We start from the raw sequence: 57,223 nt of genomic DNA, 5'->3' as shown, positions 1-57,223 counted from the left end.
GGTGTCCAGGTGGTGCAGGCCGTGCTCGCGCATGTTGCGGTCGGCGGCCAGGGTCCAGGCGACGGCCTCGGGCAGCACGAACTTCGGGACGAAGGTCGCCATCGCGACGCCCCCGTTGGCCGGGAGGGCCGCGAGCACGTCGTCGGGGATGTTGCGCGGGTGGTCGCAGACCGCGCGGGCCGAGGAGTGCGAGAAGATCACCGGCGCGGTGCTGGTGGCGAGCGCGTCGCGCATGACGCCGTCGGCGACGTGCGAGAGGTCGACCAGCATGCCGATGCGGTTCATCTCGCGGACGACCTCGTGGCCGAATGCGGAGAGACCGCCGAGGCGCGGCAGGTCCGTCGCGCTGTCGGCCCAGTCGATGTTGTCGTTGTGGGTGAGCGTCATGTAGCGGACGCCCAGGTCGTACAGCGCGCGCAGGGTGCCCAGGGAGTTGTTGATGGAGTGGCCGCCCTCGGCCCCCATCAGTGAGGCGATGCGGCCCTCGGCGCGGGCCTTCTCCAGGTCGTCGGCGGTGAGCGCGCGCCGCAGGTGCGTGGGGTAGCGGGCGATCAGCTCGGCGACGATGTCGATCTGCTCCAGCGTGGCGCTGACCGCCGCGTCGCCGGTCAGGTCGGTGCGCACGTACACGGACCAGAACTGGCCGCCGACCCCTCCCGCCCGCAGCCGGGCCAGGTCGGTGTGGAGCAGGCCGCGCTGGTCGGCGGCGATGTCCCGGGCGTCCAGGTCGTAGCCGACCTGCTCGCGCAGGGCCCAGGGGAGGTCGTTGTGGCCGTCGACGACGGGGTGGGCGGCGAGGATTTCGCGGGCCCGCTGCACGTGGTCCATGCGCCTGCCCTACTTTCCGAAGCCGAAGGAGTCGGAGCCCTGGACCTTGGCCCGCAGGCGCTTGCCCTTCTCCGTGGCCTGGTCGTTCAACTCCTGGAGGAACTCCCCCATCCGCTCCTGGAGCGCGGGGTCCTGCGTGGCGAGGATGCGGGCGGCGAGCAGGCCCGCGTTGCGCGCGCCGCCGACCGAGACGGTGGCGACGGGGATCCCGGCGGGCATCTGGACGATGGAGAGCAGGCTGTCCATGCCGTCCAGGTACTTCAGCGGCACCGGGACGCCGATGACGGGCAGCGGGGTGACGGAGGCCAGCATGCCCGGCAGGTGGGCGGCCCCGCCCGCGCCCGCGATGATCGCCTTCAGGCCACGGCCCGCGGCCAGCTCTCCGTACGCGATCATCTCGCGCGGCATGCGGTGGGCGGAGACGACGTCGACCTCGTACGGGATCTCGAACTCGTCGAGCGCCTTGGCCGCCGCCTCCATGACGGGCCAGTCGGAGTCCGAGCCCATCACGATGCCGATCACGGGTGCGGCCGGTGCGGAGGGTGAAGTCATTCGGTGATCGTTCCTCGCAGGTAGTCGGCCGCGTGCCGGGCGCGCTCCCGCACGTCCGCCAGGTCGTCGCCGTAGGTGTTGACGTGGCCGATCTTGCGGCCGGGCTTCACGTCCTTGCCGTACATGTGGATCTTGAGCTGCGGATCGCGGGCCATGCAGTGCAGATACGCCTGGTACATGTCCGGGTAGTCGCCGCCCAGGACGTTGCACATGACCGTCCAGGGGGCGCGCGGGCGCGGGTCACCGAGGGGCAGGTCGAGGACGGCCCGTACGTGGTTGGCGAACTGGGAGGTGATCGCGCCGTCCTGGGTCCAGTGGCCCGAGTTGTGCGGGCGCATCGCCAGCTCGTTGACCAGGATGGCGGGCTTCCCGTCGGGTCCCCGGGTCTCGAACAGCTCCACGGCCAGGTGGCCGACGACGTCCAGCTCGGCGGCGATGCGCAGTGCCAGCTGCTGGGCCTCGCCCGCCAGCTGCTCGTCCAGCTCCGGGGCCGGGGCGATCACCGTGTCGCAGACGCCGTCGACCTGGAGGGACTCGACGACCGGGTAGGCGACGGCCTGACCGTGCGGCGAGCGGACGATGTTGGCCGCCAGCTCCCGCACGAAGTCGACCTTCTCCTCCGCGAGGACCGGGACCCCGGCGCGGAACGGATCGGCCGCGTCCGCCTCGGAGCGGACGAACCACACGCCCTTGCCGTCGTACCCGCCGCGCACGGTCTTGAGGATGACGGGGAAGCCCCCGACCTCCTCGGCGAACGCGGCGGCGTCGGCCGGGTCGCTCACGATGCGGTGGCGGGGGCAGGGGGCGCCGATCTCCGTGAGTTTGGCCCTCATCACCCCCTTGTCCTGGGCATGGACCAGGGCGTCGGGCCCGGGGCGCACGGGGATGCCGTCCGCCTCCAGGGCCCGCAGATGCTCGGTCGGCACGTGCTCGTGATCAAAGGTGATCACGTCACAGCCCTGCGCGAAGGCGCGCAGCGTGTCCAGGTCGCGATAGTCGCCGATGACGACCTCGCTCACCACCTGGGCGGCCGAGTCCTGGGGAGTGTCACTGAGGAGCTTGAATTTCAGGCCGAGGGGGATGCCCGCCTCGTGGGTCATACGGGCGAGCTGACCGCCGCCGACCATGCCGACTACCGGGAACGTCACGCCTCCAGGGTATCCGCCACGCCGGTGCTCCCCGGACGGCCGTACGGATGCAGTGCTGCTCGCCGCCCCGCGGACTCAGGGGCGTCACACGGGAGGGCTGGTTAGCATGGCTGGGTTGACGTGTGTGCGTCGACGCCATCCAGACGCCTTCCAACGGACGGGGCCAGCGATCACCATGAGCGAACGGGGCGCACTGCGGACCCGGCTTGAGCTGCTGGCCCGGGAGGTCGCCAAGTTCGGCGCGGTCGGCGCTTTCGGCCTGCTGGTCAATATCGCGGTCTTCAACCTGCTGCGGCACACGACGGACCTCCAGGTGGTCCGGGCGAGCGTGCTGGCGACCTTCGTCGCGATCCTCTTCAACTACGTGGGCTTCCGCTACTGGACCTACCGGGAGCGCGACAAGACCGGCCGGACCCGTGAGCTGACGCTGTTCCTGCTGTTCAGCGCGGCGGGCGCGGTGATCGAGACGGGCGTGCTGTACCTGGCGACATACGGCTTCGGCTGGAACACGCCGCTCCAGAGCAATATCTTCAAGATCGTCGGCATCGGCATCGCCACCCTGTTCCGCTTCTGGTCCTACCGGACCTGGGTCTTCAAGACGCTGCCCGCCCCGGAGACCAAGGGGACCGTGGTGAACGCGGAACGGTTTCTGGAGCAGCGTCGGCCGGCGGAAGAGCGAGTAGCGCCCGACCCCGTACGGAACTGACGCGACGCGCTCGCCCGGCACGGCCCCCGTACGGAACTGATGCGGCGCCTTCGTCGTTGTCAGCGCACCGGGCGCTGTTCAGCGCACCGGGCGCTCGGGTTCCTTGCGGTCCAGCGGGACCCGGCTGAGGAAGAGCGCGAAGACCGCCGGGTGCTGCTGGAGCAGTTCGAGCCGCCCGCCGTCCGCCTCCGCGAGGTCACGGGCGACGGCGAGGCCGATGCCGGTGGAGTTGCGGCCGCTGATGGTCCGCTCGAAGATCCGCGCCCCCAGCTCCGCGGGGACGCCGGGGCCCTCGTCGGTGACCTCGATGACGACCTGGTTGCCGGTGACGCGGGTGCGCAGGGCGACGGTGCCGCCGCCGTGCATGAGGGAGTTCTCGATCAGCGCCGCGAGGACCTGGGCGACCGCGCCCGGGGTGCCGACGGCGCGCAGTCCGTGCTTGCCGGAGCAGACGAGGGCCCGGCCGGTGGAGCGGTAGGCGGGGCGCCACTCCTCGATCTGCTGCTTGATGACCTCGTCCAGGTCGAAGACGACGGCGGATCCGGTCCGCGGGTCGCGGGAGTTGGTCAGCAGCCGCTCGACGACGTCGGTGAGGCGCTCGACCTGCGTCAGGGCGATGTTCGCCTCCTCCTTGACCGTCTCGGGGTCGTCGGTGACGGAGATCTCCTCGATCCGCATGGAGAGCGCGGTCAGCGGTGTCCGCAGCTGGTGCGAGGCGTCGGCGGCGAGGCGCCGCTCGGCGGTCAGCATCCGGGCGATCCGCTCGGCGGAGGCGTCCAGTACGTCGGCGACCCGGTCCAGCTCCGGCACCCCGTACCGCTTGTGGCGCGGGCGGGGGTCGCCGGAGCCGAGGCGCTCGGCGGTCTCGGCGAGGTCGGTGAGCGGGGAGGCGAGCCGGTTGGCCTGGCGTACGGCGAGGAGCACTGCGGAGACGATCGCGAGCAGCGCCACCGCGCCGATGATCAGCAGCGTGCGCCCGACCTCGCGGGTGACGGAGGAGCGGGACTCCTCGACGGTGACCTTCTCGCCCTGCTCGCCGGTCTCGGTGGCGCGCAGGACGCTGCCGTCGGGGCGCTCGCCGACGGTGATGGGGGCCCGGCCCGGGATCTCGATCAGGGCGAACCGACTGGGATCGATCTGCTCGGACAGCACTCCGGAGTTGATCACTTCATCGCCCAGCAGACGGCTGTCGACCACGCTCATCAGCCGCAGAGCCTCGGACTCGACGCTCTCCTGGGCGCTGGCGCTGATGGTGCGCGTCTCCACGATCACCAGCGATACGCCGAATACGGCGATGACGACGAGCACCACGGCGAGCGTGGAGTTGATCAGTCGGCGGCGCATGTCCGCCGGACCCGTTGCCGTACGTCGTCAAAGTGCATGGGTGCTTCGTACGTCAGCTCTTCTCGAACCGGAAGCCGACGCCCCGGACGGTGGCGATGTAGCGCGGATTGGCGGCGTCGTCGCCGAGCTTCTTGCGCAGCCAGGAGATGTGCATGTCGAGGGTCTTGGTGGAGGACCACCAGGTGGTGTCCCAGACCTCGCGCATGAGCTGGTCGCGGGTCACGACCCGGCCCGCGTCCCGGACCAGGACCCGCAGCAGGTCGAACTCCTTGGCGGTGAGCTGGAGCTCCTCCTCGCCCATCCAGGCCCGGTGCGACTCGACGTCGATCCTGACGCCGTGGGTGGCGGGCTGCGGGACGGGCTCGGAGGCCCCGCGACGCAGCAGGGCGCGGACCCGGGCGAGCAGCTCGGCGAGGCGGAACGGCTTGGTGACGTAGTCGTCGGCGCCGGCGTCCAGGCCGACGACCGTGTCGACCTCGTCGGCGCGGGCCGTCAGCACGAGGATCGGGATGGTGTGCCCGTCGGCACGGAGTCGGCGGGCGACTTCGAGACCGTCCATCCCGGGCAGCCCCAGGTCGAGGACGACCAGGTCGATGCCGCCCTGGAGTCCGGCGTCGAGCGCGGACGGACCGTCCTGGCGGACCTCGACCTCGTAACCCTCCCGACGCAGGGCGCGGGCCAGTGGCTCCGAGATGGATGCGTCGTCCTCGGCGAGCAGTACACGGGTCATGGAGTGATGGTAGTCCGGACGGGGAGCCGGGAGTGAGGCCTGCGACGTCACCTGCGGGTCAGCTCCACAAAGAGGACAAGGACCTTGGAATATGCGAGCCTGGTTCCACTAAGACCTGTGATCCATATCTCAAGTCCTTTTATATCCTGCCGTGTCGTGGCGTATGGTGTCCCGACGCCTGTTGCACTACTCAAGGACCTTTGGGCAGCCATGAGCGCCAAGGGTCTCTTTTGTGTGCGGGACCGGTCACACCGGTCCGCCCTGAGTGAATGACCTGTGAGCCGGGCCCGGAGCGCGAAGACGCGCCCCGGGTGTGGATCCCGATGCGGTTCTTCCCCGCCCCGTCGCCGAGCGCCCCGTCAGGAGCGCGGCCGCGTGGGGCGAATCCCCCTCAGGCGTCGGGGATGGGGGTGACCGCACCGGTGCCGGCTGCCCCCCACCGGGCGCGTACCGCTCACGAGGCGACGCGTCCCGACCAGCAAGGATCGACCATGGCGTCCAGCCTGACGAAGGACTCGGCCAGTTCCGGCGAGAAGACCTTCTTCGGCCACCCCCGCGGCCTGGCCACTCTCTTCATGACGGAGATGTGGGAGCGCTTCAGCTATTACGGCATGAGGGCACTGCTCCCGCTCTACCTGATCGCGCCCGGCGGGCTCGACATGAACCCCGGCACGGCGACCGCGATCTACTCGGTCTACCTGTCGCTGGTGTACCTGCTCGCCCTGCCCGGCGGCTGGTTCGGCGACCGGGTCTGGGGCCCGCGCAAGACCGTCGCCGTCGCCGGCGGGGTCATCATGGCGGGGCACCTCGTCCTGGCCCTGCCCTGGGAGGGCACGTTCTTCGGCGGCCTCGGCCTCGTGGCCATCGGATCGGGTCTGCTCAAGTCCAACATCTCGACGATGGTCGGCCACCTCTACGACGGCCCGGAGGACCCGCGCCGCGACGGTGGCTTCACGATCTTCTACATGGGCATCAACATGGGCGCCTTCGCGGCTCCCCTGGTGATCGGTACCGTCGGCGAGAACGTCAACTGGCACCTCGGCTTCGCCCTCGCCGCGCTCGGCATGGGCCTGGGTGTGCTCCAGTTCCTCATGGGCACCCGCCACCTGAACGAGCGCAGCCTCGTCGTCCCGAAGCCGCTCTCCCAGGACGAGCGCGCCTCGACGCTGCGCAAGTCGATGATCTGGCTGGGCGTCGCGGCCGTCTTCTACATCGGTACGGTCGTCACCGGCGTCTACACGCTGAACTGGCTGCTGGTCCCGATCACCGTCGCGGGTCTCGTCATTCCGGTGATGGTCCTGACGCGCATCAAGCGCGACAAGGAGCTCAGCGCCGCCGAGCAGTCGAAGATGTCCGGCTACATCTGGTTCTTCGTGGCCGCCGCGATCTTCTGGATGATCTACGACCAGGGCGGCTCGACGCTCGCGATCTTCGCCGAGTCCTCGGCGGACAACAGCGTCTTCGGCTGGGACTTCCCGGTCTCCTGGTACCAGTCGGTCAACCCGGTCCTGATCATGGCGCTCGCGCCGGTCTTCGCCGCCTTCTGGCTCGCCCTGAACCGACGCGGCAAGGAGCCGAGCACGATCGTGAAGTTCAGCTCCGGTCTCGTTCTGATCGGCGCCTCGTTCTTCGTCTTCCTGATGCCGCTGACCATCGCGGGTGACGGCCACAAGGCCGCCGCGATGTGGATGGTCGCGATCTACTTCATCCAGACCGTCGCCGAGCTGACGCTCTCCCCGGTCGGCCTCTCCGTCACGACGAAGATGGCTCCGGCGAAGTACGCCAGCCAGATGATGGGTGTCTGGTTCCTCGCCGTCACCGCCGGTGACTGCACCACGGGCCTGCTCTCGCTGGCCGGTGTGGGGCTCAACGGCACCGGGGTCGTGGCCCTGGAGGCGACGCTCGCCGTCGTGGCCGGTATCGCGATCTTCATGTACCGCGGCAAGGTCAAGCAGCTGATGGGCGACGTCCGCTGACCGGTGGCGTCCGCCGGTGGGCAAGTCCGCTGACAGGCGGCATCCGCCGATGGGCAAGTCCGCTGACAGGCGGCATCCGCTGACAGGCACCGTCCGCTGATGGACGCCCTGTAGGACGTACGGCAAGGGCCGCCGCACCGGAACTCTCCGGTGCGGCGGCCCTTGCGCGTCATGCCGTGCCGCGCAGCCTCCGCCACGGGGTGAACGTGAACACCGCACCGCCCAGCAGGATCGCCGTACCGGCGACCAGGCCGAGCGCGCGCAGGGCACCGTCGTCCTCGGCGCCGGTGGCTGCCAGGCCTCCGCCGGAGTCCGTGCCGCCGGCCGACGCCGCGGCTCCGCCCGAGCCCGCAGTGCCGCCGCTGTCGCCCCCGCTGCCGCCGGACGCGCCGCCCGGCTGGGCGGAGGTGTCCAGCTCCAGGGAGACGGCCACGTCGTCGGGCGGGGTGCACGTGGTCGTCGTACCGGCGGCCATCACCGTCAGGACGCCGGGGCTGAGCGTGGACTTCCCGCTCGCGCCGGGCTTGTACGTGCCGGTGAGGTCGGGGATCTCGATCGGGGCGCCGGTCTTGATGACCTCCTTGTTCAGCGGCCCCTCGACCTTGACCGTGCCCGAGTCCGCACCGCCGAGCTCGACGTCCATCGACGGCTTGACCTGGTTGGCCGGGATGTCGATCGGGCTGTCCATCACGGACTCGCTGAACTCCACGGTGAGGTCGTAGTCCCCGCCGTTCTTCTTGGCGCTGATCCGGACCGGTGAGGTGGCGTCCTTGTCGCCGATCGGGGTCTTGCACGCGTAGGCGACGGACACCTCCCTGCCGGGGAAGTCGGTCTCGCCGCCGCCCCCGCCCGTGCTCCCGCCGCTGCCGGTGCCGCCGCTGTCCGTACCACCGTCCGTACCGCCGTTCGTACCGCCGTTCGTACCGCCGTTCGTACCGCCGGAGTCACCGCCTCCGGATGTGGTGCCGCCGGAATCCGTGCCCCCGGACGTCGTGCCTCCGGTGTCGGCCCCGCCCGTCGTCGTACCGCCGCTGTCCGTGCCGCCGGAGGTCGTGCCGCCCGCGGTGGAGCCGCCGCCGTCCGTGACCTTGATCGTGGCGCCCGGCTGGACCTCCTCCTTCGGGGTGCACTTGGTGTTCGTGGAGATCGGCTTGGACACGTTGATGTTGTACGCGCCCGGGGTCAGCGTGATCTCCCCGGCGGTCTCCAGCTTGAGCGTGCCCTTCATGTCGGACAGCAGCATGGGGCTGTTCTTGGGAATGGGCGGGTTCTGCCGCGGGCCCTCCAGCTTCAGTTCACCGCTCGCCGCCCCGCCGAGGGTGACGGTGCCGGTCGGCTTTACGGTGTCGGCGCCCAGGTCCAGTACGTCCGGGTTCTTGGACGCGGCCTCGACCGTCTTCCAGACCACCTCGATCTCGTCGCCGACCTCTGCCTCGGCCGGCGCGGTCAGCTCCACCTTCGTGGTGCCCTGTACGGCGGGCAGTCCCGAGATCGGCGGCGGAATGCATTCCGTCGCGTAGCTGACCTCGGCGGCCTGGGCCGGACTCGCGGCCATCAGGATGCCCGCGCCGCCGAGCATCAGCGCGACTCCGGCCGCGCTCATCCTCCGTTGCGTACTCACGCTTGTCCCTTCGTCGTGGGTCGGGGTCGGTTCTCTGACGGTGCGGAGTCCGGGGTGAACCACGGCAGCGCGGCCGTGGTCGAGTTCGTGCTCGTGGTCGAGTTCGTGCTCGTGGTCGAGTTCGTGCTCGTGGGTGGCTTCGGTTCGGTGGCTCCCCCGCGCGCTCGCGATCGCGTCGTACGGTGCGCGTGGCGTGCCGCGGCTGTTCCGGCCGGGCGCGGGCGGACCTTGTCCACGACGGCCATGCCGATACGGAAGAGGGCGGCCGGGACGATCAGGCAGAGCAGGACCCAGAACAGCGTGACGCCCCAGGGCCGGCCGACCCCCCACGGCTGTTCGGCCAGCACCTTGTCCCCGTACCGCAGGGAGACCTGGTAGTCGCCGTGCGCGCCCGCGGACAGCTCGACCGGCAGCTTGATCTGCGCCTTGCCGCCGGGCGCGACCGTGCCGCGCCACTGGCGTTCCTCCCACTGCGGGGCGTAGACGCCGTGCGCGGTGCCGATCTCGAAGACGGGGTCCTTCACGGGGCCGGTGCCAAGATTGCCGACGGTGAAGACCAACCGCCGGGCGGGCGGCGCACCGAACCAGGTGAGCAGCGAGCTGTCGCCCTCCAGCCGGGTGCTGGCCAGCACCGCGAGTCTCCCGTCCGCGGCCTCCCTCGGCAGCTCTTCCGTCGGGTGGCCCGCCACCGTGAACACGGCGTCGACCAGCGCCTGTTCACCCGTCACCGTGGCGACGTGCACCACGCAGGGGCACGGCTTCGGCGGCTCGGCCACCGGCAGCTTCTTACTGAACGCGCCCTTCTTGTCGGTGGTGACGGCCCGTCCATCGGCGTTGGCACAGGAGTTGGTGCCGCCGATCACACCCCGCTCCGGCGTGGACTGACCGCAGATCAGCAGCATCAGCAACGCGTCGGAGCGCCAGCCGCTGCCCCTGACGGTGATCTCGCCTCCCTTGCCCGCCTCCTTCTTGGAGAGGCTGACGGTGGGGTCGCCGTCGGCCGCCCGCGCGCCGGGGGCGGCCGTCAGGACGAGCAGGAGGGGCAGGAGGGCGAGAAGAGCGGCCAGGAAGAGGGAGAGGCGAGCCGGGGGCGCGGTGCGTCGGAGGGCTACGGGTCCGGACTGCTGCGTCACGATTGCGCTCCCGCCTTCGCCAGGGACCTTGTCTCGGCCGGCTGTTCCGCTTCCGCTTCTTCTACTTCTTCCGCTTCTGCTGCTTCTGCTGCTTCTGCTGCTTCTGTCGTGGGCTGTCGCCCGTCTCCTTCCGTGGTCCCCGGCGGTGCTCGGCGGGTTCGCCTGCGCCGGTACGCGCCGGTCCCGAGCAGTGCCAGGAGCCCGAGGGCCGCCAGCCCGGCCCCGACGGCCGGAAGCACCGGGACGTACGTCGCCGAAGCCTCGCCCTCGTCGCGGGCACCGCCGTCCGCGGTGACCCTCAGCCGTACGGTGACCGCGTCCAGGGCGGGGGCGTCCGGCCATGGTTCGGTCAGCTCCGCCCGGCGGCCGGGGGCGAGCTCCAGCGGCAGGGGCCGTTCCGGGCGGTCCAGAATCGCGCCGAACACTCCCTCGGCGCGCACCGCCAGCCGGGGCCTCAGCACCGCGTTGCCCCGGTTGACGAGGGCGTAACGGATGGTCCGGCCCGACACCTCGACGTCCTCCACGGTGAGCGCCGCCAGCGTGGGGCCGCCGATCCGCACCCGTACCGGAACTCGCTTCTCCGCGCCCCCGCCGACCGCCACCGCCTCCCCTGACACGTCACCGGGCCCCGCGCCGGACGGCACCGCGAGGGCGAACGGCACATCGGCGCGGGTCCGGGCCGGAACGGTGACGGTGTCCGCGGCGAACCGGAGCCAGGACCCGGCCCGGCCGTCGCCCCGCAGCCGTACGGTCAGCGGGGTGCGGGCGGAGTTGGTCACCGACAGCCGGTCCTGGAGCACCATGGCGGGGGTGCCCTCCAGGTAGACGTACGGCCGGGCGTCCCGGCCGTCGCTCCCGCCGCCCGCAGGGCGGACCGTCCAGCCCGTCCGGGCCCCGGGGCCGTCGTCGGCCGCCACCGGGGGCGCGGCGAGCGCACACAGCAGCGCGGCGAGCGCCGCCGGGAGGCCGAGCAGCGCCCGGCGAACGTACGCGTACGGGACCGGCTTCGGCGCCGAGCGGACGCGTGGGGTCGGCAGCGGCATGAACAAAGCTCCCTTGCTTCGTGGCCGAGGCTCACGGAGTCAGCGCTTCGTAGCCAAGGCTCGCGGGTTCAGCGCTTCGTGGCCGAGGCCCGCGGGTTCAGCCCGTGGAGCGCTGTCCTCGCCGGGTCAGCCAGAGCACTCCGGCCGCCCCGGTCAGCAGCACGGTGCCGCCGAGCGTGCCGAGCGCCGCCGCCGAGTCGAGGGGGCCGGTGCGGGGCAGTTCGCCGCCGCCCGAGGACCCGCCGGTCGCGCCGCCGCCCGTGGAACCCCCGGTGGAGCCGCCGGTGGAACCGCCCGATGAGCCGCCCGCGCCCTGGACGTCGAGTTCGAGGGAGGGGCCGGGACTGTTCTTGGGCGTACAGGTGGTGGTCGTACCGAGGGCCTTGATGGTGAGCACCCCGGCGGTGAAGGTGACCTTGCCGCTCTTCTTCGGGGTGTACGTCCCCGACAAGTCACTGATCTTGATAGGGGTGTCGGGCGGGATCGCCTCGGCGTTCGCCGGTCCGGAGACCTGGACCCTGCCCGTCTCCGCACCGCCCAGTTCGATCACGGCGCTCGGGTTCATGGCTCCCTTGCCCAGTTCGACCGGGCTGGAGGAGACGCCCTTCTGGAAGGACATGGTGAGCTTGTAGCCGTTGCCGCTCCTGACGCCCTTGATATCGATGGGCGAGACCGCCCCCTTGGGCCCGATGGGCGTCACACACTGGTAGTTGACGTCCACGACCTCGGCGTGTGCGGCGGGCGCGCCCAGCACCACCATCGAGCCTGCCAGCGCAGTCGCCAGCGCGAGAGTTGTCCGTCTCCGGTTCGACACCTCGTGTTCCCCTCATGCCGGACGTCGCCGCGCACCACGACCCTTACGGGTGAACGTTGCTGACGACACATCAGATTGGGCGCTCAAGGTACGCCCGGGGCCTGATGGAGGGAAGACAAAGAGCGCGCCGATCCGGCGCGCTCCTCTCGGTGCGGGTGGCGCGGTTCGTCGGTACGGATACGGCTCCGCCCGCCGGCACGGAATTGTGCGGTTCGTCGGTACGAGCGTGGCTCCGCTCGCCGACGCGGGGTCCTGCGGTTCGTCGGTACGAGCGTGGCTCCGCTCGCCGACGCGGGGTCCTGCGGTTCGTCGGTACGGGTGCGGCTCGCGGGGCTACGCGGGAGCGGCGAGCTCCGCCCACACGGTCTTGCCCGGCTTCTCCGGCGTACGCACGACGCCCCAGTCCAGGCAGAGGCGCTGCACGATGAACATGCCGTGCCCTCCGGGACGCCCGGCGCGGTGAGGCGTTCGGGGAGCGGGCTGCCCTGCCCCCCGGTCGACGACCTCCACCCGCAGCACCTTGGGCGTGCGGCCGATCCGAAGCTCCTCGGGGCCCTCGGCGTGCAGGCAGGCATTGGTCACGAGCTCGGAGACGACCAGCAGGACATCCTCGGCGGCGGCCCGGCGGTCCGCGCTGGACGCCGGGAGCCAGCCCCAGTCGCACAGGGCCTGCCGGGCGAAGTCACGGGCCATGGGGACGATGCCGCTGGCCTGCCCGAGGGAGAGCGTGCGCCACTGCCGGTCCGCCGGGACGAGCGAGGCTGCGCCCGCTTCGTCCGGCTCGCGGCCGAGGTCGCCCGGCGGATGCTGCCGGGTGGTGCTCATCAGCGCTTCACCTCACCGATTCGCCATGTCGCCATGTCGCCATTGAACAGATAATGGTCAGTTACCGAGTGTGCCGGGCCCTCACTGGGCGCCGCCGGGGTGTCTCCTGCCCTGCCGCTTCGCAACAACACCCACTTCGGGCACACGATCGCGTGACACGGGCGACATCGGAGGCATCAGGGCCGCCGGGGCGTCGGGCGGGTCACACGCGCGTGGGGTCAGGTGTCCAGGGCGTCGGCGAGCGTGGCGTGGACGGTGAAGACCGCCTCCGCGCCCGTGATCTCGAACACCCTCGCCACAACGGGCAGCATTCCGGCCAGATGAACCCCTCCTCCGGCCGCCTCCGCCTTGAGACGGGCACCGAGCAGCACGTTCAGCCCGGTGGAATCACAGAACTCCAGTCGCGAACAGTCGACCACCAGGCGTGACCGCCCCTGCTCGACCGCACTCTCCAGAGGTTCGCGCAACAGATCGGCGGTGTGGTGGTCAAGCTCACCCACCGGCGTCACGACCTCGCTGCACCCCTCGGTCCGGACCTCGACCTGAAGCCGACCCCGGTTCGCACTGCCGACCGTCCCGCGGTCCATGCCTGTCCCTCTTCGCCGTTCGTCACTTGCGCTTCACTGCCTGCGCGGCCGTATGCGGAGCTGCCGCCGACGTGCGTAAAACAGTACGCGTTCCGCTCGCCCCGCGGTAGTCGGAGACCTCAACAAACCGGACATATAGCATCAATTGGCGCTTGTAACTGCTGGCAGGAACCGGGTAAGGGTAGAGGGACACCCAAAACACGACCGGCTATGGAGGCGCCGCTTCACCGCAGGAACACGTATGGGCATCGGCAGCCATATGCCGAGAACGATGGAGGAGAAGCATGTCACCCCGGCTCGACGAAGCGCGTACCCACAACGCGCCGTCGGCATGTCCTCAGGGACCGACCAATTCCGACTCCCCCGCCGCGAGCGCCGTACCCGGCCCGCGTGCCAGCACCACCAGCACCACCAGCACCACCTCTGAGCTTTCCGGCGAGGGCTTCGACGGGCTTGAGGGGCTTCCCGAGATCCCGCCCTACGCCGAAGTAGGGGCCCTGGACGCGCGGGCCCTGTCGAAGACGCTGTTCGAGCGGCTGGAGTCCCTCGAAGAGGGCACCCACGAGTACAGCTACGTCCGCAACACCCTCGTCGAGCTCAACCTCGCGCTCGTCAAGTTCGCCGCTTCCCGGTTCCGCTCCCGCAGCGAGCCGATGGAGGACATCGTCCAGGTCGGCACCATCGGCCTGATCAAGGCGATCGACCGGTTCGAGCTGAGCCGCGGTGTGGAGTTCCCCACCTTCGCCATGCCGACGATCGTCGGCGAGATCAAGCGTTTCTTCCGCGACACCAGCTGGTCCGTACGCGTACCGCGCCGACTCCAGGAGCTCCGGCTCGACCTGGCGAAGGCGGGCGACGAGCTGTCGCAGCAGCTGGACCGCGCGCCCACCGTGGCGGAGCTGTCCGAGCGTCTGGGCATCACCCCGGACGAGGTCGTCGAGGGCATGTCCGCGAGCAACGCCTACACCGCGAGCTCGCTGGACGCCAAGCCCGAGGAGGACGACAACGAGGGCGCGCTCGCGGACCGCATCGGCTACGAGGACCACGGCCTCGAAGGCATCGAGTACGTCGAGTCGCTGAAGCCGCTCATCGCCGCGCTTCCCTCGCGCGACCGCATGATCCTCTCGCTCCGCTTCGTCAGCAATATGACGCAGTCGGAGATCGGCGAGGAGCTGGGCATCTCGCAGATGCACGTGTCCCGGCTGCTCTCCAGGACGCTGGTCAAGCTCCGCAAGGGTCTGACCCTGGAGGAATGACCGCCCCCCGGCCTCCCTCTCCAGGACGTCGGGGCCATCGAGCACCGCGGAAGGACCCGCCCCGGACCGCCGGGAGCGGGTCCTTCCGCGTGACCGGACGATGCGCCTGCGCCGGACCGGCTGCTCACCCGGGCCGAGTCCGGACCGGCTGCTGACCGGGCCGAGTCCGGACCGGCTGCTGACCGGGCCGAGTCCGGTGCCCGAGGCGCCCGGCTCCGGTACCCGCACCGCCCGTCACAGCGCCCCCTCACACCACCCGCTGGCCGCTCCGCCACACCGCGCTGACCAGCGGGACACCCGGCCGGTAGGCGAGGTGGACGTGGCTCGGGGCATCGAGGAGGACCAGGTCGGCGCGGGCGCCGGGGGTGATGCGGCCGATGTCGGTGCGGCGCAGGGCCGCGGCCCCGCCCGCGGTGGCGGACCACAGGGCCTCGTCGGGAGTCATCCCCATGTCACGTACGGCGAGGGCGATGCAGAACGGTACGGACGAGGTGAACGACGAGCCGGGGTTGCAGTCCGTGGAGAGCGCGACGGTGGCCCCCGCGTCCAGCAGGCGGCGGGCGTCGGGCCAGGTGGCGCGGGTGGAGAACTCCGCGCCGGGGAGCAGCGTGGCGACCGTGCTGCCCTGTCCGAGCGCGTCGACGTCGGCGTCGGTGAGGTGGGTGCAGTGGTCGGCGGATGCGGCGTCGAGCTCGACGGCCAGCTGCACGCCGGGGCCGTACGACAGCTGGTTGGCGTGGATACGCGGGTGCAGCCCCCTGGCACGCCCCGCCGTGAGGATGGCGCGGGCCTGGTCGCCGTCGAACGCGCCCTGCTCGCAGAACACGTCGATCCAGCGGGCGTGCGGGGCGCAGGCCTCCAGCATCGGGCCGGTGACCAGGTCGACGTAGCCCGCGGGGTCGTCGGCGTAGTCCGGGGAGACGATGTGGGCGCCGAGGTAGGTGACCTCGTCGGTGTGACGGCTCGCGATGCGCAGGGCGCGGGCCTCGTGCTCGACGGTGAGGCCGTAGCCGGACTTGGTCTCGAAGGTGGTCGTGCCCTGGCGCAGGGCCTCGGCGAGGTAGCGGGCGACGTTGGCGGAGAGCTCGTCGTCGGAGGCGGCCCGGGTGGCGGCGACCGTGGTGCGGATGCCGCCCGCACGGTAGGGCTGCCCGGACATCCGGGCGTTGAACTCCTGGGTGCGGTCGCCCGCGAAGACCAGGTGGGAGTGGGAGTCGACGAAGCCGGGGATCACGGCCCGGCCCGCCGCGTCGAGGACGTTGTCAGTGGCGGGTGCTTTGCTTGATTCACCGGTCCAGACGATGCGGTCGCCGTCGATGACGACGGCCGCGTCCTGGATCAGGCCCAGGGGGGTCCCGTTGCCGAGGGAGGGGTCATTGGTGACCAGGCTGGCGATGTGGGTGACGGCGGTGCTCGTCATCTGGAGAGTGTTCTCCTTGCGTTGCGGGAGAGCGGGGGCGGTCGTGCGGGGCGGGCGTTGGTCGTTCGTGCGGAGCGGCTGGTCGGCCTTGCGGGGCGGGCGGTGGTCGGCCGTGCGCAGCGCGGCTTTGCGGGGCGGGCGGTGGTCGGCCGTACGGAGCGCGGCCTTGCGGAGCAGTCGGTGGCCGGTCTTGCGGGGCGGCCGGCGGTCGCTCTCGCTCAGCGGCCCGTGGTCAGCCGTGCAGGGCGGCCACGGCTGTCGCGAGCGCTCGGGGCACATCCTCGATCCTCGTGTGCCTGCCGTCCCGGACGATGTGCCGCCCCGCCACGACTGTGTGCCGCACATCAGCGGCGGAGGCGGCGAATACGGCGGTCTCCGCTGCCAGCCGGGACACGGCTCCGGCCGTTCTGACGGAGTCCAGGGCGACGGTCGTCAGATCGGCCGGGGCGCCCGGTTCCAGGACGCCTGCCTCGGGGCGGCCGAGTGCGGCGTGCCCGTCGGCGGAGGCGGCCCGGAGCAGGGCGGCGGCCGTCCAGTGACCCCGGATGTGGGTGCGCAGACGCTCGTTGAGCTCCATCGCCCGCGCTTCTTCGAAGAGGTCGATCACGGCGTGGCTGTCGCTGCCCAGCGAGAGCGGCGAGCCCGCCTGCTGGAGGGCGACGGCGGGGCCGATGCCGTCGGCCAGGTCGCGTTCGGTGGTGGGGCACATGCAGGTGCCGGTGGTGGAGGAGCCGAGCAGAGCGATGTCCTCCTCCGTCAGATGCGTGTTGTGGATGCCCGTGGTGCGCGGGCCGAGGACTCCGTGGTCGGCCAGCAGCCGGGTGGGGGTGCGGCCGTGAGCGGCCCGGCAGGCGTCGTTCTCCGCGGTCTGCTCGGAGAGATGGACGTGGAGAGGGGCGCCACGCTCCTCGGCCCACCGTGCGACGGTGGCCAGCTGGTCCGCCGGGACCGCGCGGACGGAGTGGATGGCCGCGCCGATCAGGGTGTGGTCGTCGCCCTTGAGAAGCGAGGCTCGCTCGGCCCACGCCTCGGCGGTCGTGTCGGAGAAGCGCAGCTGGTGCCGGTTGGGCTGTTCGCCGAATCCGGCAGCGAGATAGGCGGTGTCCAGCAGGGTGATCCGGATGCCCGCCTCGGCGGCGGCCGCGATCAGCGCCTCGCCCATGGCGTTCGGGTTGGCGTAGGGCGTGCCGCCGGGCGCGTGGTGCAGATAGTGGAATTCGCCGACGGAGGTGATGCCGGCCAGGGCCATTTCGGCGTACGTGGCACGGGCGAGGTCGAAGTAGGTGTCCGGGGTGAGCCGGGAGGCCGTCCGGTACATGAGCTCGCGCCAGGTCCAGAAGGTGCCCGAGCCCACCTGGACGGTGGCGCGCAGGGCCCGGTGGAAGGCGTGGGAGTGGGCGTTGGCGAGGCCGGGGAGGGTCAGACCGCGCAGGACGGTCGCGCCGGGCGGCGGTGTCCCGTCCCCGGTCCTGATCCCGGCGATGCGGCCGCCCGCGACGTCCAGGGTGACGCCCGGCTCGACCTGGTTGCCGAGCCAGGCGTGGTCCATCCAGTACGTCGCGGTGACGGGCGCGCCCCCGGCCCGATTCGTCAGCTGCACGCGAGACCTTCCAGTACGTCGGCGAGCGCCTCCACCCCGGCTGTGCAGTCGTCCTCGGCTGCGTGCTCGGCAGGTGAGTGCGAGATTCCGGTGGGGTTGCGCACGAAGAGCATGGCGGTGGGCACCGAAGCGGACAAAATACCCGCATCGTGGCCCGCGCCGGTGCCGAGGACGGGTACGGGCCGGCCCGTGTCGCCGGTGCCCTCCAGGATCTTGCCCAGTTCGTCGCGCAGGGCGTGCTCGAACTCGACCACGGGCGTGAAGGACTCCCGTACGACGTCGAGATCGATCCCGGCCCGCTCGGCGTGCTCCCGGGCGGCGCGCTCGATGCCGGTGACGACGGCGTCCAGGGTGGCCTGGTCGGCGGCGCGGGAGTCGAGCCAGCCGCGTACGAGGGAGGGGATGGCGTTGACGCCGTTGGGCTCGACCGCGATCTTGCCGAAGGTGGCGAGCGCACCGGTCAGTTCGGCCTCGCGGCGGGCGGCGAGCACGGTCTCGGCGTACGTGAGCATAGGGTCGCGGCGGTCGGCGAGGCGGGTGGTGCCCGCGTGGTTCGCCTCGCCCCGGAAGTCGAACCGCCAGCGGCCGTGCGGCCAGATGGCCGAGGCGATGCCGACGGGGTCGCCGGTGAGGTCGAGGGCCCGGCCCTGCTCGACGTGGAGTTCGACGAACGCGCCGATCCGGGCGAGCCGTTCCGGGTCGGGGCCGATGGCCTCGGGGTCGTATCCGGCGCTCTCCATGGCGGCGGGCAGGGTGATCCCGTCCGCGTCGCGGAGACGGCGGGCGTCGGCGACGGCGAGCTGCCCGGCGGCGAGCCGGGACCCGACGCAGGCCAGACCGAAGCGGGCGCCCTCCTCGTCACCGAAGTTGGTGATGGCCAGCGGCCGGGTGAACTCCACTCGCCTGCGGCGGAGTTCATCGAGCGCGGCGAAGGAGGAGACCACGCCGAGCGGTCCGTCGAAGGCCCCGCCGTCCGGGACGGAGTCCAGGTGGGAGCCGGTGACGACGGCGTCCCCGGCCAGGGGGTCGCCGAGCCAGGCCCACTGGTTGCCGTTGCGGTCGGTCTCGTGGACGAGCCCGCGCGCCTCGGCCTGCGCGCGGAACCAGGCCCGGCAGTCGAGGTCCGCCGCCGACCAGGCGTAACGCCGGTAGCCGCCGCTGTCGGGGTGGCGCCCGACGGGAGCCAGCTCGCGCCACATCGAGAGGAAGGAGTCACCCGCGCTCCACTGCTGCGACCCCGCATCGGGTGGGGTGGCGGATGCGCCCGCGGGCATCAGTTGCCCTCCGCCATCGGTACGCGAACGCCCTTGTCCGTGGCGACGGACTCCGCGATGTCGTAGCCCGCGTCGACGTGGCGGATGACTCCCATGCCGGGGTCGTTCGTCAGGACGCGGCGGATCTTCTCGCCCGCGAGCTTCGTGCCGTCGGCGACGGAGACCTGGCCCGCATGGATGGAGCGGCCCATGCCGACGCCACCGCCGTGGTGGAGGGAGACCCAGGAGGCGCCGGAGGCCACGTTGACCATGGCATTGAGCAGCGGCCAGTCGGCGATGGCGTCGGAGCCGTCGAGCATGGCCTCGGTCTCACGGTACGGGGAGGCGACCGAGCCGCAGTCCAGGTGGTCGCGGCCGATGGCCAGCGGGGCGGCCAGTTCGCCGCTAGCGACCATGTCGTTGAAGCGCTCGCCGGCCTTGTCGCGCTCGCCGTAGCCGAGCCAGCAGATGCGGGCGGGCAGGCCCTGGAAGTGGACGCGCTCGCCGGCCATCTTGATCCAGCGGTGCAGGGACTCGTTCTCCGGGAAGAGCTCCAGCATCGCCTTGTCGGTCTTGTGGATGTCGGACGCCTCGCCGGACAGGGCGGCCCAGCGGAAGGGTCCCTTGCCCTCGCAGAAGAGGGGGCGGATGTAGGCGGGGACGAAGCCGGGGAAGTCGAAGGCGCGGTCGTACCCGGCGAGCTGGGCCTCGCCGCGGATGGAGTTGCCGTAGTCGAAGACCTCGGCCCCGGCGTCCATGAAGCCGACCATGGCCTCGACGTGGCGGGCCATCGACTCGCGGGCACGCTGGGTGAAGTCGGCGGGCTTCTCGGTGGCGAGGTCGGCCATGTCGTCGAAGTCGACGCCGAGCGGGAGGTAGGCCAGCGGGTCGTGGGCGCTGGTCTGGTCGGTGACGATGTCGATGGGCGCGCCCTCGGCGAGCATCCGGGGCAGCAGCTCCGCCGCGTTGCCGAGGAGGCCGATGGAGAGGGGGCGGCGGGCGTCGCGGGCCTCGACGGCGAGCTGGAGGGCGTGCTCCAGGCTGTCGGCCTTGACGTCCAGGTAGCGGTGTTCGATGCGGCGCTCGATGGCACGCGGGTCGACGTCGATGCAGATGGCGACGCCGTCGTTCATAGTGACGGCGAGCGGCTGGGCGCCGCCCATGCCACCGAGTCCGGCCGTCAGCGTGATGGTCCCCGCGAGCGTGCCGCCGAACTTCTTCGCGGCGACGGCGGCGAAGGTCTCGTAGGTGCCCTGGAGGATGCCCTGGGTGCCGATGTAGATCCAGGACCCGGCGGTCATCTGGCCGTACATGGTGAGCCCGAGGGCCTCCAGACGGCGGAATTCCTCCCAGTTGGCCCAGTCGCCGACCAGGTTGGAGTTGGCGATGAGGACGCGGGGCGCCCATTCGTGGGTCTGCATGACGCCGACGGGCCGCCCGGACTGGACGAGCATCGTCTCGTCCTGCTTGAGGGTCTCCAGCGTGCGGACCATCGCGTCGAACGAGCGCCAGTCGCGTGCCGCCTTGCCCGTGCCGCCGTAGACGACGAGCTTGTCGGGGTGCTCGGCGACCTCGGGGTCCAGGTTGTTCTGCAGCATGCGCAGGGCGGCTTCCTGCTGCCATCCCAGGGTGCTGAGAACGCTGCCGCGCGGCGCTCGTACGGGGCGGGGTCCTGACATGGCGGTGCCTCCTCGCGACGGTGAATATCTATTCACATCCTGATGCCCTGAATAGTCGTAGTCAACAGGTGCGGTTCGCGCCGCGACGGGGAAGGCGTGTTCCCTACCCACCCGGCGGCGGCACCGGAAGCACCGGTGAGCACTGCCGACACACACCCCCACAACCGCCCGGCGCCCGAGGGCGAGGGCGGATCGCCGCTGGAAGCGGTGAAGTCGGGCGGCGTCGATTTTCCGCCGAAACTCTTCGCGCCGATCGCCCTGTCCGCTGTCGCCAACCCGGCCCTGGTCACCATCACGATGGCCTCGCGGCTCTGCTACGGCATGGCCGACGAAGACATCCTGCCGCCCGCCCTGCGCAAGGCGCCGACCCGCCGCCGCACCCCCCGGGCCGGGATCGCCTTCGTCTCCGCCCTGACGATCGGCCTGGTCTCCACAGGCGGGATCGAGGGGCTCGGCGAGGCCACCTCCTTCCTGCTGGCGTGTGTCCCCGTCGTGGTCAACATCGCCGTGCTGGTGCTGCGCGGAGACCGGACGGACCACCGCCACTTCCGTACACCGACCGCCCGACCCGCGCTCGGCGCGCTCACCTCGCCGACCCTGGCGAGCCCGCTCACCAACCAGAGATCCGGCGTGTACGTACACGTCGGCGTCCTGCTGCTCGCCGGGATCGGGCTGCGGGCGGCCGACAAGGCAGTGCTGACGGCCCGCGGGAAGTCCGGCCCCGCGCTTACCTGACGGAGCCTCACCCTCCGCCTGGACCGCCGCATTCAAGCCGCTCCTTTACACCCTGGAACGCATGTACCAAAGGAAAATGCCAGAACCCCCACCCGCCGTGAGCACGATGCGTAGCCTCTGCGTTACAGCCGTACGCCAGGTCGGGAGGGGAAATCCGCGTGCCCGGAATCGACGAGTGCCTGCTCGAAGTCATGAGGCTGCCCGGTGCCCGGGGCGCCTCGGTGGTCGACTGGACGAGCGGTCTCGCCCTCGGCACCATCGGGGAATCCCCCAACGGCGACCACGAGGCGACGGCGGCCGAGACGGCGGAAGTCGCCCGGATGACCGCCGAACAGCCCGCCTTCGCCCGCCTGTCGACCGGGGGCGGCACCGAACGCCCCAAGGAAGCGCCGAGCACCCCCGTCGAGGACGTCATCGTCACCACCCACGACGGGTACCACATGCTCCGTTTCGTCGAGACGGCCTTCGACAGCAGCGTCTTCCTTCATCTGTGGCTGGACCGCTCCGAGGGCAACCTCGCCTTCGCCCGGCTGCGCCTGGGTGAGCTGGCCGAACGGCTGGTACTGGCATGAGCACGATAGCCGCCGCCCCCGGCGCACAACCTGACGCACACCCCGGCACAGGGCCGGGTGCTCGCTCCGGCACCTCCTCCGGCACTCGCTCCGGCGCACAGTCGGAGGCATCGGCCCCGGACCGGCTCCCGGTCCTCTCCCCGATGCTCCAGCGCCTGGCCGCCGAGCGTGCCACCGGCGCCCTGATGCGCGACCACGGCACGCTCTATCTGGCCGATGGCCAGGTGGTGCACGCCGAGAGCCCGGCCACCCCCGGCATCGACGTGCTGCTCACCACCGGCGGGACGCTGCGGCACGAGGGCTGGTGGGACGCCGTGGCCCAGGCGGGGGCGGGACGCCGGGTCGGCCGCTATCTGGTGGACAGCGGTCACGTGCCGGGCGGCGCGCTGGAGCTGTGCCATCTGGGCGCGCTGTACGACGCCGCGTTCTTCGCGCTCGCCCCGACCGGTACGCCCGCCCGGTTCCGTTACGGGGTCTCGCACTGGATCGGCCCGGTGCGGCCGGTCCCGGTGGCCGCCGTGGAGCGCGAGACGCTGCGCAGACGGGAGTTCCTGGACCGGATCTGGCCGGACGCCGCCTGCGACAGCGCGCCGCTGGTCCGGACGGCGGCTCATCTCGCCGATGCCCCGGTCCCGGCCCGGCAGCGCCGCGTCCTGGAGCTGGCCGACGGGGTGCGCACCACCTCGGACATCGCCCAGGCGCTGGGCCGTTCGGCGTTCCACATCCTGGTCGACCTGCGTCGGCTCGCCGCGGCCGGTCTGGTGGCGGCGGTCCGCTCGCAGCCGCCGCCCGGCGCCACCGCACCCGGCCGGATCACGCTCCCCGAGGTGACGGCCGACCCCGATATCGCCCTGCTGCGCCGACTCCGAGACGCATTGGAGGCCCTGTGATACGCGCGCTCAGACAGCGTGCCGGGAGGAGACAGCTGATGGTGCCCGAGGCCGAAGTGCGGGATGTCCTCGACGAACTCCAGCGGTTACGGGCCCGGGTCCCCCTGCTCTCCGGGGCGCTGGCCGCCTCGACCGACGGGCTCGTCCTGGCCCACGACACCCCGGGCGTCGAGGCGGAGGGTGTCGCCGCCCTCACCGCCGCCGCCCTCGGCGTCTCCATCCGGATGACCGACGCCACCGGCCGGGGCGGCTTCCGGGAGCTGCTGGTCCGCGGCGGCAGCGGCTACATCGCGACCTACGCCGCGGGCTCCTCCGCCGTCCTGACCCTGCTGGCCGAGGACCGCATCAACGTCGGCCGCCTCCACCTGGAGGGCCGCCGCGCGGGCGCCCGCATCGGCGAACTCGTCGACTCCGCCCTGGAACGCGCCGAGCGCCCCGCCCCCGCACCCCGTACCGCCCCGCCCCGCCCGGCCGGCGCCCCGAACAGCGCCCTGCCGCAGCGCCCCACGTAGCCCCCCACTCGTAGCACCAAGACCACCGGGACTGACGCCATCACGCGGAAACCCACGCCACTCACACAGAAACGGACCCGGTCACCGCGACCGGCCACGGAAAGGAAACGAGCCTCCATGGCGAACACCGAAGCGTCACTGAAGGAAGCGATGACCTCGATCGAGGGCACCACGGGTGTCGCCCTCGTCGACTACACGAGCGGGATGGCCCTGGGCACGCTCGGCGGCGGCAAGGACTTCAACCTGGAAGTCGCCGCCGCGGGCAACACCGACGTGGTCCGCGCCAAGCTCCGCACCATGGAGCACCTGGGCATCAAGGACGAGATCGAGGACATCCTCATCACGCTGGGCACCCAGTACCACCTGATCCGGCTGCTCAAGACCCGGGGCAACAACGGCCTCTTCCTCTACCTGGTGCTGGACGCCGGCCGCGCCAACCTGGCGATGGCCCGTCACCAGCTGAAGAAGATCGAGGCGGACCTGGAGGTCTGACCTCGGTCCGTCAGCGGTTCCGGCCTCACCGGCGGCGACGCCGCGCCCCGCCCGGCGCGGCGTCCCCCGCCACCGGGCCCGTCGTCCGGTGCGCCCTGACCCGCTTGCCGACCGGGCTGCCGTGCCCGGCCCAGTCGGTGCGCACCCAGTACAGGACGTCCTCGCCGCGTTCCCGCTGCCCGATCCGTACGGCCTTCAGCCAGAGGCCCACGCCCGCTCCCGCGAGCAGCAGTCCGCCGGCCCCCGGCAGCGCGAACGAGGACGCGACCGCCCCGACGAACGCGGCAAGCAGCCACCACCGGCGCCCGCGCCGCCAGGCCCGTACGGTCACGGCCCGGTCCTGGAGGAAGTCGCCGCGCCCGGCCCGGGAGGCGCCCCGCGCCAGTTCCGCGTACCGCCCGCCGCGCGCCACGAGCACCACGGCCGCGGTGATCAGGAAGAGCGCGGCCCCGGCGAGCAGCCCGATCCGGCGCCCGGCCAGCCCGGGTACGAACGCTCCCGCCGCCGCGGCCACCAGACCCGACCACCACAGCGGCGCCGCCCCGGCCCGTACGGCCACGGCCACTCTCGCCAGCGACTGTCCTCCGCGCGCCACCTGCGTACCCCTCTCGCTCCCTGTCTGCCGGACGACCCTGTGCCGGTCGTTCCGGGCGCGGAGGTTAGCGGCCGTACATGAGGAATGCCTGAGAGAGGAACGCCTGAGAATCGGCGAAGGGGCCCATCGCGGGGCCGCTCACTCCACGAACAGGCCGCGGGCCGCCGCCCGTACGTCGAACTCCTCAAGCCGCGCCTGGGCCTCGGGGAGTTCGTCGCAGATCGCCTCCAGCAGCACCCGCCCCAGCAGCATCGGGGCGCAGACGGTGTCGAAGGAGAGCCCGGAGCCGATGGCCGCCGGAAGCAGCAGATCGCTGTGTTTGGCGACGGGCGCGAAGGCCGAGTCGGCGACCGTCACGACGGCCAGCCCCTGGTCCTTGGCGTACGCCAGCGCGTCCACGCACTCCCTGGGGTGGCGAGGCAGCGCGAAGCACATCAGGGCGGTGGCCCCGGCCCGCCGGGCGGAGTCGATCCGGTCGAGGAGCATGCTGCCGCCCTCATCGAGCACCCGGACGTCGGGGTGCACCTTGGCGGCGAAGTAGCCGAAGCCGCGGGCCTGTGAGGACGCGGCGCGCAGCCCCAGCACCGGCAGCGGCCGCGACCCTGCCAGCAGTCGGCCCGCCCGCTCGACGGGGGCGGGGTCGGCGAGCAGGTCGGACAGGTGCTGGAGGTTCTCGATCTCGGCGCGGACGGCCTGCTGGTACTCGTTGTACGTGTCTCCCGCGTCCTCCGGCTCCGCGTCGGCGGGGGCGACCTCGCGCAGGTGCCTGCGCAGCGCCGGGTAGCCGTCGAAGCCGAGCGCGACGGCGAAGCGGGTGACGGAGGGCTGGCTGACCCCCGCCAGCTCGGCCAGCTCGACGCTGGACAGGAACGGCGCGTCGGCGGCCCGGCGGACCATGCAGTGCGCGATGCGCCGCTGGGTGGGCGTGAGCCGGTGGCCCTCGAAAAGCCGCTGCAACCGTGCGGCGGGGCTGCTCCCGCTCATGGTGTCCCCTTGCTGAGTCCATCGCGCCACGACCGGCGCCGACCGTTCTATTCAGCCAGGAAGGTCGCTGTATGTCCATATGCAGGGGCGGGTCGGGAGCGGAACAGGGCGGGCAGGGACGGACGGATGTGTGGGCGGTGCCGACGGATACCCCGGAGCCCGTCGCGATCGGCGCCAGGCGCTCCCGACGATATGAGGTATTCCGTCTATCACCGACGGACAAGGAACCCCGTTCACAGCACACGCACCGGCGGTAAAGCCAAGAATTTCCCCCGGGTTGCCAGCCAGATTGCGCCAATAACATGGCGGGAACATCACCTCCGGCCACTGATTGAGCCAACTACGCTGGCAGCGTCAACCGGACGGAAGGATATTTAAGAGAGCGCTGAAAACATGAGGCCCACGAGTGCAATCTGCTCACGAATAGGCTGGAACATTCGTGACGGTAGCCGCTTCCGCGCTCCTGGCGGGTGAGTACACCACTCCCGCCGCCGACAAAGAGGGGACACCGTTCACCCACAAGGTGAACACGCCCCCTTTCTCCGACTGCGCCATTTTGATGACAATCCCGACTCCACTCCGCACATGGAGCTTTCGCTGTGCCCGAACCAGCTGGGAAAGCCGTGCAGTGTCGATGAGGGAACCTTTTCCTGCTTGAAACCTGCTCCACTCACGGACAAGGAAACAAATGACCGACGAAATGGTGCTTCGTGCCCAGAGATTCATCAACACCGCCTACGGGAACGGGGCGACCCTCGGCATACCCAAGCTTGAGGAGAACGGTCGTACCGGCTGGACCGTCATGTACGCCCTCACTCGCGCCTTGCAGTACGAGATGGGCATCAGCGCCCTGTCGAACAACTTCGGCCCCGGCACCCTGTCAGCACTTCAGGAGAAGTACGGAAAGCTCGACGAGACGACGATCCCGTCGGCAAAGTTCTGCCGGATCATCCAATCCGCCCTCTACTGCAAAGGCTACGACGGCGGTGACATCGACGGAATATACAGCTCCCGCGTCAAAGCTGCGGTAACGAAGCTGAACAGCGACATGGGCATCGGTGTCACCTATCCCGGCAGTGCTCTGTGGCCGAAGGCGGTCAAGGGCCTGTTCAATATGGACGCCTACGTCACCGTCAACGACGGCTCGGCCACCGTTCGTTCCATCCAGCAGTGGCTGAACGGCCGATACATCCAGCGCAAGGACTTCTACGTCATCCCCTGTGACGGTCACCACTCCCGCGACGTCGCCAGGTCGATGCTCCTGGCGATCCAGTACGAACTGGGTATGGCCGACGGTGTCGCGAACGGGGCGTTCGGTCCCGGTACCCGGGCCGGCTTGAAGAGTCACACCGTGTCGACCGGGTCCTCCGGCGTGTGGGTGCGGCTGTTCACAGCCGCCATGGTGCTCAACAAGCGTCCGGTGCCCTTCGCCAGCTCGTTCACCTCCGCGCTGGCCAGTGAGGTCAGCACCTTCCAGTCGTTCCTGCGGATCGCGGCCAACGGGCGGGGCGACTACCCGACATGGGCCTCCCTCCTGGTCTCCTACGGGGATCAGACCCGTCAGGGCGAGTCGTGCGACGGCATCACGAAGATCACGCCTGCCCGCGCGCAGACTTTGAAGGCAGCCGGATACAAATATGTCGGCCGTTACCTGTACAACCCCTCGACGACGTCCCTCCCCGAGAAGGAGATTCAGCCGGGGGAGCTCGCGACCATCAAGGAGTACGGGCTCCGCTGCTTCCCGATCTACCAGACGTGGGCACGCTCGGTCGACTACTACAGCGTCGCGCAGGGCGTCACGGACTGTCTGACGGCGGCGTTCAAGGCCGAGGAACACGGGTTCAAACCCGGGGCGCGCATCTACTTCGCCGTCGACTACGACGCGGTGGACGAGGACGTGACAGCGTACATTCTGCCGTACTTCCGGAGCGTCAAGGAGCAGATGGACAGGCTGGGCAGCCCGTACAAGATCGGGGTCTACGGCCCGCGCAACGCATGCTCCCGTATCTCCGAAAAGGGGTACGCGGACGCCAGCTTCGTATCGGACATGTCCTCCGGGTTCTCCGGCAACCTCGGCTATCCCATGCCCGAGAACTGGGCCTTCGACCAGATCGTGACCAAAACAATTGGTTCGGGCGACGGCCTGATCGAGATAGACAACAACATCGCCTCCGGCCGGGACACCGGCCAGGGCGACTTCTACCCGCCTCCCTCCCAGAAGCTGGACACCGGATTCGACGTGGATTTCTGGTCGGCCCTGTCGAAGGAGGTCGAGGAATACATGCAGTCGATCGGTAGACCAGGTGGCACTGAGCGCCTGTACACCCTCCGGGAGTGCCTTGAAACGATCATGGCGCATGACGCCGCGATCACCTCGGCATCCCGTAGCCACCGCATGCGCAAGGCCCTTGTCCAGACGTCGGCCTTCTGGGAGTTCTGCCACTACAGCTACAGGGACGCGGCGGAAGACGCGGGTGTCGTGCTCCACCACACCGGTGTCGTACCGGACTGGGGCAAGGACCTGCCCGGTGTCACCAGGACGGTCGACAGCAGCACGGGAATCGCCAGGATCTCGGGCCGCACGTGCATCCTGTCGCGCAACAACTCGATCCGTGCGGGGCTTCTGGACGGCAAGGTCCTGGATTCCGCCGCGGACAGCGATCGTTGGGCCATGTGGCAGAAGGTCAATCAGGACAAGGTGTTCAACCTGACCACCGTGCCGCACCTTCACATATGGGCAGCCGATGGGAAGAAGGGCGACGTCGAGGAGGAGGCCCCGATCCGCCGCCCCTCCCTCGACTACACCGAAACGGAGACCTTCGAGGTCCTCCGCCGGTACCCGGCCAGGGGCACGGAAACCGAGGCACACGCGCGGGAGAGGATGCCGCTGTACGCCATCTTCGAGAAGTACAACCGCATCGTTCGTGAAGCCTGACAGACCGTGGTCATCGCCTCCGCCCCCTGGCGAGGGCACGCCCCCGGAACCCTGATGGTCGTCTCCTTCGTGGGAATCGCAGCGCTCGTGAGCATCACGGTCTACCTGTGATCGAACGGTCGCGACCACTCCGTCCTCGTCCCCGAATACATCAACCCGGCCGTCGCCGTCCTGACACTGCCGGCGCTTCTCAGCGCCGTCGCTCCCGTCGTTCTCCACCCCGTGCAACGCACTGCGTCGCGGAAGAAAGGCTGACTGTTGAGCCTCACCGACATGTCCCGCAGAAACGCTCTCATCACCGCGGCCGGCGTCGCCGCCGTCGGCATCACCTCCTCCACCCTCCTCGCGACGCCGGCTGCGGCCGCGCCGCGGCCCCTCAGGAACGACGAGCTCAAAGCAGCCTTGCGCCGGGTGGAGGCGCGGCGCCGCCGCATCCTGACCGACCGGGCGTCCACCAACGGGTGGGAGATGGAGAAAACCACCGACGACGAGGGCGACATCGCCACACGTCACGTGGAGGGCACCCCGCTGAGCGTCCCGGTTCGCACGGGAGACGTCGAATCGGTCCTGGCCCATGTGATCCGCCGATTCCACTACGAGGTCGAGGCTCTGGGGCTGCGCGACGAACCGAACCCGCTCGTGGGGTGGGCGGCCCCGTCGTCGATACGCGACAGCCGGCTCCCCGAGTCGAACCGGGCCTCGGGAACCGCCGTCGTCGTTCGCCCGGACTCCTACCCGCCCGGAGTGCGGGGCGGTTTCACCTCCCGACAGGAGCTGACGATCCGCGACATCCTCGCCGACGCCGAGGGCGTCGTTCGCTGGGGCGGCGACGATCGCCACCCGTACGAGGGGCTGTTCTATCTGAACGTACCTCCGGGGGACGCTCGTCTGGCCCGGGTCGCTGCCAGGATCCGCGCCTGGCGCGAGGTTCCAGGTGCGGGCGCCGGACTCGTGCCCGACGTGACGGCACCTTCCCGGCGCCGACGGGCCTCCCAGTTCCGCTGACCGCCCCTCAGCTCTCCTCCATGCCCCTCCGGGGGCCGTACACCCTCTGGAGGGGGGTTAGCCCCACAAAATTCGGGGGCTAACCCCACTGTCACGGGTCACGGGCTTCCGTACCGTGGTCGGCATGGAAGCCCGTGACCAGGAACTCAAGAAGGAGCTCGCCGCCACCCTCCATGCCCGTGGCGAGCTGGGAGCGGAGTATGAGGCCGCGCTCATCGACTCGTTCCTGGAGAAGGTCGAGCAGCGCCTCGACACCACGCTCGACCGCCAGGTCCGCAGGCAGCTGGCCGAGCAGCAGGTCACCGCTGCCCGGGGTGCGCGGCCGACGCAGCCGGGGAGCTTCGGGGAGCGGCATGGTCTGGGGATCGTCTCGCTGGTTCTGGCCGTCCCCCTGTCCGCGATCGGTGTGGCGAACGCCGGGATCGAGGGACTGGTCGTGGCCTGGCTCGGCATCGTCGGGGTCAACGCGTTCCAGACGGCACGGAACGGACAGCTGTTCCGTCGCCGGGACGAGCGCGCGATATCCGACTGGAAGGACTGAGCGGCTGAGGGAGCGCCGAAAGGGCTGAGCGCTGCAAGGCCTGAGCGCTGGAAGGTCCGAGCGCGGAAGGCCTGGGCCCGGATGGTGTCGCGCGGCCTGACCGTGCGGCCGGACCCGCGAAGGAGCCCGGCCGCAGCGGAGTATGTCGCGGGGCCGCCGCACCCCCGGTTGCCCGGGGGGCGGGACGACGGCGGTCCCCGCGAGGGACGCGGTCCGGGTCAGGGCCGGATTCCCGCGTCCGGGCGACGGTGGAGGTCCGGGAGCCGCTCCGTAGTCCGGTGTCGCCGTTCTGGGTGCCGACGGGTTTCCCTGCCGACACCCACCAATGTGCCGGAGCGGTGTTAAGCGGGTGCTGCGCGAACGTGACACGCTCGTACCGTTTTCGCGAAGCCCTGCCGCCGGACCCCGTCACGCTCCTTCCGGCCTCCGTCACGCCGGGCCGGAAGCGCCCTGCCGACCCGTCAGGCCTTCGTCGTGCCCGCGTCCTTGGCGAGGAACGCCAACAGGTCCTGGCGGCTCACCACACCCTTGGGCTTGCCCTCGACGAGCACGATCGCCGCGTCCGCGCCGTCCGTACCGCTGAGCACGGCCATCAGGTCCTCGACCGGTTCGCCGGAACCGACCTGCGGCAGCGGGGCCGACATGTGCTTCTCCAGCGGGTCGGTCAGCGAGGCGCGCTGGGTGAACAGCGCGTCCAGCAGCTGCCGTTCCACGACGGAGCCGATGACCTCGGCGGCCATCACGTCCGGGTGTCCGGCGCCCGGCTTCACGATCGGCATCTGGGAGACGCCGTACTCACGCAGCACCTCGATGGCCTCGCCGACCGTCTCCTCCGGGTGCATGTGGACGAGGGAGGGCATCGGGCCCTCCTTGAAGTCCAGGACCGCGCCCACGTTGGCGGAGGCGCCGGAGTCCTCCAGGAAGCCGTAGTCGGCCATCCACTCGTCATTGAAGATCTTGCTCAGGTAGCCGCGGCCGCTGTCGGGGAGCAGCACCACGACGACGTCCTCGGGGCCGAGCCGCTTGGCGACCTCCAGGGCGCCGACGACCGCCATGCCGCAGGAGCCGCCGACGAGCAGCCCCTCCTCCTTGGCAAGTCGGCGCGTCATCTGGAAGGAGTCCTTGTCGGACACCGCGACGATCTCGTCGGTGACGTTCCGGTCGTAGGCGCTCGGCCAGAAGTCCTCGCCGACGCCCTCGACCAGATACGGCCGACCGGAGCCGCCGGAGTAGACCGAGCCCTCCGGGTCCGCGCCGATGACCTGGACCGCGCCGTCGCTGATCTCCTTGAGGTAGCGACCGGTGCCGCTGATCGTGCCGCCGGTGCCGACGCCCGCGACGAAGTGGGTGATCTTCCCCTCGGTCTGCTCCCACAGTTCGGGACCGGTGGTCTCGTAGTGCGAGCGCGGGTTGTTCGGGTTGGAGTACTGGTCCGGCTTCCAGGCGCCCGGCGTCTCGGTGACCAGCCGGTCGGAGACGTTGTAGTAGGAATCGGGGTGCTCGGGGTCAACGGCCGTGGGGCAGACGACGACCTCGGCGCCGTACGCGCGCAGCACGTTGATCTTGTCCGTGGACACCTTGTCCGGGCAGACGAAGATGCACTTGTAGCCCTTCTGCTGCGCGACGATGGCGAGGCCGACGCCGGTGTTGCCGCTGGTCGGCTCGACGATCGTGCCGCCGGGCTTCAGCTCCCCGCTCTGCTCGGCCGCCTCGATCATGCGCAGCGCGATGCGGTCCTTCACGGACCCGCCGGGGTTGAAGTACTCGACCTTGGCCAGGACGGTCGCCTGGATACCTGCCGTGACGTTGCGCAGCCTCACCAGCGGGGTGTTGCCGACAAGACTGATCATCGAATCGTGGAATTGCACCGTGTACTCCGGGATCTCCGAGATGGTCCGGCCCAGAGTATGCGTACGGGGAGGACTCTGCGTACGGGAAGGAGTACACGGAGGTCCTCGCGGGGCAGGTAGGTAGGTGTACGGCTGTACGGCGAGGAGGAGGTGGACCGGACTGTGTCGAGAGCAAGGGTGGCACGGCGGATCGCGGCGGGCGCGGCTTACGGCGGTGGCAGCATCGGGCTGATCGGTGCGGCGGCCGTGGGCGTGTTCCTGGCGGAGGTCCAGCTCGCGAAGAGGCAGGTGGGGGGCGGGACGGCTCCGGTTCCGCCGAGTGCGGACGGGCGCTACGGGGTGGCGTTCGCCGGTCCGTCCGACCCCCTGCGGCTCGGGATGCTCGGGGATTCGACGGCGGCGGGCCAGGGGGTCCGGCGGGCCGGGCAGACCCCGGGGGCGCTGCTCGCCTCGGGGCTCGCGGCGGTCGCCGAGCGGCCGGTGGACCTGCGGAACGTGGCCCTGCCGGGGGCCCGGTCGGACGATCTGGAGCGGCAGGTCTCGCTGCTTCTCGCGGACCCGGCGCGCACCCCGGACGTCTGCGTGATCATGATCGGGGCGAACGATGTCACCCACCGGATGCCCGCCACCCAGTCGGTGCGCTGCCTGACGACGGCGGTGCGCAGACTGCGGACGGCGGGGGCCGAGGTGGTCGTCGGGACCTGTCCGGACCTGGGCACGATCGAGCCGGTCTACCAGCCGCTGCGCTGGCTGGCCCGGCGGGTGAGTCGCCAGCTGGCGGCCGCGCAGACGATCGGGGCGGTGGAGCAGGGCGGGCGCACGGTGTCGCTGGGCGATCTGCTGGGCCCTGAGTTCGCGGCGAACCCGCGCGAGCTGTTCGGCCCCGACAACTACCACCCGTCGGCCGAGGGGTACGCCACGGCGGCCATGGCGGTCCTGCCGACGCTCTGCGCGGTGCTGGGTCTGTGGCCGGAGAGCGACCGGCTGGACGGTGCGCGGCGGGAGGACATCCTCCCGGTGGCGAAGGCGGCCTCCCAGGCGGCCCGGGAGGCCGGTACGGAGGTCACGGGGGCCCGGGCGCCCTGGGCTCTCCTCAAGCACCGCAGGCGGCGGCGTCTGCCCTCCTCCACCGAGCCCATCCCGCACCCGCACCCGGACGCCGCCCACGGGCACGCGTAGCGGCGGCCGCCATCCGCAGGAGGCGTGCCTGAGCAAGCGCTTAGAAAAGAGTTCCGCATCACACGGCCTGCCGGGTGACCCCGGCGATACGTCCGGGTAACTTCCAGAGGAGTTCTGCCTGTCCACACAGCCTTCCAGCCCTCATGGAGCCGCGTGATGCCCGAAGCCGTGATCGTCTCTGCCGCCCGTTCGCCGATCGGCCGCGCCTTCAAGGGGTCCCTGAAGGACCTGCGCGCGGACGACCTGACCGCCACGATCATCCAGACCGCGCTGGCCAAGGTTCCCGAGCTGGACCCGAAGGACATCGACGACCTGATGCTGGGCTGCGGCCTGCCCGGCGGCGAGCAGGGCAACAACCTGGGCCGCATCATCGCCGTACAGATGGGGATGGACCACCTTCCCGGCTGTACGGTCACCCGCTACTGCTCCTCCTCGCTCCAGACCAGCCGGATGGCGCTGCACGCGATCAAGGCGGGCGAGGGCGATGTCTTCATCTCGGCCGGTGTCGAGATGGTGTCCCGCTTCACCAAGGGCAACTCCGACAGCCTGCCGGACACGCACAACCCGCTGTTCGCCGAGGCCGAGGCCCGTACCGCGGCCCGCGCCGAGGAGTCCGGCGCGGGCTGGCACGACCCGCGTGAGGACGGCCTGGTCCCGGACGCGTACATCTCGATGGGGCAGACGGCCGAGAACCTGGCCCGCTCCAAGGGCGTCACCCGCCAGGACATGGACGAGTTCGGCGTACGGTCGCAGAACCTCGCCGAGGAAGCCCTGAAGAACGGCTTCTGGGCGCGGGAGATCACCCCGGTCACCACCCCCGACGGCACGGTCGTCTCCAAGGACGACGGCCCGCGCGCGGGTGTCACGCTGGAGGGCGTGCAGGGCCTGAAGCCGGTCTTCCGCCCCGACGGTCTGGTCACCGCGGGCAACTGCTGCCCGCTCAACGACGGCGCGGCCGCCCTGGTGATCATGTCCGACACGAAGGCGCGCGAGCTGGGCCTGACCCCGCTGGCCCGGATCGTCTCCACCGGCGTCTCCGGCCTCTCCCCCGAGATCATGGGCTACGGCCCGGTCGAGGCCAGCAAGCAGGCGCTGAAGCGGGCGGGCCTGACCATCGGCGACATCGACCTCGCCGAGATCAACGAGGCCTTCGCCGCCCAGGTCATCCCGTCCTACCGGGATCTCGGCCTGCCGCTGGAGAAGGTCAACGTCAACGGCGGCGCGATCGCGGTCGGCCACCCCTTCGGCATGACCGGCGCCCGCATCACCGGCACGCTGATCAACAGCCTCCAGTTCCACGACAAGCAGTTCGGCCTGGAGACGATGTGCGTGGGCGGCGGCCAGGGCATGGCGATGGTGATCGAGCGGCTGAGCTGAGGCGCAGCGGAGGGCAGGGGGCGCGCGAGGTACGAGTGCGGCACCTGCCCTCAGCGGAGGCGAAGCCCAGCGCGACCACAAGCACGAGCGGCCGAGCTGAGGCCTCGCAGGCGCGGAAGGCCCGGCTGGACCTTCCGCGTCGCGGGGTTTTCGAACCCCGCCGAGCTCCGACCGTGACCGAATCTCCCCCAGGATGTGATCTGCACCCCGGGGGAGAGTCGTTTCCGCAGGTCACAGCATTTTGGACCTAAACATCGGACCGAAAGACCTGTCCATTTCGTGACGTAATGCACTGACAGCCCGTACCCCGACAGGCCAAGCTGATGTAGGAAGTCGGGGGTATCGATTGAAACCGGGAGTATGTCAGTGAGCGCCATGTCATTTGCCCTGTTGCTGACCACCGCCGCTGCCACGGCCGTCGGCGCCGCCGCGCTGCACGCCGCTCACGGGCTGCGCAAGCAGGTCGCGGCCCTGCGTACCGAGCTGGCCGACGGCTACGCCCGGGCCGCCTCCGTGCCACCGCAGAGCCGCAGTACGGCCACCCCCGCCGAGGAGATACGCGCGGCGGTCGCCGAGGCGCTGGCCGAGGAGCGGGAGCGGGAGCTGGCCGAGGCGCGCGCCTTCTGGGCGGCCCAGGAGGCCCGTGACGCCGCCGACGCCCCGTCCCTGCTGGGCGGTCTGTCGGGCCTCGGCGAGGACACCGCCCCGTACTACCTGCCCCGGCAGGCCGACTTCGCCGGTCTGGAGTCCCTGGACCTCGAAGCGGCCGAGGCGATGGAGGAGCTGGTCGAGCTCAGCGAGCGCACCCTCGCGGAGCACGAGGCCGGTGAGCTGACCGACCTTCCCGAGATCGCCGAGTTCCCCGAGGACTCCCCCGAGCTGGCCGCGGCCCGCCGCCGCCACCCCTCGCACCCGGACTTCGTCCCCGTACAGACGCCCGTGGTCACCGACCACGAGCGCACCGTGAGCCGTCTCGAAGAGCTGGCCGACCTGGCGACCGAGCTGACCGATGTGCGCCCCGGCCCGCTGGGCACGCTCGATGTGTACGTCTTCGCCGACGGCACCACGCTCTGTATGACCCCCGGCCACCGCGAGACCGCCGAGCGGCTCTCCGAGGCGCTGCGGGCGGGTCGGCAGCCGGTCCTGCTGGGCGGCTCGGGCGTCTCCGGCGCCTATGCGCTGACCTTCTCCTGCGGCGAGGACAACGTCTACATCCTCGCGGACCGCGTCATCGCCTCGTTCTGACCGGCCGGCTCGCGCTTCCTAGCGGAAAGCCCGCGCCGCCGCTTCCTCGACGTATCGCACGGCCTCGTCCAGCTCCTGGGACGGGGCCGTTTCCAGCGCCACGGCCAGGTCCCGCCCGGCGACGGCGAGTTGGTCGCCCACGACGAACATCCCGGCGTCCGGCAGCTCACGCGGCCCGGAGTCCGGGCTCTCCAGGCGCTGGGCCCGGGCGGCGAGTTCGCGGGCGGTGGCCAGGGCGTCGGCGGCCAGGCCGCGCCGGAGGCGGCTCTGCGGGGCCGAGCGCAGCCGGTCGGCGAAGCGGTCCACGGCCTGGATGAGGGGCGTCGTATCGAGCACTCCGCGACCCTACGCGCCCTCACGGCATGGTTGCCAACGGTCGTCCGCTCGGGCACGGTGTCGGGAAGGAACAGCTACGCGCACTGCGTCGGAGGCGCCGATGTCGCATGTCTTCTCCGAAGAAACCCATCGCAATCTGCTCGCCCGCATCCCTCAATGCACCGGTCGTGAGATCTCCGACTGGCTCCGGACCGTCGATGAAGGCCCCTCTCTCATCCGCTTCGAGGAAAAGGTCAGCTGGCTGCGCGGTGAGCACGAACTCGCCTATGGCCACGCCAAGGCGATCATCCACGAGCACGACCTGAGGCGGGCCGCTCGCAAGCTGTTGTGAGCCGCGCGCCCCGGACACGGAAGGGCCCGCAGGCATCGTGCCTGCGGGCCCTTCCGGTGTTGCGGGTGTTACGGGTGGTGCGGGTCCTGCGCGGTGGGTCAGTCGTCGCCGCTGAGGATCGCGACCAGGCGCAGCATCTCGATGTAGATCCACACCAGGGTCACGGTGAGGCCGAAGGCCGCCAGCCAGGCCTCCTCGCGCGGAGCGCCGTACGCGATGCCGTCCTCGACCTGCTTGAAGTTCAGGGCGAGGATGCACGCGCCGATCACGATGGCCACGATGCCGAAGATGATGCCGAGCGCACCGCTGCGGAAGCCGAGGCCGTCACCGCCGCCGAACACGGCGAACAGCATGTTGACCATCATCAGCAGCATGAAGCCGATGGCGGCGGCCATCACGAAGCCGTAGAAGCGGCGCGTGACCCGGATCAGACCGGTGCGGTAGGCGATCAGCACACCGGCGAAGACCGCCATCGTGCCGAGCACCGCCTGCATCGCGGCGCCGGGAGCGACGTAGACACTGACGATGTTGCTGACGATGCCGAGGAAGACACCCTCGAACGCCGCGTACGTCAGGATCAGCGCCGGCGAGGGCCGGCGCTTGAACGAGTTCACCAGCGACAGCACGAAGCCGATGATCGCGGCGCCGATGGCCACGCCGTAGGCGCTGCCCAGGTTCGCCTGGTCGACCGGCATGACCCACCACGCGATGGCGGCGGCCACGATCACGGTGCCGAGCGTCATCGCCGTACGCGTCACCACGTCGTCGATGGTCATCGCGTCGGTGCGCGCGGGCGCCGGGGCGCCGGGCTGGGTGCCCTGTGCGTAAGGGTTGGTGGCGTACGGGTTTGCGGCGGTGCCCTGCGCGAACGGGTTGGTCCCCGCCGTGGCGGCCCCGGCCTGCGGCGCCGCGTTGAAGCTCGCGTGGCCGTTGTCGCGGCTGAACCCCCGTCGCGAGAAGACCGGGTTGCTGCTCCTCATCTCACTCCTCCATGGCCACACTGCATGGCCTCGCGACAAGAGTAATGGGTAGGCAAAAGAATGACCCTAGTGCCAGGGGAGGATCTTTGCGGCGGCCGTGCCGTCCCGGCCCCCGGAAACCGCCCGGCGCCCGGCGTACGGGGCCGGGGCCGCGATCACCTCATCGGTCACGGTCAGGGCCGTCCGGGTCACACCCTGTGAGGTGCGTGGTGCCCGGAGCCGGATTCGAACCGGCACGCCCCCGAGGGGCAGCGAGGTTTAAGCTCGCCGTGTCTACGTTCCACCATCCGGGCGTGCCGCGCGGCTCCGCGTTGGCTACCGACCCTATCCGGGGGCGTCCCTCGATCAGCGGAACAGTGGCGCGATGTTGTCTTATTTTATTGACCGCTTGAGGGGCCGTCAGCACACCCGGCCGGGCCGCCCAGCGCCCGCGCCCGATCCCGGCCGGGCGACACGCCGTGTTGGGAATGACGGAAAGTCGCCGCACCCGTACGGCCCAATACGCCAGGTCCGCGCCAGGCTTCGCCAGGGTGTCCGCCACCCTCGGGTCCCGTGGCGCCCGGGAAGCGCGCCATCAGCCCCGAGACCCCCTCCGGGCGCGCGCCCGGCCCACCGAGAGCGCCGGTCACCCTGCGTAACCGTCGAGTGGCGGAAGCAGGACCCGGCGGGGTGGGGCTCCCCCGGGCTCAGGGTCGGTGTCATACCCCAGGAGGACGGATTCACCTCTGCGATGCGACTCAAGACGGCCACCGGAACGGGCTTCCGGAGTGACGCCCCGGCGCGATCGGGACGTAACGATGGAGTAAGTCCCCGGGCAGCGCCGTCAGCGCCCGCCCCGCACCTCGCGTGCCATCCGCATCACCCGAACCAGGAGCGTCCCTGTGACCACCACCCCCACCGTTCACCGCGCCACCGCGGTAGCCGCCCGCGCCACGGAGCTGTCGAAGGTCTACGGCCAGGGTGAGACGCAGGTCGTCGCCCTGGACCGGGTGACCGTGGACTTCCCGCAGGGCGAGTTCACCGCGATCATGGGCCCCTCGGGTTCCGGCAAGTCGACGCTGATGCACTGCGTCGCCGGTCTCGACAGCTTCAGCAGCGGTTCGGTCCGCATCGGCGACACCGAGCTCGGGACGCTCAAGGACAAGCAGCTCACCCAGCTGCGCCGGGACAAGATCGGCTTCATCTTCCAGGCGTTCAACCTGCTGCCGACGCTCACCGCGCTGGAGAACATCACCCTGCCGATGGACATCGCGGGCCGGAAGCCGGACGCCGCGTGGCTCCAGAAGGTCATCGACATGGTGGGGCTCTCCGAGCGGCTCAAGCACCGCCCGACCGAGCTCTCCGGCGGTCAGCAGCAGCGCGTCGCCGTGGCTCGTGCCCTGGCCTCGCAGCCCGAGATCATCTTTGGTGACGAGCCGACCGGAAACCTGGACTCCCGCTCCGGCGCCGAGGTCCTCGGCTTCCTGCGCAACTCCGTGCGCGAGCTGGGCCAGACCGTGGTGATGGTCACGCACGACCCGGTGGCCGCCTCCTACGCGGACCGGGTCATCTTCCTCGCGGACGGCGCGGTCGTCGACCAGATGATGCACCCCACCGCCGACGGAGTCCTCGACCGTATGAAGGCGTTCGACGCGAAGGGCCGCACCAGCTGACGCGTACGGCCCAGGGGCCGACCGCGTCTCCCTCCCCCTTCCGGAACCCCATCCCAGGACACACAGACATGTTCCGTACCGCCCTGCGCAATGTGCTCGCGCACAAGGCCAGGCTGCTGATGACCGTGCTCGCCGTCATGCTCGGCGTAGCGTTCGTCTCCGGCACCCTGGTCTTCACCGACACCCTCGGCAACGCCTTCCGCAACCAGTCGGCCAAGAGCTACGACGACGTCGCCGTCGCCGTCTCGACCCACGCCGGCGGCCGCGACGACAAGACCCCCGGCCTCGACGAGGCCACCCTGGACAAGATCCGCGGCCTGGACGGCGTGGCCTCCGCCACCGGCCGGGTCAACGGCTTCGCCGGCGTCGCCGACCCGGACGGCAAGCTGATCGGCAACGGCTGGTCCAACACCGGCGGCAACTTCGCCCCCGGCAAGGACGGCAAGGACGGCGCGTACGACTTCACCCAGGGCACCGGCCCGGTGAAGAACGGTCAGATCGCGCTCGACAAGGACACCGCGGAGAAGGGCAAGTACCGCGTCGGCGACCCGGTGCGGGTCGCCACCAACGGCCCGGTGAAGGAGTACACCCTCTCCGGTGTCTTCACCACCGAGGACGGTGCGGTCAACGCGGGCGGCAGCCTCGTGCTGTTCGACACCCCGACCGCCCAGAAGCTCTACCTGAAGCCCGGCGTCTTCCAGGACGCCACCGTGACCGCCGCCGCGGGCACCTCCGACCAGAAGCTGCTGGACGAGATCCTGCCGCTGCTGCCCGAGGAGGCGACAGCACAGACCGGCAAGGCGCTCGCCGACCAGCAGGCCGAGGACATCGAGAGCGGCCTCACCAGCCTCAACACCATGCTGCTGGCCTTCGCGGGCATCGCCCTGTTCGTCGGGGTCTTCCTCATCGCCAACACCTTCACCATGCTGGTCGCCCAGCGGACCCGTGAGCTGGCCCTGATGCGGGCCATCGGCGCCTCCCGCCGCCAGGTCAAGCGCTCGGTGCTGATCGAGGCCGCCGTCGTCGGCACGCTCGCCTCCGTCATCGGCTTCGCCCTCGGCCTCGGCCTCGCCACCGGCCTGCGCTCCGCCATGGGGCTCCTCGGCGGCAAGATCCCCGCCGGCCCGCTGGTCGTCTCGCCGACCGCCGTCATCTCCGCCCTCGCGGTCGGCATCCTGATCACCGTGCTGGCCGCCTGGCTGCCCGCCCGCCGGGCCGCGAAGATCGCCCCGGTGGCCGCGATGAGCAGCGTGCACGCCACGGCCTCCGTGAAGTCCCTGGTCGTACGGAACTCCATCGGCGGCGTGATCGCCCTGCTCGGCGCGGCGGGCATCGTCGGCGGCGCGGCCTCGGGCGGCACTCCGGGCCGTCAGCTGGTCGCGGCCGGGGCGTTCTTCGCCCTGATCGGCATCATCATCCTGATCCCGCTGCTGTCCCGTCCGGTCATCGCCCTCGTGCGGCCGCTGCTGAAGAAGCTGTTCGGCGTCTCCGGGAAGCTGGCCTCGCAGAACGCGGTCCGCAACCCGCGGCGTACCGGAGCCACGGCCTCCGCGCTGGCGATCGGGCTGACCCTGGTCACCGGGATCTCGGTGCTCGGCGTCACCCTCGGCCAGGCCATCGACAAGATGACCACGGACAACATCAAGGCCGACTACATGGTCACGATGGCCAGTGGCGACTCGCTCGACCGGTCGGCGCTCACCGCCCTGGAGAAGGCCGACGGGGTCTCCGCGATCTCCCCGCAGCAGGCTGCCTGGTTCGAGGTCGACGGGGAGTTCCAGTCCGCCTCCGGCGTCAACCCGGGCGATGTGGAGAAGGTCTTCTCGCTGGAGACCGTCTCCGGTTCGCTGAGCTCGCTGAAGGACGGCCAGGTCGCGGTCGGCTCCAAGACCGCGAAGTCGAACGGCTGGAAGACCGGCGACACCCTCCCGGTGAAGTTCGACGACGACGAGAAGGGCGAGATCACGGTCGGGGCGGTCTACAAGGAGAACGACTTCCTGTCGACCTTCGTGATCCCCAAGGAGCTCGCCGACAAGCACAGCGCGTCCTCCCGCCCCGAGATCCGCGAGATCTGGATCAAGACGGACGGCGGCGCGAGCAAGGCCAACGAGCAGTCCATCGTGGACGCGCTCGGCGACAACCCGGCGATGAGCGTCATGGACCGGCAGGACATCCGTGACATGTTCGGGGGCTTCATCAACACCGCCCTGAACATCATGTACGGGCTGCTCGCCATGGCCCTGCTGATCGCGGTCCTCGGGGTCGTGAACACCCTCGCGATGTCGGTGTTCGAGCGGCAGCAGGAGATCGGCATGCTCCGCGCGATCGGTCTCGACCGCGGTCGCGTCAAGCGGATGATCCGTCTGGAAGCCGTCGTCATCTCGGTCTTCGGCGCGGTGATCGGGGTCGGCCTCGGGGTCTTCCTCGGCTGGGCGATCGGGCGGACGCTGTCCGCCGACATCCCCGGCTACGCCCTGGTCATCCCGTGGGACCGGCTCGCGCTCTTCCTGCTCCTCGCCGGACTGGTGGGCGTCCTCGCCTCGCTGTGGCCCGCCCGCAGCGCGGCGAAGCTCAACATGCTGACGGCGATCAAGACCGAGTAGGCGGGCGGCCCGAGGGCCGGGACGAGGGGACGACGAGGGGCCGGGTGCACCGCTGGGAAAGCGGAGCACCCGGCCCCTCGCCCGTACCGGAGGCGTACGCGTACGGGTCAGCCGCCCGTCCGCTCCGTCCAGGCGCGGGCGCGCAGCGGCGACCGGGAGCCGCCGCCCTCCAGCGGGCGCACCGCGAGGATCTGGTTGACGCCGATCTTGTTGTGCTCGAAGGAGAGCGCGGAGGCGGCCATGTAGAGGCGCCAGACCCTGGCCCGGCCCGGCGATGTGGCTGCCACCGCCCGCTCCCAGTGCCGCTCCAGGTTGGCCACCCACTGGCGCAGGGTCAGCGCGTAGTGCTCGCGCAGCGCCTCGACGTCCCGGGCCTCGAACCCGGCCTCCTCCAGGGTGGTCAGGGTGCGGCCGACCGGGGCCAGTTCGCCGTCGGGGAAGACGTAGGAGTCGATGAACGCGTCGATGCGGTAGGCGGACTCGTCCTGCTCGGGGCGGCGGGCGATCTGGTGGTTCAGGAGGCGGCCGCCGGGCTTCAGGAGGGCGTAGAGGTCATCGGCGTACTCGCGGTAGCGGACCGAGCCGACGTGCTCGGCCATGCCGATCGAGGAAATCGCGTCGTACGGTCCGTCACGGACGTCCCGGTAGTCCTGGACGCGGATCTCGATCCGGTCGGTCAGGCCCTCCTCGGCGATGCGCTTGCGGGCGTGGGCGGCCTGTTCCCGGGAGAGGGTGACGCCGGTGACCCGCGCCCCGTACTCGCGGGCGGCGTGGATGGCCATCGAGCCCCAGCCGCAGCCGACGTCCAGAAGGCGGTCGCCCTCCTTCAGGGCGAGCTTGCGGCAGACCAGGTCGAGCTTGTCGCGCTGGGCGTCCTCCAGGGTTCCGCCGTCCTGCCAGTAGGCGCAGGAATAGACCATGGACGGGCCGAGGACCAGGGCGTAGAAGTCGTTGCCGACGTCGTAGTGGTGGCTGATGGCTTCCTTGTCGCGGCGTCTGGTGTGCAGCGGCCCGGTGCGGCGGCGCACCTCCTCGGCGGGCGGGGCGGGCGGCGGCCAGGGGCCCGCCAGCTGGAGGAGGCCGCGGGCGAAGGCACGGGCGGCGGGGTCGCGGACCGGGTGGACGGTGTCCTTGGCGTCGGCGCCCCGGTCCCACAGGAGCCCGGCGATCCGGGCGAGCACTTCGTACAGATCGCCGTCGACGTCGATCTCCCCGGCCACCCAGGCACGGGCCAGGCCCAGTTCGCCCGGCTTCCACAGGAGCCGGCGCAGGGCGCGGCGGTGCCGGATCACGAGCACGGGGGCCCCGGGCGGCCCCGATTCGCTGCCGTCCCAGGCCCGGATGCGGACCGGGAGGGGTTCCGAGAGCAGCTCCTCGGCGAGAGCGGTCAGCCGCGACGCGGCGTCGGCCATGGCGCACACCTCCGTGTGGTGTTTCCCCGATATGCACGTATCACGATGCGTAGGACATGCTCACTGCCCCGCCGCGACACGCCCCCCGGTGCCACGCGAGGTACATCTGCGTCAACTGTCTCCGTACGCTCCGTCATCCCGCTACCGGGCAACGAATCGGCAAAGCGTGTACGAACCGCACAGACAGCGCCCGGGAACGCCGAAGGGACCGTCCGCACCACGGATGGCGGACGGCCCCTTCGGGCGTCGTACGGTGTGCTCCTTGCGGAGCTGCCTCACCGGGAGGTCAGGAGGCCTTGGCCTTCTCGCCCTCGGGCTTGGCGGCGGCCGGAGCCGGGGCCGGCTTGGCGGCCTCGTAGAACTCCTCGCGCGGCGTCTCCATGGCGCCGAGCGAGACGACCTCGCGCTTGAGGAACATCGCCAGCGTCCAGTCGGCGAAGATCCGGATCTTGCGGTTCCAGGTCGGCATGGCCATGCCGTGGTAGCCGCGGTGCATGTACCAGGCGAGACGGCCCTTGAGCTTGATCTTCACCTTGCCCATGACGATCATCGCGACGCCCTTGTGCAGGCCGAGACCGGCGACCGCACCCTTGTTGGCGTGGCTGTACTCCTTCTGCGGGAAGCCCCGCATACCGGAGATCACGTTGTCGCCGAGGACCTTCGCCTGACGCAGCGCGTGCTGGGCGTTGGGCGGGCACCAGGCGTTCGGGTTGCCCGCGCGGCGGCCGACCATGTCCGGCACCTGGGCGTTGTCGCCCGCGGCCCAGATGTAGTCGGTGCCCTGCACCTGGAGCTTCTCGGAGGTGTCCACGTGACCACGGGGGCCGAGCGGCAGACCGAAGCGGGCGAGCGCCGGGTTCGGCTTCACACCGGCGGTCCACACGATGGTGCTGGAGTCGACCTCCAGGCCGTTCTTCAGGACCACGTGGCCGTCGACGCAGGAGTCCATCGAGGTGGAGAGGTAGATCTCCACACCGCGGCTCTCCAGGTGCTCCTTGCCGTAGGCGCCCAGCTTCGGGCCGACCTCGGGAAGGATCTTGTCGGCGGCGTCGACCAGGATGAAGCGCATGTCCTCGCGCTTCACGTTGGTGTAGTACTTCGCCGCGTCGCGGGCCATGTCCTCGACCTCGCCGATGGTCTCCGCACCGGCGAAACCGCCGCCCACGAAGACGAACGTGAGCGCCTTGCGGCGGACGTCCTCGTCGGTCGTGGAGTCAGCCTTGTCCAGCTGCTCCAGGACGTGGTTGCGCAGGCCGATGGACTCCTCGATGCCCTTCATGCCGATGCCCTGCTCGGCGAGGCCGGGGATCGGGAAGGTACGGGAGACCGCGCCCATCGCGATGACCAGGTAGTCGAAGGGCAGCTCGTAGGCCTCGCCGACGAGCGGCGCGACCGTGGCGACCTTGCGGTCCTGGTCGATGGTCGTGACACGACCGGTGAGAACCTCAGCCTTGGGCAGCACGCGTCGCAGCGGGACGACGACATGCCGAGGCGAGATGCTGCCTGCGGCAGCTTCGGGGAGGAAGGGCTGGTACGTCATGTACGACCGCGGGTCGACGACCGTGACGGTCGCCTCTCCGTACCGCATCTTCTTCAGAATGCGACGAGCTGCGTACAGGCCTACGTACCCACCGCCTACAACGAGGATCCTGGGACGCTCCGTGGTGCTCATGCCATCGAGTATCCACCCCGCCCGGAGGGGGTGCTCGTGAGCCCCTTCACAAGGATTGAGTGGCCCTCTGCTACACTTCGCCGCCCACGTGACCCAGGTCATGGGCACAAAAGGGAACCACGGCCCCGCGGAAGACGTTGTTCACCGCTTGTGAGCTGGCCCTTGGCCCTCCGGACCGGGTGAACCACCGCCCCCTTCCATGCGCGCGCCATGCGTACGGAACATGTCCGGAACCGTTCGTTACGGCCCTGCGGGCGACCCGTACGGCCCCCGAGAGGCCGAACTGCACCCGACAGGGCCGAATTCCTTGTGAAGAAGTTCACGAACTTCCTCGCGGTGCAGGTGGCCGAGCGGTTGAGAGCGGTCGGCCCGGGTCAGCCCGCCGCACTCCAGGCGATGCCGTCGAGGATGTCGTGCTCGCTGACGACGACCTCGTGGGCGCCGGTCCGCTCCATCACTGCGAGCAGGACGAGCGCCCCGGCCCCGATCACGTCGACCCGGCCCGGGTGCATCACGGGGATCGCGGCGCGCTCCTCGTGGGTCGACCGGAGCAGATGCTCGGTGATCGCGCGGACCTGGCCGCGGGTGATCCGGGAGTGGTGGATGGCCTCGGAGTCGTACTCCTCCAGCTCCAGCGCGATCCCGGCGACCGTGGTCACGGTGCCCGCGAGGCCGACGAGCGTCGCCGCCTCGGTGAGCGGCACGCTTCCGGCGGCGAGGTCGAGCGCGGCGTCCACGTCCGCACGGATCGCGGCGACCCGCTCGGGCGTCGGCGGGTCCACCACCGCCCCGTCCGCGACCAGGTGACGCTCGGTCATCCGGACGCAGCCGATGTCCACGGAGCGGGCCGCTGCGACCGTCTCGGAGCCGAGGACGAACTCGGTGGAGCCGCCGCCGATGTCGACGACGAGATACGGCTTCGCCAGGTGGTCCCCGCCGGCCAGCTCCTTGGTCGCCCCGTCGAAGGAGAGCTGGGCCTCCTGGTCGCCGGTGATCACCTCGGGCTCGACGCCGAGGATGTCCAGGACACCGGCCACGAACGCGTCGCTGTTCTCGGCGTCCCGGGAGGCGGAGGTGGCGACGAAGCGGACGCGTTCCGCGCCCAGCTCCTTGATCACGGCGGCGTACTCCCGGCAGGCCGCGAACGTCCGCTCCAGCGCCTCGGGGGCGAGCCTGCCGGTCCGGTCGACACCCTGGCCCAGGCGGACGATCGTCATCCGCCGGTCCAGCTCGGTGAACGCGCCGGTCGCGGGGTCCGCGTCGGCGACCAGCAGCCGGATGGAGTTCGTACCGCAGTCGACGGCGGCGACCCGGGTCATGCGTCCGGCCCCTCGGAGTCGGTGCACGGGGTGACGCACGGGCCCTTGGCCCACCACTCCGGCAGCATCGCGATGGCCTCGTCGCCGAGCGGGTTCACCCCGGGCCCGGCCGCCAGCGAGTGGCCGACCAGGACGTGCAGGCACTTGACCCGGTCCGGCATGCCGCCCGCGCTCGGGAAGCCCTCCAGGACCTCGATGGCGTCGCGGCGGGTGATGTAGTCCTCGTGCGCGGCCCGGTAGGCCTCGGCCAGCTCCGGGTCGGTCTCCAGACGGGCCGTCATCTCCTTCATGACCCCGTTGGCCTCCAGCGTGCCGATCGCCGAGGCCGCCCGGGGGCAGGTCAGGTAGTACGTCGTCGGGAACGGCGTGCCGTCCTCCAGACGGGGCTGGGTCTCCACCACGTCCGGGTTGCCGCACGGGCAGCGGTGCGCGATGGCGCGCAGGCCGCGCGGCGGACGGCCGAGCTGCTGCTGGAACGCGGCGATGTCCGCGTCGGTGGGCTTGGTGGACTCGGTCTGCGGAGGGGGCGTTTCCATGCCTGCCTTGGTTCTGCTCGGAAGCTCGTCGGAGGGGAGCTCGGAGGTGAAGTGGGTACGTCAGTCGCGGTCGGCGCTGTCCACGCCGTCCCAGAGGTTCGTGTGCCAGGGGCGGTCGTTCGCCCCCGGCTCGCCGCGGCGGTCCTTCGCCGCGTCGGGGTCGGCCACGGTGTAGCCGGTCTCTCCGGGGAGTACGTAATGGAGGTGCTGGCGGGCCAGCCGCATGATGTACGCGTCGTCCTGGAGCCGCGCCTTCTCGTCCCGCAGCTCCTCGGTGCGCCGCTCCGCCTGCCGCGAGAGCCGCTCCTGCTCGGCGATCTCGTCGCGCTGGGAGACGTACTGCCGCATCGGGTAGGCGAGCGCCACCACCAGGGAGCAGACGATCAGCGCGAGGAAAGCGGCCCGGCCGGTGAGCCGGGAGCGGCGGGCCTGACGGCGGCTCTGCGAACGGTACACGCGGGCCGCGGTCTGCTCGCCGAGCAGGCGCAGCCTGGTCGCGGTGGAGAACCGGTCGCGGTTCTTCCCGGCCATGTCTCCCGCCTCCCCGTTACGCACGTCCGTCCCCGCACACGGTACGGGACCGGGTGCGGGGACGGGCGGAGGCTACCGTCTCGGGGCTACGGGTCAGCCCTTGAAGCGCGGGAAGGCGGAGCGGCCCGCGTACACCGCGGCGTCGTCGAGGATCTCCTCGATGCGCAGCAGCTGGTTGTACTTGGCGACGCGGTCCGAGCGGGCCGGGGCGCCGGTCTTGATCTGGCCGCAGTTCACGGCGACGGCGAGGTCGGCGATGGTGACGTCCTCGGTCTCGCCGGAGCGGTGCGACATCATGCACTTGAAGCCGTTGCGCTGGGCCAGCTCGACGGCGTCCAGGGTCTCGGTCAGCGAACCGATCTGGTTGACCTTGACGAGCAGGGCGTTGGCGGAGCCCTCCTCGATGCCACGGGCCAGGCGCTCCGGGTTGGTGACGAAGAGGTCGTCGCCGACGATCTGGACCCTGGAGCCGATGCGGTCGGTGATGATCTTCCAGCCCGCCCAGTCGTCCTCGTACAGCGGGTCCTCGATGGAGACCAGCGGGTACGCGGAGACGAGCTCCTCGTAGTACTCGGTCATCTCGGCGGCCGAGCGGGACTTGCCCTCGAACTCGTAGACGCCGTCCTTGTAGAACTCGGAGGCGGCCACGTCGAGCGCGAGCGCCACGTCACGGCCCGGGACGTAGCCGGCCTCCTTGATGGCCTCGACGATGAGGTCCAGGGCGGCGCGGTTGGACTCCAGGTTCGGGGCGAAGCCGCCCTCGTCGCCGAGTCCGGTGGACAGGCCCTTGGTCTTGAGGACCTTCTTCAGCGTGTGGTAGATCTCCGCACCCCAGCGCAGGGCCTCGGAGAAGGACTCCGCGCCGATCGGGGCGATCATGAACTCCTGGATGTCCACGTTGGAGTCGGCGTGCGAGCCGCCGTTCAGGATGTTCATCATCGGAACGGGCAGCAGGTGCGCGTTCGGGCCGCCGAGGTAGCGGAAGAGCGGCAGGTCGGACGCCTCGGAGGCGGCGTGGGCGACGGCCAGCGAGACGCCGAGGATGGCGTTCGCGCCGAGCGAGGCCTTGTTCTCGGTGGCGTCCAGGTCGAACATCGCCTGGTCGATGAGGCGCTGCTCGGTGGCGTCGTACCCGACGAGCTCCGGGCCGATCTGCTCGATGACGGCGAGGACGGCCTTCTCGACACCCTTGCCCTGGTAGCGGTTGGGGTCACCGTCGCGAAGCTCGATGGCCTCGAACGCACCGGTGGAGGCGCCGGACGGAACGGCAGCACGACCCGTACTGCCGTCGTCGAGGCCAACCTCGACCTCGACCGTGGGGTTCCCCCGGGAGTCGAGGATTTCCCTGGCTACGACGACGTCGATGGACGGCACGAGGCATCTCCTTCTGGGATATGACACTGGTTGTGCAGGGTCACTGTGGCCTTGCGACACGAGCCTAACCGGCCCGGCCGCGTGAGCCGGCCGACCGCCCGCCTCCTGGGACGAAAAAGGACCCAAGGACCCGCATGACGGGACAAAACTCCAAAAATCTACTGAGCAGTAACAAGCACTGCCGGCGAGCTGCCGACAAGAGGTGAACGCATCCGGCCCCTGGCGCACCCCGCGCCCGCGCCCCGCACGCCCAAAGACCCCGGCCCGGCGCGCACGGGGGTGAGCGCGCCGGGCCGGGGAGCCGTGCGAGGGAGGGGGCCGCCGGACATCCTCCCTCCGGGGAGGAGAGACGGCGTTCTACTTCAGGTGGAGCTGCTGACCCGGGAAGATCAGGTCCGCGTCCTCGACGATGTCGTCGTTGAGCTTGAAGAGCTTGCTCCAGCCGCCCTTGACGTCTTCCTTCTCGGCGATGCCGCTCAGCGTGTCGCCGGGCTTGACCTCGTACTCGCCGTCACCCTTCTTGACCTTCTCGCCGGTCGGGGTGGTGACGGTCTTCTTGCTCTCGGCCTTCTTCTCGGCCTGCGGAGCGGTGCGCTGCTCGCTGCGCGTGGTGGGCTGCTCGGCCTGGCGCTCGGGCTGCGCCTGGCCGGAGCCGGTGTTCACACCCGGGTCCACACCGTCGTTGGTGAGACCGCCCGCACCGGCGCAGGCCCAGGCGCCCGGGCCCTGCATGTCGAGGAGCTTCTCGGCGGTGGCGATCTGCTGGCCCTTGGTGGCCAGGTCGGCGCGCGGGGCGTACTGCGTACCTCCGGCGGCGGCCCAGCTGGACTGCGAGAACTGGAGCCCGCCGTAGTAGCCGTTGCCGGTGTTGATGGACCAGTTGCCGCCGGACTCGCACCGGGCGACGGCGTCCCAGGTCTCGACGGAGGCCGCGGAAGCGCTGGTCGCGCCCATCAGCGGGACGGCGACGGCGGCACCGGCGACACCCGCGAGGGTGGCGAGACGGACGGCCTTGGACGGGCGGCGGTGCTTGCCCTTGCTGTTCAGCAGCATGGAACGAATCTCCTCACCGACGCCTACGAGGTGAGCTGTCGGGTTCGGGCTGATGAGTTGCCCGGTCGCGCGGCTCGCACGACTTCACCCCAAGCCGGTCCCGTACGGATCCGGCGGCCTACCTTGGTTCCCCCGCTCCTGCCTACGGCGCTTACGCGTCTGTTCCCCTCGACCGACGGCAGGATTCGGCGTGACGGTCGACGGGGCCCGCGGTGCGAGCGGTTCCGACCGTAAACACAGGCAACCCCGACATTCAAAGATGGACATAGGGGGCAATCGGCCCGAACTCCCCAGGGGCGGCGGACCGTTTCCGCAGGTCGGAGGCGATGTGTGCGGACGAGCCGGGCGAGCTGGGCCAGTTGAAGCAAAGAGACCCATGTCTCACTTACACAAAAGTGGACATAGGCCTCTTAACTGCCCGGGATTTCGGGGCGTTTTCCCGAATTTGGATCAGTTGGCGGCGGGCTCTGCCGCGGCCTCGGAAGCACCCTGCCCCAGCCCCACGTCCAGGCTCTGACCGGGGAGGATCAGGTCCGGGTCGGAGCCCAGGAGGTCCTTGTTGGCCTCGTACAGACCGGTCCAGCCCTGGGGGAGTTTCTGTGCGTCAGCAATCGCCCAGAGGTTGTCCCCGGGCTGCACGACGTAGTCACCGGCGGCCGCGCCGCCGTCCCGCACGTCGCCCTCGCCCCGCGAAGCGTGCCGGCCGGACTCACGGGGGCCGCCCCCGCCCGCGGCGTCGGCCTCCTCGGGCGCGGGGGCGCCCCGGTGCTTGCCGCCGGCCTCGCGCTCGCCGCCCGTCGAGGCGTCGGGGGCGGTGGAGGGCTCCGAGGCGTCGGGCACCTCGGAGGCCGGCGGGGCGGAAGGAGTCGTCGAGGGGGCGGGAGTGCCGCTCCCCTCCCCCGCACCGCCGTCGCCGTCACCCTTGGCGGCGTCGCCCGCACCGGCGGACGTATCAGACGTATCGCCCTTACTCCCCTTATTGCCCTTGTCGCCCTTGTCGCCCCTGTCGCTTCCATCAGCCTGGTCGACCGTGTTCGATTCGCCCGTCTCGCCGGATGCGTCCGTCCCGTCGGTCGGGGCTGACGTCGGCTCACCCGAGGGTGCGGTGCCCGGGTCGACTCCCGGCAGGCTGCCGTCCACCGCGAGGCCGGAGATCACCGCGCAGCTCGGCCAGGCCTTCGCCCCCTGGTCGCCCAGGACCTTCTCGGCGACGGCGATCTGCTGCGAGCGACTGGCGAGGTCGGCCCGGGGCGCGTACGTGGTGCCGCCGTACGCCGACCAGGTCTCCTGCGAGAACTGGAGCCCGCCGTAGTAGCCGTTGCCGAGATCGGCGCTCCACATGCCGCCGCTCTCGCACTCCGCGACCCGGTCCCAGGTGGCGGACTCGGCCGCGTGTGCGCCGCTCGCGCCGAGCAGCGGGATGGCGATGGCCGATCCCGTCACGCCTGCGGCGACGACGATGGCGGGTGCCTGGCGAGGGCGGCGGTGTCTGCCGTTCGCGGAGCCCATGGGTATGCCTTCCGTGCGACTGACAAGCGAGTGACTTGAGCACCGCGCCGCGGGAATCCGTGCATGCACGGTGCGCAAGTGACGCGTGGGCAACATGCGACCGACGCGTCGAACCGTGAACCTAGCGGGACTCGAACGCATGTCACAAGTCGATGCAGCGCAGATCACGTGAAAGTCACAGAGTTGACAGCGAGTCACTTTTTTCGAGACGGCTTCCGGGCTCGAACTCGACCGGGAGAGTCCGCAGTCCACGCATGATCAGGCCGCCGCGCCAGCGCAAATCGGCAGGTTCCGCCGCAAGTCGCAGGCCAGGAAGCCGCTTCAGCAGCGTGGCCAGTGCGGCCTGGCCCTCCAGCCGGGCCAGCGGCGCTCCCAGACAGTAGTGGATGCCGTGCCCGTAACCGAGGTGCTGATTGTCACTCCGCGCGAGGTCCAGAGTGTCCGGTTCCGCGAACCGCTCCGGGTCCCGGTCGGCGGCCGCCAGCACCACCAGTACGGGATCTCCGGCGGCGATCTCCTGCCCGCCCAGCGTCAGCGCCTCGGTGGCGTACCGCCAGGTCGCGAGCTCCACCGGCCCGTCGAACCGGAGCAGTTCCTCGATCCCGGTGGCCAGCAGTCCGCTCTCCCCCGCGTCCAGGGAGGCTTCCAGCCGGGCGCGCTGCTCGGGGTGGCGCAGCAGGGCGTAGGTGCCGTTCCCGATGAGGTTGACCGTCGTCTCGAACCCGGCGAAGAGAAGGATGAACGCCATCGCCGCGGCCTCGTTCTCCGTGAGGTGCTCGCCGTGGTCGCTGGCCCGGATCAGCCCGGAGATCAGGTCGTCGCCCGGATTCTCCCTTTTACGGTGGATGAGTTCGGCGAGATAGCCGCGCATCTTCTTCACCGACCGCGCCACCCCGCCACGCGGACCGCCGCCGTGCCGGATCATCATGCCCGCCCAGTCCCGGAAGTCGTCCTGGTCCTCGCGCGGGACGCCGAGCAGATCGCAGATGGCGTAGATGGGGAGCGGGAAGGCGAAGTCATGGATCAGATCGGCCTCCCCCTTCTCGACGAAGTCGTCGATGAGCCGGTCCGTCAGCTCCTGCACCCGGGGGGCGAACTCCGCGACCCGGCGCGGGGTGAACGCCTTGGACACGAGCCGGCGCAGCCGGGTGTGGTCCGGCGGGTCGATGTTCAGCAGATGCGTCATCAGGTCCGCTTTGCGCTCGCCCGGAATGCCCGTCTTCCCCTTGGCGTGCGGCGACTCGGCGTGGTGCGCCGGATTCTTGGACAGCCGCGCGTCGGCGAGCGCCTGCCGGGCGTCCCCGTACCGCGTCACGAGCCACGCCTCGACCCCGCTGGGCAGCGCGGTCCGGTGTACGGGGCTGTGCTCGCGGAGCCAGGCGTAGGCGGGGTAGGGGTCGGTGGCGAACTCCCAGGTGAAGAGTTCGGGGGCACCTTCGGAGGAAGCGGCATGGGGGCAGGCGGGGCTGTCGTTCACTCCTTGACGGTATCCGGAGTCCCGCCGGTGGAGCCGTCGAGCCGGGGGCCACCGCCCCGCGCCGCCCTGAGGTCGGCCAACTCGCGCTCGGCGTAGTGATGGCCCACCGCCTTGGCCTTGCGGAACCATTCCTCGGCCTCGCCGTACCGCTTCTCCGCCGTCAGGGAGCGCCCGAGGAGGTAGGCCGCGGCGTAGTCACCCAGTTCGTGGGCCTTCGCGAACCACTTCCGGGCCTCTTCCGGTTCGCTCCGTTCCTCCAGGAGCAGGCCGAAGTTGCTGGCCCCGGTGGCATCCCCCTGTTCGGCGGACTGCTGGAACAGGAGGGCCGCTTCCTCCGTCTCGCCGCGCTGCTCAAGGGCCAGGCCGAGATCGTTGACCGCCTGGCTGTCCCCCTCCCGCACCGCGATCCGGTGCCACCGCACCGACTCCTCGTAATCGCCCCAGGAGTAGTACAGCAAGCCGATGCGTGAGGCGACGTCCTTCACCCGGCCCCACTCGGCGGCCTTCTGGTACCAGTGCAGGGCCGACTGGTGGTCCCCGTCGCCCCGGAGCAGGTCGCCCAGCCAGAACGCGGAGACCGCGTCACCGCTCTCCGCCGCCGCCCGCAGCCAGTGCTCCGACCGCTGGGCGAGGGCGATGCCCAGCAGCCGCTGCGCCTCGACGTTCCCGCTCTCCGCGGCCTCCTCCAGATACGGGGTCGCGGCCGCCATGTCCTCCCGGTCGAACAGCAGACTCCCCAGCCGGCCCGCGGCCTCGGTGCTGCCTGCCTCCGCGGCCCGGCGGAACCAGACCTCGGCGGCCGCGTCGTCCCCGTACTCCTCCTCGATGCGGCCGAGGGTCAGCGGCGCCTCCGGGTCCCTGTCCGCCTGCGGCCCCAGGACGGCGCGGGCGGATTCGAGGACGACGCCCACCGCGGGCGACGCGGCGCCCTCGCGCGCCACCGCCTCGAAAGCGCGCGGCCACAGCTCCAGCGGAACAGGGCCGAAACCCGGCAGACCGTCCCGTGCGTCCTCGACCAGGGAGCCGTACACCCGCCAGGTGCCGCCCTCCGCACCGGGCACGAGCATGCCCGTGACACCGTGACGGATACCGGACGCCCAGGCGAGGGCCTGATCGAAGTCCTCGTGCGGGGCGCCCGGGGTCGCGTTCTCGTAGAGGTCGCTCGCCGCGCGCAGCACGTCCACCGGGACCGCCCCCTCGACCCCGCAGCGCGCCAGGTCGATCGCGGCGAGCACGAGGCGGTGGCCGAGCGGGTGCGCGTTCGCCCGACGGGCCCGCCGCCACTCGCCCAGGAGTTCCGGCCCGACCGTGAGGTACGCGGGGGTGCTGTGCCGGGTGCGATGTGTGTACGCGCCCGCCAGGCGAAGGTCGTCGCGGGCGGCGGCCGCGAGCCGTTCCTGCTCGGCCGGGGACCATTCCGTGCTCAGCTCGACGGGTTCCACGCCGCTCAGGAGCCGGGCGTGCGCTGGGCTGCCGAAGCGGTGGGCGTCGTACGCCTCGTCACTCATGGTGGCGAATACCGGGACGCGCAGGCGGACGAGTTCGGCGAGGAGGGCGGCGGTCAGCCCGTGGTCGCCGAGGTGGCCGTCCAGGTCGTCGAGCCAGAGCACGCACTCCGCGTCGCCCCGGGCCCGCAGCACGGCGGGCAGCTGGCGCAGATCCGTGCCCGGCACCGGGGTGAGGACTCTCGTCGTGCCGGAGAGATTGGTGAACAGCGCGGACCAGAGCGTCCTGGTCCTCCCGGAGAGAGGCTCACCGGTCACCATCACCAGCCCGCCGTTCCGCGCCGCCGTCCGGACCTGGGCCTCCAGTCCGGGGTCGCAGTCCCGTGCCACGTACCGCGGCAGGGGCGGTTCGTCGGCGATACGGCGCGGACGGCGCACGCCGAGGTCGATCGGGTCGGCCAGGTCCAGCTGCGGCCAGTCGGTGACCGGGGGCAGGCCGGAGTGCGGCGGCTGTCCGTAGTAGGTGTGCATGCCGCCGGTGACGGTCCCGGCCTGGATCACCGGTTCGTGGAAGATGCCGCCGGAGACGGCGTTGCGCGTGGAGGTGACGCCGACGGCGGGTGAGGGCTCCCGCGCGGCGGGCCACCGCGCCACGACTTCACGAGCGCGGCGCAGCTCCGCCGTTCTGCGGTCCTCAAGTATCCGACGCAGTCGCCCGGTCTCCTCCGGGTGCTCGTTCCCCATTCTCTGGAGCATCGCCCTGACCCTGCGTCGGGTGGCGGACCTCTGGAGCGAGGTGTCCCCCAGGCGCTGCCACTCCCGGACCTGGCCGAGAAAGTCCCCGAGCGGTGCGCTCACCCCGGCGGGCTCCTCGCGCCACCACTCGGCGTCCAGCGTCGCCCCCATCAAGGCGTCCGTCAGCGCCTCCAGTTCAGCGTCCACACCCGTTCCCCGCCCCTCGTGAAGCCCCTGCTGTCACGGTACTAACCCGCCTCGCCCTCCGCCGCCACGATCGCGTCCCGGTAGGCGCGTGCCGCCGCGCGGAGGGCGGCCTCCGGGTCGGCGCCGTCCGCCTCGGCGCGTACGGCGAGGGCGAGGAGCTCATAGCCGATGGTGTCGCCGACGGGCAGAGGAACCGTGAGTCCGGCGGTACGGACACGGCTCGCGAGCTTCGCGGCGAGGGCCAGGCCGGGCTGTCCGAGGGGGACGCCTTCGGTGACCGAGGTGCGCTGCTTCTCGATCGCCTTGGTGCGCAGCCAGTGCGCGTGGACGTCCTCCGGGGTCTCGGCGCTCTCGTCGCCGAAGACGTGCGGGTGGCGGTGGATCAGCTTCTCGACGAGGCCGCCCGCGACATCGTCCACGTCGAACGGTTCCTCGGGATGCTCCTCGGCGATGCGCGCGTGGAAGACGACCTGGAGGAGGACGTCACCGAGCTCCTCGCGCAGTTCGTCCCGGTCGCCGTCCTCGATCGCCTCGACCAGTTCGTACGCCTCCTCGATCGCGTACTTGGCGAGGCCCTTGTGCGTCTTCCGTGAGGTCCAGGGGCACGCGCGGCGGATTCGGTCCATGACCTGGACCAGGTCCAGAAGGCGTGCGCCGGGCAGGTCGTACGAGCCGGGGAGCAGCTCCAGGTCCGGCATGGCCACCCGGCCCGATCCGCCGAGCCGGGCCAGGCCGTCGGTCAGACGGCTGTCGCCCTCGCCGCCGACCAGGACGACCACGCTCCGCCCGCCCGCGCAGGCGGCGACCAGCTCGTCGGCGGAGGGGGCGGCCTGCTCGACGCGGACGCCCGCCTCGCGCAGGTAGGGCAGTTGGGGCTGGTCCGGGTCGGTGCACAGGACCCGGTCGGCCGCGTGCAGGGTCTGCCAGGCGGGCCAGGACAGCAGCCCGGGGGCGACCCGGTGGCTGGCGGTGAGCAGGACGATACGTCCGGTGTCGGGCGAGCTGTCGGGGGCGGCGGGGGCTTCGGCGTTCACCCTGCGAACCTACCCCGGGCTCCCGGGTCCCGGCGGACGGCTCCGCGTCGGCTCAGGCGCCCGCCTGCGGGTCCTGCGGGGCGAACGTGGTGACCTGGCTGATCCAGGGCGCGCTGTAGTTGCCGAGCTGCATCTTCTGGTCGTCCCAGGTGCCGAAGCGCGGGTTGACGTCGATGTCGAGCGCCTTTGACGCCTTGGTCAGAGCCTCGCCGACGACCTGCTGCCCGGCAGGCGTTCCGAGGTCCGCGCCGAGCGCCTCGGCGAGCTTCGGGAGCTGGACCTCCTGGCGCATGTCGGCGTCGATCTGGTCCGGGGCGACCCAGCGCTGCTGGAGCATCATCGCCCGGAGCTGCTCCTCGCCGCCGTACTGCGCGCGGTTGGCGAGCCGCATCTCCTGGATCTCCTTGCGGGTGACCGTGACGCCGGCGTCCTCGGCGGCCCGGTCCAGAATGCGGCTGAAGATCAGCCCGTGCAGCTTGGCGCGGTTGAGCTGGCCCGACTTGTTCACCAGCTGGACGGCCTGCGGGGAGCTCTCCTGGGCGCTGCGGACGTCCGCCGCCTGGGCCTGGACCGCCGACACCTCGATGCGCTCGCCGCCCACGACGGCCGCGGCGCCGGGGTGGGCCTGGTTGCCGCAGGCCGAAAGGAGCGGCGCGGCAACGAGTGTTGCGGCGAGGACGGAGAGCGCGGTGCGACGACGGCGGTGCAAAGGAGCCTCCCGGGGAGAGTTTGTGCATCGGTGCACAAAGCCTTGCGGTGATCGATGTTAGGCAGTGGATGTGGCCTGTGCCACTGATTCGACCAACGATTCGGGAGGAGTTGGGGATGTGGCCGGGGACGGGTGCCGCCCTCAGCCGCCGCGGACGTCCCGCTGGTGGCTGAGGAGGCGGCGCAGGTCCACCGGCAGCGGGTGGTGCGGCCCGTAGGTGCGCTCGGCGTCGTACAGCAGCGACTGGAGCTGGGCCCGGCCCGCCGTGTGGTCGCCGACCGCCAGGAGCAGCTGTCCGATGCGATGCCGGATGTCGAGGGCCCGGCCGGGGTCGGAGGTGGCGCCCCCGTAGGCGTTCTCGTAGTACGGGAGTACCGCGCGGTACTCCCCGAGCGCGGCCACGGATTCGCCGAGCTGTTCGAGGCACTGGGCGGCGTCGTAGCGGAACTGGAGGACCTGGGCGTCGGCGGGGCCCGCCTCGGCGGCGCGGTCCTCCGTGAGGCGGCGCAGCTCGGGCAGAGCGCGGCGGTACTGTCCGTCGTCCATCAGCGTCGCGGCGTACTGCTTGCGCAGGATGCGGACGACCGGTGAGTGCTCGCCGTGCTCGGCGGCGGCGGCCGGGAGGGTCGCGCCGAGGATGTCCACTGCCTGCGTGATCCGCCCCTCGCCGAGCAGCCGCTTCACCTCGTCCACGGCGCGCGCCACGTCCGGGCGGGCGGGCTGCGGTACGGGGGTGGCGTGCGGTACGGGGGCGGGCTGCGCGGGTGATCCGAAGGCGACCGGGGGCGGGGGCAGGGCGGGCGACGCGCCGGTGAAGGACGTGGGCGCGGGGGCGGCAGCGGGCGCCACGGCAGCCGCCGCGGCGGCCCGGTCCGGCCACG

The 57,223-nt window shown here is 70.9% G+C and carries 48 protein-coding genes, 1 tRNA gene, 2 pseudogenes and 1 riboswitch (1 of these 52 cut by a window edge); of the genes and pseudogenes, 17 read left to right on the top strand and 34 right to left on the bottom strand.

Annotated elements, in window-relative coordinates:
* The 3 genes in view from CIB93_RS13490 to CIB93_RS13480 are tightly spaced (at most 9 nt apart) and all read right to left on the bottom strand, a layout consistent with a single transcriptional unit that may run on beyond the window.
* Positions 1-828, bottom strand: partial view of a dipeptidase gene (locus tag CIB93_RS13490; protein WP_096627038.1) — the 5' portion only. Its footprint begins 366 nt before the window's first position; only the first 828 of its 1,194 coding nucleotides appear in the window; the start codon lies at positions 826-828; its stop codon lies off the left edge, out of view.
* 9 nt (positions 829-837) lie between these two features.
* Entirely contained in the window at positions 838-1,380 is a 543-nt protein-coding gene (gene purE, locus CIB93_RS13485; protein ID WP_096627037.1) for a 5-(carboxyamino)imidazole ribonucleotide mutase, read from the bottom strand.
* The gene (locus tag CIB93_RS13480; RefSeq protein ID WP_096627036.1) at positions 1,377-2,528 is read right to left on the bottom strand and encodes a 5-(carboxyamino)imidazole ribonucleotide synthase; all 1,152 of its coding nucleotides are present in this window, start codon (positions 2,526-2,528) and stop codon (positions 1,377-1,379) included. Before CIB93_RS13480 ends, purE begins: the two co-directional genes overlap by 4 nt.
* A 175-nt stretch (positions 2,529-2,703) precedes the next feature.
* Between CIB93_RS13480 and CIB93_RS13475 the strand changes: the two genes are divergently transcribed.
* Positions 2,704-3,234 (top strand): GtrA family protein, encoded by a 531-nt coding sequence (locus tag CIB93_RS13475; protein WP_096627035.1) that lies wholly within the window; start codon positions 2,704-2,706, stop codon positions 3,232-3,234.
* 78 nt (positions 3,235-3,312) lie between these two features.
* On the opposite strand, the gene CIB93_RS13470 is transcribed toward CIB93_RS13475, so the two are convergent.
* Together CIB93_RS13470 and CIB93_RS13465 are read right to left on the bottom strand one after the other, a co-directional pair.
* Positions 3,313-4,578: an ATP-binding protein gene (locus CIB93_RS13470; RefSeq protein ID WP_096627034.1), complete on the bottom strand. Its 1,266-nt coding sequence runs from the start codon at positions 4,576-4,578 to the stop codon at positions 3,313-3,315.
* Between the two features lie 52 nt (positions 4,579-4,630).
* The gene (locus tag CIB93_RS13465; protein ID WP_096627080.1) at positions 4,631-5,308 is read right to left on the bottom strand and encodes a response regulator transcription factor; all 678 of its coding nucleotides are present in this window, start codon (positions 5,306-5,308) and stop codon (positions 4,631-4,633) included.
* Positions 5,309-5,799: 491 nt separating this feature from the next.
* On the opposite strand from CIB93_RS13465, the gene CIB93_RS13460 reads away from it, so the two are divergent.
* A complete protein-coding gene (locus CIB93_RS13460; RefSeq protein ID WP_096627033.1) occupies positions 5,800-7,284 on the top strand; it encodes an oligopeptide:H+ symporter in 1,485 nt (494 codons plus the stop codon).
* Positions 7,285-7,453: 169 nt separating this feature from the next.
* On the opposite strand, the gene CIB93_RS13455 is transcribed toward CIB93_RS13460, so the two are convergent.
* The 6 genes from CIB93_RS13455 to CIB93_RS13430 form a co-directional block, all read right to left on the bottom strand.
* Complete coding sequence (locus CIB93_RS13455) at positions 7,454-8,887, bottom strand: hypothetical protein (protein WP_096627032.1); 1,434 nt, start codon at positions 8,885-8,887, stop codon at positions 7,454-7,456.
* 14 nt (positions 8,888-8,901) lie between these two features.
* Positions 8,902-10,038, bottom strand: coding sequence for a hypothetical protein (locus tag CIB93_RS13450; RefSeq protein WP_096627031.1), 1,137 nt, complete (start codon positions 10,036-10,038; stop codon positions 8,902-8,904).
* On the bottom strand, positions 10,035-11,081 hold the full coding sequence (locus CIB93_RS13445; RefSeq protein WP_096627030.1) for a hypothetical protein: 1,047 nt from the start codon (positions 11,079-11,081) through the stop codon (positions 10,035-10,037). Before CIB93_RS13445 ends, CIB93_RS13450 begins: the two co-directional genes overlap by 4 nt.
* A gap of 97 nt (positions 11,082-11,178) precedes the next feature.
* Positions 11,179-11,895, bottom strand: a complete 717-nt coding sequence (locus CIB93_RS13440) for a peptidase (protein ID WP_096627029.1) — start codon at positions 11,893-11,895, stop codon at positions 11,179-11,181.
* A 333-nt stretch (positions 11,896-12,228) separates the two neighbouring features.
* Complete coding sequence (locus tag CIB93_RS13435) at positions 12,229-12,720, bottom strand: ATP-binding protein (protein WP_096627028.1); 492 nt, start codon at positions 12,718-12,720, stop codon at positions 12,229-12,231.
* Positions 12,721-12,938: 218 nt separating this feature from the next.
* The gene (locus CIB93_RS13430) at positions 12,939-13,307 is read right to left on the bottom strand and encodes an STAS domain-containing protein (protein WP_096627027.1); all 369 of its coding nucleotides are present in this window, start codon (positions 13,305-13,307) and stop codon (positions 12,939-12,941) included.
* Positions 13,308-13,591: 284 nt separating this feature from the next.
* Between CIB93_RS13430 and CIB93_RS13425 the strand changes: the two genes are divergently transcribed.
* Positions 13,592-14,563, top strand: coding sequence for an RNA polymerase sigma factor SigF (locus CIB93_RS13425; RefSeq protein ID WP_096627026.1), 972 nt, complete (start codon positions 13,592-13,594; stop codon positions 14,561-14,563).
* A gap of 247 nt (positions 14,564-14,810) precedes the next feature.
* Here the strand turns inward: CIB93_RS13425 and hutI are convergent, their stop codons facing one another.
* The 4 genes from hutI to hutU all read right to left on the bottom strand — a co-directional run bounded on the left by hutI (position 14,811) and on the right by hutU (position 20,515).
* On the bottom strand, positions 14,811-15,983 hold the full coding sequence (gene hutI, locus CIB93_RS13420; protein WP_096627079.1) for an imidazolonepropionase: 1,173 nt from the start codon (positions 15,981-15,983) through the stop codon (positions 14,811-14,813).
* 232 nt (positions 15,984-16,215) lie between these two features.
* The gene (locus tag CIB93_RS13415) at positions 16,216-17,583 is read right to left on the bottom strand and encodes a formimidoylglutamate deiminase (RefSeq protein ID WP_096627025.1); all 1,368 of its coding nucleotides are present in this window, start codon (positions 17,581-17,583) and stop codon (positions 16,216-16,218) included.
* Complete coding sequence (locus CIB93_RS13410; protein ID WP_179500090.1) at positions 17,574-18,857, bottom strand: allantoate amidohydrolase; 1,284 nt, start codon at positions 18,855-18,857, stop codon at positions 17,574-17,576. The genes CIB93_RS13415 and CIB93_RS13410 overlap by 10 nt, the downstream gene beginning before the upstream one ends.
* Complete coding sequence (gene hutU / locus CIB93_RS13405; protein WP_096627024.1) at positions 18,857-20,515, bottom strand: urocanate hydratase; 1,659 nt, start codon at positions 20,513-20,515, stop codon at positions 18,857-18,859. Before hutU ends, CIB93_RS13410 begins: the two co-directional genes overlap by 1 nt.
* Positions 20,516-20,695: 180 nt before the next feature.
* On the opposite strand from hutU, the pseudogene CIB93_RS13400 reads away from it, so the two are divergent.
* The 5 genes and pseudogenes from CIB93_RS13400 to CIB93_RS13380 all read left to right on the top strand — a co-directional run.
* Positions 20,696-21,250: pseudogene (locus CIB93_RS13400) on the top strand (amino acid permease); the annotation flags it as partial.
* A gap of 158 nt (positions 21,251-21,408) precedes the next feature.
* The gene (locus CIB93_RS13395; RefSeq protein ID WP_096627023.1) at positions 21,409-21,822 is read left to right on the top strand and encodes a hypothetical protein; all 414 of its coding nucleotides are present in this window, start codon (positions 21,409-21,411) and stop codon (positions 21,820-21,822) included.
* 143 nt (positions 21,823-21,965) lie between these two features.
* Positions 21,966-22,712, top strand: coding sequence for a hypothetical protein (locus CIB93_RS13390; protein WP_096627022.1), 747 nt, complete (start codon positions 21,966-21,968; stop codon positions 22,710-22,712).
* A gap of 38 nt (positions 22,713-22,750) precedes the next feature.
* Positions 22,751-23,224 carry a roadblock/LC7 domain-containing protein gene (locus tag CIB93_RS13385; RefSeq protein ID WP_096627021.1) on the top strand — a complete coding sequence of 158 codons (474 nt, stop codon included), beginning with the start codon at positions 22,751-22,753 and terminating at the stop codon, positions 23,222-23,224.
* 117 nt (positions 23,225-23,341) lie between these two features.
* Complete coding sequence (locus tag CIB93_RS13380) at positions 23,342-23,716, top strand: hypothetical protein (RefSeq protein ID WP_096627020.1); 375 nt, start codon at positions 23,342-23,344, stop codon at positions 23,714-23,716.
* 25 nt (positions 23,717-23,741) lie between these two features.
* Here the strand turns inward: CIB93_RS13380 and CIB93_RS13375 are convergent, their stop codons facing one another.
* Positions 23,742-24,281 carry a hypothetical protein gene (locus CIB93_RS13375; RefSeq protein ID WP_096627019.1) on the bottom strand — a complete coding sequence of 180 codons (540 nt, stop codon included), beginning with the start codon at positions 24,279-24,281 and terminating at the stop codon, positions 23,742-23,744.
* A 168-nt stretch (positions 24,282-24,449) separates the two neighbouring features.
* Positions 24,450-25,295, bottom strand: coding sequence for a MurR/RpiR family transcriptional regulator (locus CIB93_RS13370; RefSeq protein WP_096627018.1), 846 nt, complete (start codon positions 25,293-25,295; stop codon positions 24,450-24,452).
* 688 nt (positions 25,296-25,983) lie between these two features.
* On the opposite strand from CIB93_RS13370, the gene CIB93_RS13365 reads away from it, so the two are divergent.
* The 3 genes from CIB93_RS13365 to CIB93_RS13355 all read left to right on the top strand — a co-directional run bounded on the left by CIB93_RS13365 (position 25,984) and on the right by CIB93_RS13355 (position 29,776).
* Complete coding sequence (locus CIB93_RS13365; protein ID WP_096627017.1) at positions 25,984-28,230, top strand: glycoside hydrolase domain-containing protein; 2,247 nt, start codon at positions 25,984-25,986, stop codon at positions 28,228-28,230.
* Positions 28,231-28,503: 273 nt separating this feature from the next.
* Positions 28,504-29,235, top strand: a complete 732-nt coding sequence (locus tag CIB93_RS13360) for a hypothetical protein (protein ID WP_257002166.1) — start codon at positions 28,504-28,506, stop codon at positions 29,233-29,235.
* A gap of 124 nt (positions 29,236-29,359) precedes the next feature.
* Entirely contained in the window at positions 29,360-29,776 is a 417-nt protein-coding gene (locus CIB93_RS13355; protein WP_096627015.1) for a hypothetical protein, read from the top strand.
* A 461-nt stretch (positions 29,777-30,237) separates the two neighbouring features.
* Here CIB93_RS13355 and CIB93_RS13350 read toward each other — a convergent pair whose 3' ends face one another.
* Positions 30,238-31,644 carry a cystathionine beta-synthase gene (locus tag CIB93_RS13350; RefSeq protein WP_096627014.1) on the bottom strand — a complete coding sequence of 469 codons (1,407 nt, stop codon included), beginning with the start codon at positions 31,642-31,644 and terminating at the stop codon, positions 30,238-30,240.
* A gap of 159 nt (positions 31,645-31,803) precedes the next feature.
* Here CIB93_RS13350 and CIB93_RS13345 point away from each other — a divergent pair, with 159 nt between their 5' ends.
* From CIB93_RS13345 to CIB93_RS13335, 3 genes are all read left to right on the top strand, one after another.
* Positions 31,804-32,805: an SGNH/GDSL hydrolase family protein gene (locus tag CIB93_RS13345; protein WP_096627013.1), complete on the top strand. Its 1,002-nt coding sequence runs from the start codon at positions 31,804-31,806 to the stop codon at positions 32,803-32,805.
* A gap of 156 nt (positions 32,806-32,961) precedes the next feature.
* On the top strand, positions 32,962-34,182 hold the full coding sequence (locus tag CIB93_RS13340) for an acetyl-CoA C-acetyltransferase (protein ID WP_096627012.1): 1,221 nt from the start codon (positions 32,962-32,964) through the stop codon (positions 34,180-34,182).
* A gap of 390 nt (positions 34,183-34,572) precedes the next feature.
* Positions 34,573-35,427 carry a hypothetical protein gene (locus tag CIB93_RS13335; protein WP_096627011.1) on the top strand — a complete coding sequence of 285 codons (855 nt, stop codon included), beginning with the start codon at positions 34,573-34,575 and terminating at the stop codon, positions 35,425-35,427.
* A gap of 18 nt (positions 35,428-35,445) precedes the next feature.
* On the opposite strand, the gene CIB93_RS13330 is transcribed toward CIB93_RS13335, so the two are convergent.
* Complete coding sequence (locus tag CIB93_RS13330; RefSeq protein ID WP_096627010.1) at positions 35,446-35,763, bottom strand: hypothetical protein; 318 nt, start codon at positions 35,761-35,763, stop codon at positions 35,446-35,448.
* Between the two features lie 100 nt (positions 35,764-35,863).
* On the opposite strand from CIB93_RS13330, the gene CIB93_RS13325 reads away from it, so the two are divergent.
* Positions 35,864-36,094: a DUF4287 domain-containing protein gene (locus CIB93_RS13325; RefSeq protein WP_096627009.1), complete on the top strand. Its 231-nt coding sequence runs from the start codon at positions 35,864-35,866 to the stop codon at positions 36,092-36,094.
* 98 nt (positions 36,095-36,192) lie between these two features.
* On the opposite strand, the gene CIB93_RS13320 is transcribed toward CIB93_RS13325, so the two are convergent.
* Together CIB93_RS13320 and CIB93_RS13315 are read right to left on the bottom strand one after the other, a co-directional pair.
* Entirely contained in the window at positions 36,193-37,074 is an 882-nt protein-coding gene (locus CIB93_RS13320; RefSeq protein ID WP_096627008.1) for a Bax inhibitor-1/YccA family protein, read from the bottom strand.
* 207 nt (positions 37,075-37,281) lie between these two features.
* Positions 37,282-37,367 (bottom strand) — tRNA-Leu (locus CIB93_RS13315).
* Between the two features lie 588 nt (positions 37,368-37,955).
* Between CIB93_RS13315 and CIB93_RS13310 the strand changes: the two genes are divergently transcribed.
* Together CIB93_RS13310 and CIB93_RS13305 are read left to right on the top strand one after the other, a co-directional pair.
* The gene (locus CIB93_RS13310; protein ID WP_096627007.1) at positions 37,956-38,726 is read left to right on the top strand and encodes an ABC transporter ATP-binding protein; all 771 of its coding nucleotides are present in this window, start codon (positions 37,956-37,958) and stop codon (positions 38,724-38,726) included.
* Between the two features lie 68 nt (positions 38,727-38,794).
* Positions 38,795-41,329, top strand: coding sequence for an ABC transporter permease (locus CIB93_RS13305; RefSeq protein ID WP_096627006.1), 2,535 nt, complete (start codon positions 38,795-38,797; stop codon positions 41,327-41,329).
* A gap of 107 nt (positions 41,330-41,436) precedes the next feature.
* On the opposite strand, the gene CIB93_RS13300 is transcribed toward CIB93_RS13305, so the two are convergent.
* The 13 genes and pseudogenes from CIB93_RS13300 to CIB93_RS13240 form a co-directional block, all read right to left on the bottom strand.
* Positions 41,437-42,741, bottom strand: a complete 1,305-nt coding sequence (locus CIB93_RS13300) for a cyclopropane-fatty-acyl-phospholipid synthase family protein (protein ID WP_096627005.1) — start codon at positions 42,739-42,741, stop codon at positions 41,437-41,439.
* A gap of 286 nt (positions 42,742-43,027) precedes the next feature.
* A complete protein-coding gene (locus tag CIB93_RS13295; RefSeq protein ID WP_030730565.1) occupies positions 43,028-44,413 on the bottom strand; it encodes an NAD(P)/FAD-dependent oxidoreductase in 1,386 nt (461 codons plus the stop codon).
* Positions 44,414-44,787: 374 nt separating this feature from the next.
* A complete protein-coding gene (locus tag CIB93_RS13290) occupies positions 44,788-45,732 on the bottom strand; it encodes a Ppx/GppA phosphatase family protein (protein ID WP_096627004.1) in 945 nt (314 codons plus the stop codon).
* Positions 45,729-46,268 (bottom strand): DUF501 domain-containing protein, encoded by a 540-nt coding sequence (locus CIB93_RS13285; RefSeq protein WP_096627003.1) that lies wholly within the window; start codon positions 46,266-46,268, stop codon positions 45,729-45,731. Before CIB93_RS13285 ends, CIB93_RS13290 begins: the two co-directional genes overlap by 4 nt.
* A 60-nt stretch (positions 46,269-46,328) precedes the next feature.
* Positions 46,329-46,799 (bottom strand): septum formation initiator family protein, encoded by a 471-nt coding sequence (locus CIB93_RS13280; protein ID WP_096627002.1) that lies wholly within the window; start codon positions 46,797-46,799, stop codon positions 46,329-46,331.
* 93 nt (positions 46,800-46,892) lie between these two features.
* Positions 46,893-48,173: a phosphopyruvate hydratase gene (gene eno, locus CIB93_RS13275; RefSeq protein WP_096627001.1), complete on the bottom strand. Its 1,281-nt coding sequence runs from the start codon at positions 48,171-48,173 to the stop codon at positions 46,893-46,895.
* A gap of 357 nt (positions 48,174-48,530) precedes the next feature.
* Positions 48,531-49,226: a transglycosylase family protein gene (locus CIB93_RS13270; RefSeq protein WP_096627000.1), complete on the bottom strand. Its 696-nt coding sequence runs from the start codon at positions 49,224-49,226 to the stop codon at positions 48,531-48,533.
* Positions 49,227-49,231: 5 nt separating this feature from the next.
* A riboswitch (cyclic di-AMP (ydaO/yuaA leader) is annotated at positions 49,232-49,386 on the bottom strand.
* A gap of 290 nt (positions 49,387-49,676) precedes the next feature.
* Complete coding sequence (locus CIB93_RS13265) at positions 49,677-50,735, bottom strand: transglycosylase family protein (protein ID WP_096626999.1); 1,059 nt, start codon at positions 50,733-50,735, stop codon at positions 49,677-49,679.
* A gap of 175 nt (positions 50,736-50,910) precedes the next feature.
* Complete coding sequence (locus CIB93_RS13260; protein WP_096626998.1) at positions 50,911-52,212, bottom strand: cytochrome P450; 1,302 nt, start codon at positions 52,210-52,212, stop codon at positions 50,911-50,913.
* Positions 52,209-54,599, bottom strand: coding sequence for a tetratricopeptide repeat protein (locus tag CIB93_RS13255; protein ID WP_257002165.1), 2,391 nt, complete (start codon positions 54,597-54,599; stop codon positions 52,209-52,211). Before CIB93_RS13255 ends, CIB93_RS13260 begins: the two co-directional genes overlap by 4 nt.
* Positions 54,600-54,640: 41 nt before the next feature.
* A complete protein-coding gene (locus CIB93_RS13250; RefSeq protein ID WP_096626997.1) occupies positions 54,641-55,633 on the bottom strand; it encodes a nucleoside triphosphate pyrophosphohydrolase in 993 nt (330 codons plus the stop codon).
* 52 nt (positions 55,634-55,685) lie between these two features.
* The gene (locus CIB93_RS13245; protein WP_096626996.1) at positions 55,686-56,342 is read right to left on the bottom strand and encodes a SurA N-terminal domain-containing protein; all 657 of its coding nucleotides are present in this window, start codon (positions 56,340-56,342) and stop codon (positions 55,686-55,688) included.
* Between the two features lie 141 nt (positions 56,343-56,483).
* Positions 56,484-57,223: pseudogene (locus CIB93_RS13240) on the bottom strand (serine/threonine protein kinase); the annotation flags it as partial.

The sequence above is a fragment of the Streptomyces sp. WZ.A104 genome, assembly GCF_002382885.1.
In the GTDB taxonomy this organism is placed as follows: Bacteria; Actinomycetota; Actinomycetes; order Streptomycetales; family Streptomycetaceae; genus Streptomyces.
Note: the sequence above shows the minus strand (reverse complement) of the source record. Positions and strands in the feature narration are given on the sequence as shown.

What these genes read in the sequence shown, in the direction of transcription:
- purE (WP_096627037.1), bottom strand. Translation starts at nt 1,380, where the DNA reads ATGACTTCACCCTCCGCACCGGCCGCACCCGTGATCGGCATCGTGATG.
- CIB93_RS13475 (WP_096627035.1), top strand. Translation starts at nt 2,704, where the DNA reads ATGAGCGAACGGGGCGCACTGCGGACCCGGCTTGAGCTGCTGGCCCGG.
- CIB93_RS13470 (WP_096627034.1), bottom strand. Translation starts at nt 4,578, where the DNA reads ATGCGCCGCCGACTGATCAACTCCACGCTCGCCGTGGTGCTCGTCGTC.
- CIB93_RS13465 (WP_096627080.1), bottom strand. Translation starts at nt 5,308, where the DNA reads ATGACCCGTGTACTGCTCGCCGAGGACGACGCATCCATCTCGGAGCCA.
- CIB93_RS13460 (WP_096627033.1), top strand. Translation starts at nt 5,800, where the DNA reads ATGGCGTCCAGCCTGACGAAGGACTCGGCCAGTTCCGGCGAGAAGACC.
- CIB93_RS13455 (WP_096627032.1), bottom strand. Translation starts at nt 8,887, where the DNA reads ATGAGCGCGGCCGGAGTCGCGCTGATGCTCGGCGGCGCGGGCATCCTG.
- CIB93_RS13445 (WP_096627030.1), bottom strand. Translation starts at nt 11,081, where the DNA reads ATGCCGCTGCCGACCCCACGCGTCCGCTCGGCGCCGAAGCCGGTCCCG.
- CIB93_RS13435 (WP_096627028.1), bottom strand. Translation starts at nt 12,720, where the DNA reads ATGAGCACCACCCGGCAGCATCCGCCGGGCGACCTCGGCCGCGAGCCG.
- CIB93_RS13430 (WP_096627027.1), bottom strand. Translation starts at nt 13,307, where the DNA reads ATGGACCGCGGGACGGTCGGCAGTGCGAACCGGGGTCGGCTTCAGGTC.
- CIB93_RS13425 (WP_096627026.1), top strand. Translation starts at nt 13,592, where the DNA reads ATGTCACCCCGGCTCGACGAAGCGCGTACCCACAACGCGCCGTCGGCA.
- hutI (WP_096627079.1), bottom strand. Translation starts at nt 15,983, where the DNA reads ATGACGAGCACCGCCGTCACCCACATCGCCAGCCTGGTCACCAATGAC.
- CIB93_RS13410 (WP_179500090.1), bottom strand. Translation starts at nt 18,857, where the DNA reads ATGCCCGCGGGCGCATCCGCCACCCCACCCGATGCGGGGTCGCAGCAG.
- hutU (WP_096627024.1), bottom strand. Translation starts at nt 20,515, where the DNA reads ATGTCAGGACCCCGCCCCGTACGAGCGCCGCGCGGCAGCGTTCTCAGC.
- CIB93_RS13390 (WP_096627022.1), top strand. Translation starts at nt 21,966, where the DNA reads ATGCTCCAGCGCCTGGCCGCCGAGCGTGCCACCGGCGCCCTGATGCGC.
- CIB93_RS13385 (WP_096627021.1), top strand. Translation starts at nt 22,751, where the DNA reads ATGGTGCCCGAGGCCGAAGTGCGGGATGTCCTCGACGAACTCCAGCGG.
- CIB93_RS13380 (WP_096627020.1), top strand. Translation starts at nt 23,342, where the DNA reads ATGGCGAACACCGAAGCGTCACTGAAGGAAGCGATGACCTCGATCGAG.
- CIB93_RS13370 (WP_096627018.1), bottom strand. Translation starts at nt 25,295, where the DNA reads ATGAGCGGGAGCAGCCCCGCCGCACGGTTGCAGCGGCTTTTCGAGGGC.
- CIB93_RS13365 (WP_096627017.1), top strand. Translation starts at nt 25,984, where the DNA reads ATGACCGACGAAATGGTGCTTCGTGCCCAGAGATTCATCAACACCGCC.
- CIB93_RS13360 (WP_257002166.1), top strand. Translation starts at nt 28,504, where the DNA reads ATGTCCCGCAGAAACGCTCTCATCACCGCGGCCGGCGTCGCCGCCGTC.
- CIB93_RS13355 (WP_096627015.1), top strand. Translation starts at nt 29,360, where the DNA reads ATGGAAGCCCGTGACCAGGAACTCAAGAAGGAGCTCGCCGCCACCCTC.
- CIB93_RS13340 (WP_096627012.1), top strand. Translation starts at nt 32,962, where the DNA reads ATGCCCGAAGCCGTGATCGTCTCTGCCGCCCGTTCGCCGATCGGCCGC.
- CIB93_RS13325 (WP_096627009.1), top strand. Translation starts at nt 35,864, where the DNA reads ATGTCGCATGTCTTCTCCGAAGAAACCCATCGCAATCTGCTCGCCCGC.
- CIB93_RS13320 (WP_096627008.1), bottom strand. Translation starts at nt 37,074, where the DNA reads ATGAGGAGCAGCAACCCGGTCTTCTCGCGACGGGGGTTCAGCCGCGAC.
- CIB93_RS13305 (WP_096627006.1), top strand. Translation starts at nt 38,795, where the DNA reads ATGTTCCGTACCGCCCTGCGCAATGTGCTCGCGCACAAGGCCAGGCTG.
- CIB93_RS13300 (WP_096627005.1), bottom strand. Translation starts at nt 42,741, where the DNA reads ATGGCCGACGCCGCGTCGCGGCTGACCGCTCTCGCCGAGGAGCTGCTC.
- CIB93_RS13295 (WP_030730565.1), bottom strand. Translation starts at nt 44,413, where the DNA reads ATGAGCACCACGGAGCGTCCCAGGATCCTCGTTGTAGGCGGTGGGTAC.
- CIB93_RS13290 (WP_096627004.1), bottom strand. Translation starts at nt 45,732, where the DNA reads ATGACCCGGGTCGCCGCCGTCGACTGCGGTACGAACTCCATCCGGCTG.
- CIB93_RS13285 (WP_096627003.1), bottom strand. Translation starts at nt 46,268, where the DNA reads ATGGAAACGCCCCCTCCGCAGACCGAGTCCACCAAGCCCACCGACGCG.
- CIB93_RS13280 (WP_096627002.1), bottom strand. Translation starts at nt 46,799, where the DNA reads ATGGCCGGGAAGAACCGCGACCGGTTCTCCACCGCGACCAGGCTGCGC.
- CIB93_RS13270 (WP_096627000.1), bottom strand. Translation starts at nt 49,226, where the DNA reads ATGCTGCTGAACAGCAAGGGCAAGCACCGCCGCCCGTCCAAGGCCGTC.
- CIB93_RS13265 (WP_096626999.1), bottom strand. Translation starts at nt 50,735, where the DNA reads ATGGGCTCCGCGAACGGCAGACACCGCCGCCCTCGCCAGGCACCCGCC.